Annotated in this window: 49 protein-coding genes (1 of these 49 cut by a window edge); 32 read left to right on the forward strand and 17 right to left on the reverse strand. The window is 74.7% G+C overall.

Annotated elements, in window-relative coordinates; translation table 11 throughout:
* Positions 1 to 184: 184 nt before the first annotated feature.
* The 5 genes from ACFC1T_RS29875 to ACFC1T_RS29895 are packed head-to-tail and all read left to right on the forward strand — an operon-like array spanning position 185 to position 4,368.
* Positions 185 to 745 carry an RNA polymerase sigma factor gene (locus tag ACFC1T_RS29875; protein ID WP_375893453.1) on the forward strand — a complete coding sequence of 187 codons (561 nt, stop codon included), beginning with the start codon at positions 185 to 187 and terminating at the stop codon, positions 743 to 745.
* Positions 742 to 1,569 carry a zf-HC2 domain-containing protein gene (locus ACFC1T_RS29880; RefSeq protein ID WP_375893455.1) on the forward strand — a complete coding sequence of 276 codons (828 nt, stop codon included), beginning with the start codon at positions 742 to 744 and terminating at the stop codon, positions 1,567 to 1,569. Before ACFC1T_RS29875 ends, ACFC1T_RS29880 begins: the two co-directional genes overlap by 4 nt.
* A 32-nt stretch (positions 1,570 to 1,601) precedes the next feature.
* Entirely contained in the window at positions 1,602 to 2,411 is an 810-nt protein-coding gene (locus ACFC1T_RS29885; RefSeq protein WP_375893457.1) for an ATP-binding cassette domain-containing protein, read from the forward strand.
* On the forward strand, positions 2,408 to 3,799 hold the full coding sequence (locus ACFC1T_RS29890; RefSeq protein WP_375893459.1) for a hypothetical protein: 1,392 nt from the start codon (positions 2,408 to 2,410) through the stop codon (positions 3,797 to 3,799). The genes ACFC1T_RS29885 and ACFC1T_RS29890 overlap by 4 nt, the downstream gene beginning before the upstream one ends.
* A complete protein-coding gene (locus ACFC1T_RS29895) occupies positions 3,796 to 4,368 on the forward strand; it encodes a hypothetical protein (protein ID WP_375893461.1) in 573 nt (190 codons plus the stop codon). Before ACFC1T_RS29890 ends, ACFC1T_RS29895 begins: the two co-directional genes overlap by 4 nt.
* 61 nt (positions 4,369 to 4,429) lie before the next feature.
* On the opposite strand, the gene ACFC1T_RS29900 is transcribed toward ACFC1T_RS29895, so the two are convergent.
* Both ACFC1T_RS29900 and ACFC1T_RS29905 read right to left on the reverse strand, forming a co-directional pair.
* On the reverse strand, positions 4,430 to 5,767 hold the full coding sequence (locus ACFC1T_RS29900; RefSeq protein ID WP_375893463.1) for a DUF4157 domain-containing protein: 1,338 nt from the start codon (positions 5,765 to 5,767) through the stop codon (positions 4,430 to 4,432).
* A gap of 421 nt (positions 5,768 to 6,188) precedes the next feature.
* Entirely contained in the window at positions 6,189 to 7,631 is a 1,443-nt protein-coding gene (locus tag ACFC1T_RS29905) for a hydrolytic protein (RefSeq protein WP_375893464.1), read from the reverse strand.
* A gap of 221 nt (positions 7,632 to 7,852) precedes the next feature.
* On the opposite strand from ACFC1T_RS29905, the gene ACFC1T_RS29910 reads away from it, so the two are divergent.
* From ACFC1T_RS29910 to ACFC1T_RS29945, 8 genes are all read left to right on the forward strand, one after another.
* On the forward strand, positions 7,853 to 8,596 hold the full coding sequence (locus ACFC1T_RS29910) for a LuxR C-terminal-related transcriptional regulator (RefSeq protein ID WP_375893466.1): 744 nt from the start codon (positions 7,853 to 7,855) through the stop codon (positions 8,594 to 8,596).
* Positions 8,597 to 8,793: 197 nt separating this feature from the next.
* On the forward strand, positions 8,794 to 12,045 hold the full coding sequence (locus ACFC1T_RS29915; protein WP_375893468.1) for a hypothetical protein: 3,252 nt from the start codon (positions 8,794 to 8,796) through the stop codon (positions 12,043 to 12,045).
* 192 nt (positions 12,046 to 12,237) lie between these two features.
* Positions 12,238 to 12,981: a DUF4255 domain-containing protein gene (locus ACFC1T_RS29920; RefSeq protein ID WP_375893470.1), complete on the forward strand. Its 744-nt coding sequence runs from the start codon at positions 12,238 to 12,240 to the stop codon at positions 12,979 to 12,981.
* Between the two features lie 104 nt (positions 12,982 to 13,085).
* Positions 13,086 to 15,191: an ATP-binding protein gene (locus ACFC1T_RS29925; RefSeq protein ID WP_375893572.1), complete on the forward strand. Its 2,106-nt coding sequence runs from the start codon at positions 13,086 to 13,088 to the stop codon at positions 15,189 to 15,191.
* Between the two features lie 207 nt (positions 15,192 to 15,398).
* Positions 15,399 to 16,949, forward strand: coding sequence for a phage tail sheath family protein (locus ACFC1T_RS29930; protein ID WP_375893472.1), 1,551 nt, complete (start codon positions 15,399 to 15,401; stop codon positions 16,947 to 16,949).
* Between the two features lie 69 nt (positions 16,950 to 17,018).
* A complete protein-coding gene (locus ACFC1T_RS29935) occupies positions 17,019 to 17,459 on the forward strand; it encodes a phage tail protein (protein WP_350509413.1) in 441 nt (146 codons plus the stop codon).
* The gene (locus ACFC1T_RS29940; protein ID WP_375893475.1) at positions 17,456 to 17,944 is read left to right on the forward strand and encodes a hypothetical protein; all 489 of its coding nucleotides are present in this window, start codon (positions 17,456 to 17,458) and stop codon (positions 17,942 to 17,944) included. Before ACFC1T_RS29935 ends, ACFC1T_RS29940 begins: the two co-directional genes overlap by 4 nt.
* Positions 17,941 to 18,099, forward strand: a complete 159-nt coding sequence (locus ACFC1T_RS29945) for a DUF6760 family protein (protein ID WP_360244231.1) — start codon at positions 17,941 to 17,943, stop codon at positions 18,097 to 18,099. Before ACFC1T_RS29940 ends, ACFC1T_RS29945 begins: the two co-directional genes overlap by 4 nt.
* A gap of 751 nt (positions 18,100 to 18,850) precedes the next feature.
* Here ACFC1T_RS29945 and ACFC1T_RS29950 read toward each other — a convergent pair.
* On the reverse strand, positions 18,851 to 19,264 hold the full coding sequence (locus tag ACFC1T_RS29950; RefSeq protein ID WP_375893477.1) for a hypothetical protein: 414 nt from the start codon (positions 19,262 to 19,264) through the stop codon (positions 18,851 to 18,853).
* Between the two features lie 1,702 nt (positions 19,265 to 20,966).
* Here ACFC1T_RS29950 and ACFC1T_RS29955 point away from each other — a divergent pair.
* The 9 genes from ACFC1T_RS29955 (at position 20,967) to ACFC1T_RS29995 (ending at position 29,222) form a co-directional block, all read left to right on the forward strand.
* Positions 20,967 to 21,398 carry a hypothetical protein gene (locus tag ACFC1T_RS29955; RefSeq protein WP_375893479.1) on the forward strand — a complete coding sequence of 144 codons (432 nt, stop codon included), beginning with the start codon at positions 20,967 to 20,969 and terminating at the stop codon, positions 21,396 to 21,398.
* Positions 21,399 to 21,479: 81 nt separating this feature from the next.
* A complete protein-coding gene (locus tag ACFC1T_RS29960) occupies positions 21,480 to 21,905 on the forward strand; it encodes a phage tail protein (RefSeq protein WP_375893480.1) in 426 nt (141 codons plus the stop codon).
* 50 nt (positions 21,906 to 21,955) lie between these two features.
* Entirely contained in the window at positions 21,956 to 22,678 is a 723-nt protein-coding gene (locus ACFC1T_RS29965) for a LysM peptidoglycan-binding domain-containing protein (protein WP_360244219.1), read from the forward strand.
* A complete protein-coding gene (locus ACFC1T_RS29970) occupies positions 22,675 to 24,453 on the forward strand; it encodes a VgrG-related protein (protein WP_375893482.1) in 1,779 nt (592 codons plus the stop codon). The genes ACFC1T_RS29965 and ACFC1T_RS29970 overlap by 4 nt, the downstream gene beginning before the upstream one ends.
* Before the next feature lie 101 nt (positions 24,454 to 24,554).
* Complete coding sequence (locus ACFC1T_RS29975) at positions 24,555 to 24,866, forward strand: PAAR domain-containing protein (protein WP_375893484.1); 312 nt, start codon at positions 24,555 to 24,557, stop codon at positions 24,864 to 24,866.
* Complete coding sequence (locus ACFC1T_RS29980; RefSeq protein WP_375893486.1) at positions 24,863 to 25,315, forward strand: GPW/gp25 family protein; 453 nt, start codon at positions 24,863 to 24,865, stop codon at positions 25,313 to 25,315. The genes ACFC1T_RS29975 and ACFC1T_RS29980 overlap by 4 nt, the downstream gene beginning before the upstream one ends.
* Positions 25,315 to 27,276 carry a putative baseplate assembly protein gene (locus ACFC1T_RS29985; RefSeq protein WP_375893488.1) on the forward strand — a complete coding sequence of 654 codons (1,962 nt, stop codon included), beginning with the start codon at positions 25,315 to 25,317 and terminating at the stop codon, positions 27,274 to 27,276. Before ACFC1T_RS29980 ends, ACFC1T_RS29985 begins: the two co-directional genes overlap by 1 nt.
* Complete coding sequence (locus ACFC1T_RS29990; protein ID WP_375893489.1) at positions 27,273 to 27,845, forward strand: phage tail protein I; 573 nt, start codon at positions 27,273 to 27,275, stop codon at positions 27,843 to 27,845. The genes ACFC1T_RS29985 and ACFC1T_RS29990 overlap by 4 nt, the downstream gene beginning before the upstream one ends.
* Positions 27,846 to 27,848: 3 nt before the next feature.
* A complete protein-coding gene (locus tag ACFC1T_RS29995) occupies positions 27,849 to 29,222 on the forward strand; it encodes a zinc-ribbon domain-containing protein (protein ID WP_375893491.1) in 1,374 nt (457 codons plus the stop codon).
* Positions 29,223 to 29,247: 25 nt separating this feature from the next.
* On the opposite strand, the gene ACFC1T_RS30000 is transcribed toward ACFC1T_RS29995, so the two are convergent.
* The 3 genes from ACFC1T_RS30000 to ACFC1T_RS30010 all read right to left on the reverse strand — a co-directional run bounded on the left by ACFC1T_RS30000 (position 29,248) and on the right by ACFC1T_RS30010 (position 33,016).
* Positions 29,248 to 30,972, reverse strand: coding sequence for an urease subunit alpha (locus ACFC1T_RS30000; RefSeq protein ID WP_375893492.1), 1,725 nt, complete (start codon positions 30,970 to 30,972; stop codon positions 29,248 to 29,250).
* Positions 30,969 to 31,718, reverse strand: a complete 750-nt coding sequence (gene ureA, locus ACFC1T_RS30005) for an urease subunit gamma (RefSeq protein WP_375893494.1) — start codon at positions 31,716 to 31,718, stop codon at positions 30,969 to 30,971. The genes ACFC1T_RS30000 and ureA overlap by 4 nt, the downstream gene beginning before the upstream one ends.
* 95 nt (positions 31,719 to 31,813) lie before the next feature.
* The gene (locus ACFC1T_RS30010) at positions 31,814 to 33,016 is read right to left on the reverse strand and encodes an agmatine/peptidylarginine deiminase (protein WP_375893496.1); all 1,203 of its coding nucleotides are present in this window, start codon (positions 33,014 to 33,016) and stop codon (positions 31,814 to 31,816) included.
* Between the two features lie 243 nt (positions 33,017 to 33,259).
* Here ACFC1T_RS30010 and tatA point away from each other — a divergent pair, with 243 nt between their 5' ends.
* Complete coding sequence (gene tatA, locus ACFC1T_RS30015; protein ID WP_375893498.1) at positions 33,260 to 33,541, forward strand: Sec-independent protein translocase subunit TatA; 282 nt, start codon at positions 33,260 to 33,262, stop codon at positions 33,539 to 33,541.
* 85 nt (positions 33,542 to 33,626) lie between these two features.
* On the opposite strand, the gene ACFC1T_RS30020 is transcribed toward tatA, so the two are convergent.
* Positions 33,627 to 35,369, reverse strand: coding sequence for a protein kinase (locus ACFC1T_RS30020; RefSeq protein ID WP_375893500.1), 1,743 nt, complete (start codon positions 35,367 to 35,369; stop codon positions 33,627 to 33,629).
* 286 nt (positions 35,370 to 35,655) lie between these two features.
* Here ACFC1T_RS30020 and ACFC1T_RS30025 point away from each other — a divergent pair, with 286 nt between their 5' ends.
* Entirely contained in the window at positions 35,656 to 36,582 is a 927-nt protein-coding gene (locus ACFC1T_RS30025) for a DUF4436 family protein (protein ID WP_375893501.1), read from the forward strand.
* A 78-nt stretch (positions 36,583 to 36,660) separates the two neighbouring features.
* On the opposite strand, the gene ACFC1T_RS30030 is transcribed toward ACFC1T_RS30025, so the two are convergent.
* A complete protein-coding gene (locus tag ACFC1T_RS30030; RefSeq protein ID WP_375893503.1) occupies positions 36,661 to 37,299 on the reverse strand; it encodes a TetR/AcrR family transcriptional regulator in 639 nt (212 codons plus the stop codon).
* Between the two features lie 164 nt (positions 37,300 to 37,463).
* Between ACFC1T_RS30030 and ACFC1T_RS30035 the strand changes: the two genes are divergently transcribed.
* Complete coding sequence (locus ACFC1T_RS30035; protein ID WP_375893505.1) at positions 37,464 to 38,672, forward strand: agmatine/peptidylarginine deiminase; 1,209 nt, start codon at positions 37,464 to 37,466, stop codon at positions 38,670 to 38,672.
* Between the two features lie 198 nt (positions 38,673 to 38,870).
* Here ACFC1T_RS30035 and ACFC1T_RS30040 read toward each other — a convergent pair whose 3' ends face one another.
* The 8 genes from ACFC1T_RS30040 to ACFC1T_RS30075 all read right to left on the reverse strand — a co-directional run bounded on the left by ACFC1T_RS30040 (position 38,871) and on the right by ACFC1T_RS30075 (position 48,898).
* Positions 38,871 to 39,317, reverse strand: coding sequence for a hypothetical protein (locus ACFC1T_RS30040; protein WP_375893507.1), 447 nt, complete (start codon positions 39,315 to 39,317; stop codon positions 38,871 to 38,873).
* A gap of 158 nt (positions 39,318 to 39,475) precedes the next feature.
* Positions 39,476 to 40,669 (reverse strand): agmatine deiminase family protein, encoded by a 1,194-nt coding sequence (locus ACFC1T_RS30045; RefSeq protein ID WP_375893509.1) that lies wholly within the window; start codon positions 40,667 to 40,669, stop codon positions 39,476 to 39,478.
* A 65-nt stretch (positions 40,670 to 40,734) separates the two neighbouring features.
* A complete protein-coding gene (locus ACFC1T_RS30050; protein ID WP_375893511.1) occupies positions 40,735 to 41,772 on the reverse strand; it encodes an agmatine/peptidylarginine deiminase in 1,038 nt (345 codons plus the stop codon).
* A gap of 356 nt (positions 41,773 to 42,128) precedes the next feature.
* A complete protein-coding gene (locus ACFC1T_RS30055; RefSeq protein WP_375893512.1) occupies positions 42,129 to 42,707 on the reverse strand; it encodes a TetR/AcrR family transcriptional regulator in 579 nt (192 codons plus the stop codon).
* A 128-nt stretch (positions 42,708 to 42,835) separates the two neighbouring features.
* Positions 42,836 to 44,053, reverse strand: coding sequence for an agmatine deiminase family protein (locus tag ACFC1T_RS30060; protein WP_375893514.1), 1,218 nt, complete (start codon positions 44,051 to 44,053; stop codon positions 42,836 to 42,838).
* Between the two features lie 289 nt (positions 44,054 to 44,342).
* Complete coding sequence (locus tag ACFC1T_RS30065; RefSeq protein WP_375893516.1) at positions 44,343 to 45,725, reverse strand: aspartate aminotransferase family protein; 1,383 nt, start codon at positions 45,723 to 45,725, stop codon at positions 44,343 to 44,345.
* A gap of 347 nt (positions 45,726 to 46,072) precedes the next feature.
* Entirely contained in the window at positions 46,073 to 47,191 is a 1,119-nt protein-coding gene (locus ACFC1T_RS30070) for a glycerate kinase (protein WP_375893518.1), read from the reverse strand.
* Between the two features lie 75 nt (positions 47,192 to 47,266).
* Complete coding sequence (locus ACFC1T_RS30075; protein WP_375893520.1) at positions 47,267 to 48,898, reverse strand: L-lactate permease; 1,632 nt, start codon at positions 48,896 to 48,898, stop codon at positions 47,267 to 47,269.
* Between the two features lie 141 nt (positions 48,899 to 49,039).
* Here ACFC1T_RS30075 and ACFC1T_RS30080 point away from each other — a divergent pair, with 141 nt between their 5' ends.
* A complete protein-coding gene (locus ACFC1T_RS30080) occupies positions 49,040 to 49,693 on the forward strand; it encodes a GntR family transcriptional regulator (protein ID WP_375893522.1) in 654 nt (217 codons plus the stop codon).
* A 46-nt stretch (positions 49,694 to 49,739) separates the two neighbouring features.
* Here the strand turns inward: ACFC1T_RS30080 and ACFC1T_RS30085 are convergent, their stop codons facing one another.
* Positions 49,740 to 50,312 carry a TetR/AcrR family transcriptional regulator gene (locus ACFC1T_RS30085; protein ID WP_375893524.1) on the reverse strand — a complete coding sequence of 191 codons (573 nt, stop codon included), beginning with the start codon at positions 50,310 to 50,312 and terminating at the stop codon, positions 49,740 to 49,742.
* Between the two features lie 263 nt (positions 50,313 to 50,575).
* On the opposite strand from ACFC1T_RS30085, the gene ACFC1T_RS30090 reads away from it, so the two are divergent.
* The 6 genes from ACFC1T_RS30090 to ACFC1T_RS30115 all read left to right on the forward strand — a co-directional run.
* Entirely contained in the window at positions 50,576 to 51,778 is a 1,203-nt protein-coding gene (locus ACFC1T_RS30090; RefSeq protein WP_375893526.1) for an agmatine deiminase family protein, read from the forward strand.
* 150 nt (positions 51,779 to 51,928) lie between these two features.
* Positions 51,929 to 52,933, forward strand: coding sequence for an agmatine/peptidylarginine deiminase (locus ACFC1T_RS30095; RefSeq protein WP_375893527.1), 1,005 nt, complete (start codon positions 51,929 to 51,931; stop codon positions 52,931 to 52,933).
* 148 nt (positions 52,934 to 53,081) lie between these two features.
* On the forward strand, positions 53,082 to 54,731 hold the full coding sequence (locus ACFC1T_RS30100) for an ABC transporter substrate-binding protein (protein WP_375893529.1): 1,650 nt from the start codon (positions 53,082 to 53,084) through the stop codon (positions 54,729 to 54,731).
* On the forward strand, positions 54,728 to 55,687 hold the full coding sequence (locus tag ACFC1T_RS30105; protein WP_375893531.1) for an ABC transporter permease: 960 nt from the start codon (positions 54,728 to 54,730) through the stop codon (positions 55,685 to 55,687). The genes ACFC1T_RS30100 and ACFC1T_RS30105 overlap by 4 nt, the downstream gene beginning before the upstream one ends.
* On the forward strand, positions 55,684 to 56,556 hold the full coding sequence (locus ACFC1T_RS30110) for an ABC transporter permease (RefSeq protein ID WP_375893533.1): 873 nt from the start codon (positions 55,684 to 55,686) through the stop codon (positions 56,554 to 56,556). The genes ACFC1T_RS30105 and ACFC1T_RS30110 overlap by 4 nt, the downstream gene beginning before the upstream one ends.
* 28 nt (positions 56,557 to 56,584) lie before the next feature.
* Positions 56,585 to 57,319: the 5' portion of an ABC transporter ATP-binding protein gene (locus ACFC1T_RS30115; protein ID WP_375893535.1), read on the forward strand. Its footprint extends 285 nt past the window's final position; the window shows 735 of its 1,020 coding nt (coding positions 1–735); its start codon is at positions 56,585 to 56,587; its stop codon lies beyond the right edge, outside the window.

Below are 57,319 nucleotides of genomic sequence, written 5' to 3' on the forward strand. Positions count from 1 at the left end.
GCAGGGGGGACCCTGTGGGAGAGTAGGACGCCGCCGAACAATCATTCAGAGAAGGCCCACCCGGGTGACCGGGTGGGCCTTTTCGCATTTCCGGGTCCGCATTTCCGGGGAGGGGGCGACCCGCACTGTGACGCAGGTCACTCCGGATCAAGAACCTGAGCGCCGGACCGGGCGTCTGGCTGGTGTGAGATCACGTAGGAGAGCACTGGACGAGCTGGACGAGGAACGCCTCCTCCGGCTCGTGGCCAAGGGCGACCGCGGGGCGTTCGACGAGCTGTACCGCCGGACGTCGCCGTGGCTGGCGGTGCGGTTGCGCCGTCGCTGCGCGGACGAGCAGATCGTCGCCGAGGTCATGCAGGAGACCTATCTGGCGGTGTGGCGCGCGGCCGGCGCGTTCGCCGGGAGCGCCGTGGGCGGTTCGGCCGTCGGGTGGCTGTGGACGATCGCGGCGCGCCGGCTGGTCGACGCGTTCCGGCGCCGGGCCCACCACGCCGAGCCGCCGGTGGCCGCCGCCGAACGGGCGGTGGTGCCCGGGGCGGAGGAGGAGGCGCTCGCCGGCACGGTCGGCGGCGACGTGGGCGACGCGCTGCGGCGCCTGGCCCCGGAACTGCGCGAGGTGCTGCAGGCCACGGTGCTGGACGGGCTGTCCGTCCGGGAGACGGCCGTGCTGCTCAGACTGCCCGAAGGCACGGTCAAGACCCGTGCCCGGCGGGCTCGGATCGCGATGCGGGAGGCACTGGCATGACGGAGGAACACGCGTCCCGGCGGCTCGTCGCCGACTACGCGCGGGGGGACGCGGCGATGGCCGCGGACACGGTGTGGGCACTGGAGGCCCACTTGGAGACCTGTGCGCCGTGCCGGGCGCTGCTGGCGGCCTCGGTCGTCACCGAGGCGCCCGACGTCGCCGCGCTGCTGGACACCGTGCGGACCGGTCTGGCGCCGCAGTTGGACGCCGAGGTCCGGGCGCCCGCCCGGTGGCGCCGTCCGCGGTGGTTGTCGGCCTGGCTGACGCCCGCGACGGGGCCGTGGCTGGCCATGACCGTGACCGTCACCCTGCTGGCGCTGCTGCTGGACGCGCTCGCGCCGTCGGGATCGCTCGGCGGTGCCTCGCCGCTGTCGCTGCTGGCGCCCGTACTGCCGCTGTTCGGCGTCGCCGCGGCGTGGTCGCGTGCCCTGGACCCGGTGTACGAGCTGACCGCCTCGACCGCCCGCGCGGGTCTGCCCCTGCTGCTCAGGCGCACCACGGCGGTGCTCGCCGTGGTCGTGCCCGGGCTCCTGCTGACGGGGTGGCTGGCGGGCACCATGACGGCCGCCCAGTGGCTGCTGCCCTCGCTCGCCTTCACGTCCACGGCGCTGGCCCTGGGCAGCGTCGTCGGGGTGGCCCGCGCCGCGGTCGCTCTGGCGGCCCTCTGGAGCGTCGCCGTGCTCCTTCCCGCCGCCGTGACCGGACGTACCCCCGCGGCCCTGTGGCTCGCCCTGGAGCCGGGCCGGCTGCCGGTGTGGGGCCTGCTCCTCGTGCTGGGGGTCGCCGCCGTGATCGCCCGCCGGAACACCTACTCGACGTTGTGACAACACCATCGACCCTCGAAAGGGGCCACCGCATGGCGCCCATGACGAGCGCGGCCGACATCGCGCCGAAGACCTACGCCTGGGAGATCCGGGCCAGTGACCTGAGAGTGCGGGTCGGCCGGAAGAAGATGGCCGTCGACGGCCTCGACCTCTCCCTGGGGCTCGGCGCCCACGGCCTGCTGGGGCCCAACGGCGCGGGCAAGACCAGCCTGATCAGGGCGCTCGCGACGGTGCTGCGACCGGCCGGCGGCGAGCTGGAGCTGCTCGGCACCTCCGTCGCCGGGCTGGGCGACCACCGGGCGCTGCGGCGCCGGATCGGCTACCTGCCGCAGGACTTCGGCTACTACAAGCGCTTCACCGTGCGGGAGTTCGTGGAGTACATGGCCTGGTTGAAGGAGGTGCCGAAACAGGACATCCCCGCGGCCGTCCAGCGGGCCGTGGAGCGGGTGGGCCTGGCGGACCGGGCCGACCACCGGATGAAGACCCTGTCCGGCGGCATGGTGCGGCGGGCCGGCATCGCCCAGGCGATCGTCAACGACCCCGCGGTGCTGCTGCTGGACGAGCCGACGGCCGGCCTGGACCCGGCGCAGCGGCTGCGCTTTCGCGAGCTGCTCCAGGAACTGGGCCGGGACACCTGCGTGGTCGTCTCCACCCACCTGGTCGAGGACGTCGCGGCGGCCTGCACCGACGTGGTGCTGTTCGCCGACGGGCGCCTCGTCTTCCAGGGCACCCCGGACGACCTGGCCGCCGCGGGCGGCAGCGAGTACCCGGGGGACAGCCCGCTGGAGCGCGGCTACTCGGCGCTGCTCAGTGACTCCGGCCGGCAGGGAGGCAACTGGTGAACACCCGGGTTCTGCGGACCGAGCTGAGGCGCTCCGTCGCCCCGTGGGCCGGTCTGGTCGTCCTGGGCGGCAGCCTGGCCGTCCTCTACGCCGTCAACGGGCTGTGGTGGCAGGGCACCGCGGCGTGGACCGGGCAGTGGACGTCGATGGCGCTGACGACCCGCTCCATGCTGGCCTACCTGTGGCCGCTGTCGGTGGGCTTCGGCGCGGTGTACGGACTGCGCGACTCCCGCTCGCGGACGGCCGAACTGCTGGCGAGCACGCCGCGTCCGGCCTGGCGCCGTGCGGCGCTGCCCGCCGGGGCGCTGGCGCTCGCGCTGGCGGCGGGCTTCGGCCTGCTGGTGCTGTGGGGCGGGAGCCAGGTGGCCCTCGGCGAGACCGACTACCTGCCGGCGGGCTGGCTGCCGATCTCGCTGGTGGCGGTGCTGGCCCTGGTCGCGGGCGCCGTGTTCGGGATGGGCCTCGCGCGGACCCTGCCCTCGGTGCTCACCCCGCCGATCCTGGTGGTGGGCTCCCTGCTGGCGGTCATGTACCTGCGGCAGACCACCGACGGGGCGCTGCCGTCCGGCCAGGCGTCGAACCGCCTCTCCCAGCTGTCGCCGGTGACCGACATGCCGCGCGAGATGCTGCTGACCCTCTCCGGGGCGGTGGACCTGGGGCAGGCGCTGTGGTTCCTCGGCCTGCTGGGCACCGGGTTCGCGCTGCTGGCGGCCTCGACCACCCGGGCCCGGCTGTTCGCGGCGGCCCCCGTCCTGGCCGGTGCGGTGCTGGCCCTGCTGGTCCTGCCGGGCGACCCGCGCGACACCTACGTCGTCGACCGGGCCGCCGCGGCCCTGGTCTGCGACGGCCCGGTGTGCGTGACGCGGGCGAACGGCACGCAGCTGCCCGTACTCGCGCCGGCCGGCAAGGAGGCGCTGCGGGTGCTGCACGACGCCCTGGGCGACCGGGCGCCGGCCACGATCCACGAGGAGACCACGCTGCGTGCGAACGGCGACGACCGCCAACTGTCCGCCGACACGGTGCTGGTCGACTTCGACGACCCGCTGATCGCCCGGGCGACGGGGGCGGAGCTGACCCGGCTGCTGGTCGCCCAGGGCCTGGCGCCGAACTGCCGGCCGCGCACCCCGTGGGAGGGCGGGGGGCAGCTCTCCGTCCCGGCGCAGAGCGTCGTCGCGAGCTGGGCGCTCGGGGACCGTCAGGTCCAGCCGTTGGAGAAGCCCGAGGAGGACCCGTACGCCCGGGCCGCGTGGACGAGCGCGACGGCCGCCTGGGAGAAGCTGAACGCGCTGCCGCGGGCCGAGCAGCGCGCGCGGATCGCCGAGGTCCGGGCCGACGCGCTGTCCTGCGGGGACGGGCTGACGCCGCTGACCGGGAAGGCGTCCCGATGAGGTGGCTGACCCTGTACGCGCGCTCCCGGCAGGTGCCCGCCTCGGCGGCCGTCGCCCTGCTGGTGCTGCTGGCGGCCTGGGCCTGCTGCCACGACGGCCCGGGGCCGATGGACCTGGCGACGGTCGTCCTGGTCCTCACCGTGAGCGTGGTGGCCGCCTCCGTCGGGCTCGGCGGGCAGGACACCGCGCTGGACCGGACGGCCGCGATCCGGTGGGTGCCCCGCCGGGCGGCGCACGTCCTGCTGACGGGTGCGGTCGCCGCCGCCGCGCTGCTGGCGCTGCGGCTGGTGGGGGCGGACCCCGCCCCGACCGGGTACGTGGTCCGGGACGCCGCCGGGCTGGCCGGCCTGGCCGCGCTCGGGGCGGCGCTCTGGGGAGCGCACCTGGCCTGGATCCTGCCGACCGGCTGGCTGGCGGTCACCGTCCTCGGCCCGGCCGCCGCCGGCACCGCGGGGGAGGTGGTGCACTGGATGACCTTCTCCCCGGCCACCACGGTGTCCACCTGGACGGCGTGGGCCCTGGGGGCGGTCGGCACGGCGGTGTACGCCGTGATGGGCCCGAGGCGCTGACCGTCCGGACCGTCGAGCACGTTGGGCCGGGCCCCCGGGATTCCCCGGGGGCTCGGCCGTTTCACGTCCCCGTGGTGTACGGGGTCAGGTCGACGTTCCAGGTGTGGTCGCCGCCCTCGTGGACGGTGATCGCGACCGGCTCGTCCGGGTGCTCGGGGTCGAACTGCGAGCTCACGCTGTGGGTGACCACGGGGCTGGTCCAGGCGGGCAGGTTCCGGTTCCAGGTGCCCGCGTTCGGGGCGACCTTCCACCGGAACGAGACGCTGTACTGCTGGAGCCAGTACCCGGCGGTCATCCGGGCCGAGGTGGAGAAGCCCGGGTTGTCGTTGAACTCGATCTGGTTCTGGGCGTCGACGATGACGGCGTTGGTGTAGTTCGGGCGGTAGGGGCCGTCCTGGACCCAGTCGCGCGCCGAGTCGTGCTCGCCGTAGCCGCCGTCCTTCGCCCGGACGACCTGGACGTTGGAGTCGGTGACCTCCTGCCAGAAGTGGTAGTTGGTGGAGACCCGCTGCGGGGCGCCCGGCGGGTTCTTCAACCGGGCGACCTGCGAGAAGCCGATGCTCTGGTCGTCGTCCATCTTCTGGGTGGCCGGGCCCTCGTAGCCGGACTCGAACTCCAGCACCGGCCGGGCGAGGTCGAGGTTCGCCGCGCGGGCCTTGCCCCGGGTGGTGCGCGCGGGCGGACTGCTGCCGCGCACCTCGGCGACGTCCGCGTTCCGCTTGGGCATCCGCTGCACCGCGCCCCCGGCCCGGGCGGGGGAGGGGGCGGGCGGCTCCTCCGCGCGTTGCAGCGGGCCGGCGAGGGCGCGGACGGCGTTGGCCTCCGCCTCGCGCTCGTAGCGGTCGGACGGGTCGGAGACCCGCAGGCCGTCGCCGCGGTCGGTGCCGGCCACCGGGCCCTGGCGCTGCTGGATGACGTGGGTGAGCTCGTGCGCCAGGGTGTGCCGGTCGCCGCCGCCCGGCCCGAGCACCACGTGGTTGCCGGAGGTGTAGGCGCGGGCGCCGACCTCGGCCGCGGAGGCGGCGGCCGTGCTGCCGGTGTGCAGCCGGACGTCGGAGAAGTCGGCGCCGAGGCGGGCCTCCATCTCGCTGCGGGTGGGAGCGTCCAGGGGCTTCCCGGCGCTGCGCAGCACCTGGGGGACCAGGGAGCGCTGGAGCGGCAGTTCCTCCGGCTCGGCGCCGTGGCCCGCGCTGCCGTGGCCCGCGCAGTCGTGGCCGCCGTGGGCGCCGGAGCCGGCCCGGGCCTCCCGGACCAGGCGGCTCACCGCGGCGTTGCCGAGGGTCCGTTGCAGGGCGAGGGCACTGCCGGGCCGCGGGCCCGGGCGGGGTGCGCGGGCGGCCGGGGAGTCCCCCCGGTCGCCCCGCTGGTCGGCCCGCCGGTCCGGTTCATGTGCGCGCACGGTGGTCGGATTCCTTCCGCCTTGTGCCGATTCGGTGCGTATACGGCCCCGAAGGCGTCTCCGGTGTGGGAACGGCGCAAACCTACTGCTGTACTGATGACGCGTCAGTAGGGCGCCGGGGGCAGACTTCGCCGTCCGTGGGGGAACGGTCGGTTGCCCCGGGGGGTCCCGGCCGGGTTCCCCGGGAGGGCACGTGGCCCGTGGTGCCGGGGTTCGAACGGGTTGTCGCCCGGCGCGCGGACCGGGCACGACGCCCGTCCCGCGTTGACATGGTCACGGGCCGTGGGAGGAGATACGGAAGGGGAAGATCACGGAGGAGAACGGGGTGATTCCGGCGGAAGGGGCCCATTGACACCGTTGGGGCATCGGGTGCACCTTTCCGGTCCGGTCGCCGGGAGGGGAGGGCACCGTGTGCACCGGGTCAGTTCCCCTGCCTGATGTCGCTCAACGTTCCGCTGATGTTGAGGAGTTCGTGGCACGTGGGTGCCTGCTTGCCCGAGGCCGGAGTGCCCGGGGACTCGCAGGTCACGCTCGCCGTCACAGCCTGGTCCTCGGGGACCTGGATGGGAGTCACCCAGTGGTAGTCCTGGTTGCGGAAGGTCTCCAAGGCGATGGTGTTGAGCACCTTCTGGCCGGCCGTGATGGTCACGACGCCCTGGTCGCCCTGGAAGTTGGCGATCACGAGGTCGGTCATGTCGAAGACCTTGCCGTGCGGCACCTGGTAGCTGCCGGTGGCCGCGGCGCCGGCCCCGGTCGGCACGTCGATGGTCGCGGAGCTCTGCCGACCGGTGCCCGGCTCCGCCAGGCCCGGGCCGGGGGCGGGGCGGCCGCCGCTGCCGGTGGGCTGCCCGGAGCCAGGCTTGCCCGGCGCGGTGGGGTTGCCGCCGGCGGGGGCGCCCGGTCCGCCCCCGGGACTGCCGGCGGGCACGGCCGGGGTGGCGCTCTGCTGGGCGACGGCCTGCTCGGCGGCCTGCTTGGCGGAGCTGCGCACCGCCGGGCGGACCAGGGCGAACCAGGCCAGCAGCAGGGCGATCAGCGCCGCCAGCAGGGCCAGCAGCCACTTGGGGAAGATCGGGAGCTGGATGAACTCGCCCTCCAGCACCGGCCGTTGGGTGGCGGTGAGGGCGTCTGCGGGAGCGGGAGCGGCAGGGTTGGGAGTGGCGGGAGCAGGAGTGGCGGCGGTGCCCTCGGCGGCGCCGCCGGTGCCCTTGCCGTCCTTGCCGTCCTTGCCCCTGCCGTCGGAGGCCTTGCCCGCAGGGGCCGGCTCGGGACCCACCGCGACCTCGAACGGCCAGGAGGCCTGCTTCCCGAACCAGATCAGCTTGCGGGCCCGGGCCTGCAACCGCAGCTCCCCGGACTCGCCGGGCTCCAGGCGCAGCCGCTCCGGGGTCGCCCGGAAGCGCAGCTCCTCCCCGGCCTGGCCGGGGGTGAGCACCACGGTGCCCGGGGCGTTGCCGAGGTTGCGCACCGAGGTGCGGTAGCGGCCGCGCAGCCAGCCCCGGCGGCGCCGGGGCGCGAGCGCGGCCTGCAGCTCCTGGAAGGGCGTCACGGTGACCGTGGCCTCCGGCACCGTCACCAGCTCGGGGCGCTCGGTCGGCAGGACCCGGATGCCGAGCGGGAAGTCCCCGGCCCGGGCGGCGGGCGAGCGCGGTGGGGCGAGGCGCACCGTCACCGTCTCGGACGTCCCGGGGAAGAGCGAGACCCGGGCCGGCTCGACCGTCGTCCACGCGGCGCAGTCGCCGACCACCTCCAGCGTGTACGCCTCGACGATGTCGAGGTCGTTGCGCACCGTCAGCGTCGTGGTGGCCACGCCACCGGGCGCCACCGTCAGCGCGGGCAGGCCGAGTTCGGCGGAAGTGGTCATGGCGTGACGGTAGGGCCGGAGGACCGTCCGCGGAGAGGGCCGTACGGGCAAGCCGTGGGCACACCCCTTGCCCGTACGGACGGACCGGCCCTGCCCGGCGCCGCCGCCACCGACCGCGCGGGCTCAGAGCCCGCACCGGGCCCGCACCGGGCCCCGACCGGCCCCGCGCCACAGCGCCGGGCCGCAACAGCCGCAGGACCGCAGGAGAATGGAGTGTTCCGATGACATCGATCGAGGCGACCCGAGTGGAAGCCGTCACCGGCCGCAAGGGGTCGGCCGCACCGCCGTCCGTGACCACCCGCCCGGCCGGGGCACGGATCCCGGTGCAGGGGCGCCCCCGGCCCGCCCAGATACCCGTGGCGGTGTACGCCGAGGACCTGATCCTGCAGACCGGGGTGGTCCAACAGCTGCGCCAGCGGCCCGAGGTGGAACTGCTCAGTGAGGCCGACGCGGGACGGGCGGAGGTCTCCCTGCTGGTCGTGGACGCCCTGACCGAGGCGGTCGCCGACCACCTGCGCCGGCTGCGCCTCGCCACCTCGGGCCGGATCGGCCTGGTGGTCGGCCAGTTCGAGGCCGGCGGGCTGCAGACCATCGTCGAGCACGGCGTCGCCGCCGTGCTGCGCCGCTCGGAGGCGGACCAGGACCGGCTGGTGCACCTGATCACCGCCCTGGCCAACGGCGAGGGGGTGATGCCCGGGGACCTCCTCGGCGAACTGCTCGACCGGATCGGGACGCTCCAGCGCACCATGCTCGACGGACGCGGCCTCACCCTGTCCACCCTGACGGCCCGGGAGGCGGAGATGCTGCGGCTGGTCGCCGAGGGCTTCGACACCAGCGAGATCGCGGCCAAGACCTCGTACTCGGAACGCACCGTCAAGAACGTGCTGCACGAGATCATCACCCGGCTCGGGCTGCGCAACCGGGCGCACGCGGTGGGGTACGCGATGCGGCGCGGCCTGATCTGAGAGAGAGGGGGGGGCTGATCCCGAGGAGCAGGAGCGTCCCGGCGCGGACGGACGTCCCCAGCGCCCGCGACCGCGGCGTCCTGCCCTTTGCGGACACCGGCCGTTACCCCCGGCTCGGGTGCCCGGGCCCTGTTCCCGGGCACCCGGGCCGGTGAGACTGCGGGGGAGACCGCCCCTGCCACCCTGTGAGGTCGAGCGTGATCGGCGCCACCGCCACCCCCCGCCCCGTCCGGCGGCCGGCCCGGGCCGCCGTCGCGGTGCTGCTCGCGCTGGCGACCGCCGTGCTGACCCTGGGCTCCGCCCCCGTCACGCCGACCGGCCGGACGGCCCCGGCCGTCACCGCCGAGGACCCGGCCGCCGGGCGGATCGTCTACGCCGGCACCAACCACCGCGGCCTCGGCCGGGTGACCGGCGGCGCCGCCAGCACCCCGCTGTTCGGGCCAGGCCCGGTCCACTTCGACCAGGAACCCTCGGCCCGCGGCGGCGAACTGGTCTTCACCAGCCTGCGGGACAGCCCGCTGCCCCAGGTCTACCTGCGCGACGCGAACGGCGCGGTGCGCCGGCTCACCAACGGCATGGACACCGCCCACCCCGCACTCGCCCCGGACGGCAAGGGCGTCGTCTTCGAGGCGGTGGAGACCACCGCCTCCGGCGGCACCCAGCACGTGCTGTGGGCGGTCAACCGGGACGGCACCGGGCTGCGCCGGATCACCGACGGCGCCGCCGACGAGACCCACCCGACCGTCTCGCCCGACGGCCAGTGGATCGCGTACTCCTGCACCGGGGACCCGGCACACCGCCAGATCTACCTGCGGCCGTTCGCCGGCGGCGCGCCCGCCAAGATCACCAACGTGACCGTCGGCGACGCCGTCGACCCGACCTGGAACCCGGTGAACGACGACGCCCACCGCAACCAGATCGTCTACACCTGGGACAAGGGCGACCAGGGCCGCACCCTGATGCTCACCTCGCCCACCGGCGGCGACAAGGCGTTCTTCCCCGGCACCGGCTCCACCTGGCGCACCGGCTCCGCCTCCTGGCTGGCCGACGGCACCGGCGTCCTCTTCCTCAGTGCCGACCAGCTCACCTCCCCGCCCCCGGCCCCGCAGCCCGACCCGAACCAGCCGCCCGTGGTGAACCTCTACCGGGCGCCGACCTGCGACTGCACCGACCCCCAACTCCTCTACCGCACCAACCGGTTGATCTCGACCCCGACCTGGCTCGGCACCCAGGCCGAGGGCGGCCCGGTGGTCGAGCAGACCAGCGCCGCCACCGCCAACACCGCCGACGTCCAGGACGTCCACCAGGACGGCACCGACCCGCGCGACCTCGGCATCAGCGTGCTCACCGAGGACCCGGCCGCCGACACCAACACCAACCCCGACCCGGGCGCCGACCCGCTCTTCCACCCCCGCCCCGGCTACGACCCCTGGTACGAGCGGCAGAGCTACACGCCCGACGGCCGACAGCTCGTCGTCACCCGCTACGAGGACTCCCCGGCCGGGCGGATCCAGCGGATCTGGCAGGCCGACGCCGACGGCTCGAACCCGCACCCGCTGAACCTCGCCGGCCGCGGGCCCACCGACCGGGACACCGACCCCTCGCTCTCCCCGGACGGCAGGCTCATCGTGTTCAGCCGCAGCACCCCGGCGGCCGGGCAGACCCCGGCCCGCCCCGGTCGGCTGCTGATCGCCCAGGTGGCCACCGGCGCGATCGTCGGCACCGTCCAGCCGCCCGCCGACCAGCCGGGCGCCTCCGACGGCGAGCCGTTCTGGTCCCCCGACAGCAAGCTGATCGCCTTCTCCCGGACCGCCGTCGTCAACGGCAACCCCGGCAACCTGCACGTCTGGACCGTCGCCGCCGACGACCTCACCCGCCAGCGCGACCTCAGCCGGGCGGCCTGCCCCGGCAGCTGCAACGTGATCGACGACAGCCCGGTGTTCTCGCCCGACGGCCGGCGCCTCGCCTTCAACCGCAAGGCCGGCGACGGCGGCAACAACCGGCAGGACGGCCTCCTGGTCACCTCGCCCACCGGCACCGACTGCACGGTGCTGCTGCCCGCCGGGCTGCGCGACGACAAGGGCGCCTGCACCCGGCCGCTGCCCGACACCTCCGCCAACGGCCCGTACCAGCCGCGGGACGCCGCCTGGACGCCGAACGGCGCCCAGCTGGTGCTCACCTCCCGCCGGGCCCTGCCGCCCAACTCCCCGGAGGGGCTGGGCACCTACGACCTCGCCAGCGGCAAGCTCACCCCGCTCGACCGGCGGCTGCCCGGACGGCAGAAGGAACCGGCCGTCCAGCAGTCCGTCCACCTGGCGCTGAGCGCGCCGCCGCGCACCCCGGCCGTGCCGGTCGAGGGCAGCACCGACGTCACCGTCACCGTGACCAACCGCGGGCCGGCGGCCTCACCGGGCACCGTCCTCACCGCCTCCGTGCCGACCGGCGCCCGGCTCGGCAGGCTCACCACGCCCGTCGGGACGTGCGACGCGGCCGCGCTGCGCTGCGAACTCGGCACCCTGGCACCGGGCACCGAGGTGCGGGTGACCGCCACCCTGATCGGCACCCGCACCGGTGACCAGCCGTTCGGCTGGAGCGTCACCGGGTCGGTCGTCGACCCCGACCCGGAGAACGACTCCGCCGAAACGGTCCTGCCGGTGCTGAGCGCGCCCACGCCGACGCCCACCCCGAGCCCCACCGCCTCGCCCAGCCCGACACCCACGCCGACCGCCACCCCGACCCCCGCGCCGACCACCCCGAGCAGCACGCCCGCCCCCGCGCCCCCGCCGCCGGCCCCCGCACCGCCGCAGGCCGGCCCCACCGTCGCGGTCGACGCCCAGCCGACCCCCGGCTACGTCGGCGGCCACGTGACCGTCAGCTACACCGTGCGCAACACCGGCCAGGCCCTCGCCACCGGCCTGCGGCTCACCCTCGGCCTGCCCGCCGGCGTGCCCACCGAGGCGCTGCCGCCCGGCTGCCGGGCCGGCAGCTGCGCGCTGGCCGACCTGCGCCCGGGGCGCAGCCAGGTGGTCCGGGTGGTGCTCTCGCCCGTCGCGGTGCTGGACACCACCGTCACCGCCGAACTGACCACCACCGGCACCGACGCCACACCCGGCCCGCACCGGGCCAGCACCCCGCTGAGGGTCGTCCAGCCGCGGATCGTCGCCGTGCCGCCGATCGGCAAGCCCGGCTTCGTGACCTCCGTGCGCGGCGTGGACTTCCCGCCCGGCGCCCCCGTCCGCTTCACCTGGAACCCCGGCATCACCGCGGCCGCCGCGCCCACGTACCCCAAGGCGGACGGGACCTTCGCGGGCCAGCTGCTCATCCTGCCCAAGGACGAGACCGGCCCGCGCACCATCACGGCCGACGGCCCCGGCTTCTCCCCGGTCACCACGCCCTTCCTGGTGGTCGAGGGCAGCATCGGCCCGCCGGGGGAGGTGGACCGGCGGTGAGCCCGGAGGACGCCGTGGCCGTACAGGACGTCGGCCCGGCCGACTTCCCGTGCGGGTGTGAGGCCGGAGGCGGTGGTGTGGTGTGCACGGAGAGGGTGGAGCGCTGGTGAGGCGTGAGATGGCGGGCACGGGAAGTCGACGCGGTCGACTTTCCGTGCCGGGGCAGGGGCCGGCGGGGGAGGTGGAGCGGCGGTGATCCACGAAGTCGACGAGGCGCTGCGGCTGCTGCTCGCCGAGGCCGGACTGCCCGAGCGCGGCGTCGAGGTCGTCCTCGACGCGCCCACCCGCGACCTGGCGGCCCGGCGCACCGCGCCCACCGTCAGCGTCTTCCTGTACGACGTCCGCGAGGACACCGGGCGCCGACAGGCCGGCGCCGTCGCCGAACACGACGCCGACGGCCTGGTGCTCGGCCACCGCGCCGCTCCGCGCTGGTTCGAACTGGCCTACCTGGTCACCGTCTGGACCAACCGACCGCAGGACGAACACCGGCTGCTGGCCGAGGTGCTGCAGTGCCTGACCGCCGTCGACGCGCTGCCCGCCCGGCTGCTCACCGGCACGCTCGCCCGGCTCGGACTCACCGTCGGCCTGGACATCGCCGGACGCGACACCGGCCTGCCGTCGGTCTCCGACGTCTGGTCCGCGCTCGGCGGGGAACTGCGGCCCTCGATCGACCTGCGGGTGCTCGCCCCGCTCGCCGGGGCGCTCACCCCCGCCGGACCGCCCGTCACCGAAGGGCTGGTGGTGCACGCCGTGGACACCTCGCACGCGGCGGAGTCGCCCGCCGTCGACCCCGGCCGTCGGCTGCGCTACCGCGACACCGTCGGCGACCCCGGGGCGGAGGGCTTCGCCGCCCCGCGCGACCGCGCCCTGCCGCCCGGCCGCCGCAGCAGGGGTGGGAGCAACAAGGGCGGGAGCAGCGGGGGTGGGATCAGGTGAGCCCGGACCTCGCCCTGGCGGTGCCCGGGGCCCCGCCCGGCCCCGACCACTGCCACGACAACGACAACGGTCACGGCAACGACAACGGCCCCGACAACGGCCACCTGTGGGAACGCCTGCACCGGGTCGAGCAGCGGGTCCGCACCGCGGTGCGCGAGCGCCGGGCCGACGACCCGGACCCGGACGACCCGTACCGCGGCCAGTACCTCGGCCCGGAGGCGGTCGAACGGATCCTGGCCTCCGCCGCCGTGGCCACCGGCCACGGCACGCCGGCCGGCCAGGACGCGCCCGCCCCGCCGCCCGGCTCCCGGCTGGCCCGGCTCGGCGCCGCCTTCGGGCTGCTCCCGGTCGACCTCGACCTGCTGCTGGTCGCCCTCGCCCCCGACCTCGACCCCCGCTTCGAGCAGCTCTACGGCTACCTCAACGACGACCTGACCCGCCGCCGGGCGACCGTCGGGCTGGCCCTCGACCTGTGCGGGCTGCCCGGGGCCGGGGCCGGCCGCTTCCGGTTCGCGGCGCGGTCCCCGCTGATCGCCGGGGGCCTGCTGGAACTCGCCGAACCGGACCGCCCGCTGCTCTCCCGCACCCTGCGGGTGCCCGACCGGGTGACGGCCCACCTGCTCGGCGAGGACGAACCGGACGACGCCCTCGCCGGGCTGGCCCGCCGCGCCGATCCGGCTGACCGGGCCCGACCGATGGCCCCGGCCGGGGCGCTCACCCCCGCCGAGGCGCAGGCCGTCGACCGGCTGCGCGCGGCCGCGACGGCGGCGGGCGGCGGAGCCGTCCACCTGCTGGACCGGGGCGGCCACGCCGGCCCGCTCGCGGTGGCCGCGCTCGCCGCCGACGGCCGTCCGCCGCTGGTCGTCGACGCCGCCGCGCTGGCCGCCCGCCCGCCGGGGGCCACCGTACGGGTGCTCGCCCGCGAGGCCCGGCTGGCCGGGGGCGGGGTGGTGCTCGGCCCGCTGGACCGGCTGGAGCCCGAACGCCCCGAGCGGGCCGCGCTGCTTCGCGAGCTGTGCGCGGAACTCGCCGCCGTCCCGCTGATCGTGCACGGCCCGCTGGTGTGGGACCCGGCCTGGTCGCGGGAGAGCCCCGTGGTGGTCACCGCCCCGCCGCCGGACGCCGACGGCCGCGCCGCGCAGTGGGCCCGCGCGCTCGCCGCCGCCGGGACACCGCTGGACGAGGAGCTGACGGACGGCCTGGCCGAGGCGGTGGCCGCCTACCGGGTGGACCGGGAGAAGCTGGCGCGGGCCGCCTCGGTGGCCGCCCGGACGGCCGCCGCCGAGCGGCGCCCGGTGCGCGCCGAGGACCTGCGGGCCGCCGTCCGGGCGCAGAACGCCGCCGGGCTGGCCCGGTTGGCCCGCCGGATCGAGCCCGCCGTCGGCTGGCCCGACCTGGTGCTGCCCGACCCCACCGCCGACCGGCTGCGCGAACTGGTGCTGCGCGCCCGGCACCGCGAGCAGGTGCTCGGCCGGTGGCGGATGCGCCCCGGCGGCGGCCGCGGCAACGGCGTGCTCGCCCTGTTCGCCGGGGAGTCCGGCACCGGGAAGACCATGTCGGCCGAGGTGGTCGCCGCCGAACTCGGCATGGAGCTGTACGTGGTGGACCTCTCCACCGTGGTGGACAAGTACATCGGCGAGACCGAGAAGAACCTGGAACGGATCTTCACCGAGGCCGCCCAGGTCAACGGCGTCCTGCTGTTCGACGAGGCGGACGCGCTGTTCGGCAAGCGCGCGCAGGTCAAGGACGCCCACGACCGGCACGCCAACGTGGAGACCGCGTACCTGCTCCAGCGGATGGAGTCCTTCGACGGGATCGCGCTGCTCACCACCAACCTGCGCGCCAACCTCGACGAGGCGTTCACCCGGCGGCTGGACGTCATCGCCGAGTTCCCGCTGCCCGACCGGGCGCAGCGCCGGCTGCTCTGGGACCGCTGCCTCGGACCGGCCCTGCCCCGCGGCGACGACCTCGACCTGGACTACTGCGCCGAGCACTTCGAGCTCACCGGCGGCTCGATCCGGGCCTGCGCCGTCTCCGCGGCCTACCTGGCCGCCGGGGCGGGCACCCCGCTGGGCATGGCCCAGCTGGTCGCCGCGGTGGTCGGGGAGTACCGCAAGCTCGGCCGGCTGGTGCTGGAGAGCGAGTTCGGGCCGTGGCTGGAGCGGCTGCGCCCCGCCCCGGAGCGTCCGGGGGCCGGCGGGCGTACCTGACCGGAGCAGTCCGGGCCCGGCGGGCGTACGTGACCGGCGGGCGTACGTGACCGGAGCGTCCGGGGGCCGCGGGGCGCAGCCGGCCGTGCCCGCCGGGGCAGTCATCCTGCCCCCGATCTTGACCCCGGGGACCTGTCCCCGGGCGCGGCCCCGGACGCAGACTCGGGGGCGAGTGAGACCAAGGACCGGTCATCTGGAGGAGCGCGTATGCCGTCGTACCTGACCCCGGGCGTGTACGTGGAGGAGGTGCAGTCCGGTGCCCGGCCGATCGAGGGCGTCGGCACGGCCGTCGCCGCCTTCGTCGGCTTCGCCGGCAGCGGCCCCTTCCACGAGCCCACGCTGGTGACCAACTGGGACCAGTACGTCCAGCGGTTCGGTGCGTTCACCGAGGGCACCTACCTGGCGCACGCGGTGTACGGGTTCTTCGCCAACGGCGGCGGCTCCGCCTACGTCGTGCGGATCGGCGACCCGGCGCGGCAGGCCCCCGGCGGCGCCCCCGCCCCGGCCGTCGCGGCGGCCCCGCCGGTGGAGATCGGCGGCTTCCTGCTGTCGGCCCTGCCCGGCGCGGGCGGCGAGGTGTCCGTCGAGGTCGCCGACGCCGAGGGCGAGAACGTCCCCGACGACCGGTTCCGGCTGATCGTCCGCCGGGGCGCCGAGGTGGCCGAGAGCTACGACGTCTCCACCCGGAAGAACACCAAGGGCTACGTCGTCACCCAGCTGCGCGAGTCCAAGCTGGTCGCCGTCGCCGAGCAGCCCGGCACCGCGCCGAGCCGCCCCGAGCGCCGCAGCCACGCGCTCGCCGCCGCCCCGGCCCCCGCGACCGGCCCGGTGGCGGCCGCCGGCACCCGGCTGGACCCGGCCGAGTACGTCGGCGACGCGGCCGCCCGCACCGGCTTCTCCGGCCTGGAGGCGATCGACGAGATCACCATGGTCGCGGTGCCCGACCTGATGAGCGCCTACCAGCGCGGCGACCTCGACGACGAGGGCCTGCGCACCGTCCAGCTCGCGGTGATCTCGCACTGCGAGCAGATGGGCGACCGGATCGCCGTGCTGGACCCGCCGCCCGGCCTCAACGCCCAGCGGATGCGCACCTGGCGCCAGGACGAGGCCGGTTTCGACTCCCGCTACGCCGCGCTCTACTACCCGTGGATCAAGGTCTTCGACCCGGCCACCGGCCGCAACGTGCTGGTGCCGCCGAGCGGCCACGCGGCCGGGGTGTGGGCGCGCAGCGACGCCGAACGCGGGGTCCACAAGGCGCCCGCCAACGAGGTCATCCGCGGCGCCGTCGACCTCGAACTGCGGCTCAGCAAGGGCGAACAGGACCTGCTGAACCCGATCGGCGTCAACTGCGTCCGGGCGTTCCCCGGCCGCGGCATCCGGATCTGGGGCGCCCGCACCCTCTCCTCCGACCCGGCCTGGCGCTACCTCAACGTGCGCCGGCTCTTCAACTACCTGGAGGAGTCCATCCTCCTGGGGACCCAGTGGGTGGTCTTCGAACCCAACGACGACCGGCTGTGGTCCAGCATCCGGCGGAACATCACCGCCTTCCTCACCGAGGAGTGGCGGCGCGGGGCGCTGTTCGGCCAGACCGCGGCCGAGGCCTTCTACGTCAAGTGCGACCGTGACAACAACCCGCCCGAGTCCATCGACCTCGGACAGGTGATCTGCGAGATCGGCGTCTCCCCGGTGAAGCCGGCCGAGTTCGTGGTGTTCCGGCTGGCCCAGTTCTCCGACAGCACCAGCCTCCTCGACGAGTGAGTCGCGGCCCCACCGCAGACCCACCCGCCGGCCCCACTGTCGACACACATCGGAAGGTGACCACACGCCATGGCTGAAGGCGATCCGCTCTCCACACACATATTCGGCGTCCAACTCGGCGGCTACAACGTCGAGTCCGTCAAGGAGATCAGCAACCTGACGGTCGAACAGGACGTCGTCGAGTACAAGCAGGTGACCCAAGAGGGCAAGCTGATCGTCCGCAAGCAGCCCGGCGCCCGACTGCCCGGCGAGGTGACCATCACCCGCGGCCTGGACAAGAGCGGCGCGTTCACGGACTGGATCAAGGAGACCCTCAACAACGGGGCGATCAACACCGCCCGGCAGAACCTCACCATCGAGGTCAAGGACACCACCGGGGCCACCCTGCGCCGCATCCAGCTCACCAACGCCTGGGCGAGCCGCTGGGAGGGCCCCACGCTCAGCGCGGGCGAGTCCAGCGCCGCGACCGAGACGGTGACCATCGTGTTCGAGGAGATCCGGGTCGAGTGAGGCGCAAGATCGGCCTTGAGGAACTGCTGGAAGGCGCCCCGGCCCCGCAGAACCCCGCGCCGCAGCAGGCGGCCCCGGGGCAGGCGGGGCCGGCCGGGCCGCCCCGGCGGCAGTCCCCGCACACCGAGTTCGAGTTCGAGCTGCCGCTCGGCTACGTCGACGACGACGGCACCGTGCACCGCCACGGCGCCATGCGCCTGGCGACCGCGCGCGACGAACTGATGCCGCAGATCGACCTGCGGGTCAAGGAGAACCCGGCCTACCTCAGCGTGGTGCTGCTCAGCCACGTGATCACCAGGCTGGGCGACCTCGCCGAGGTGCACACGGGCATCGTCGAGCGGATGTACGCCACCGACGTGGCCTTCCTCCAGGACCTCTACCAGCGGATCAACAGCGAAGGCCACACGCGCGCCGCCGTGACCTGCCCGCACTGCGACGGCGCCTTCGAGGTCGACCTCGCCGGTGGGCGCCTGGGGGAATCGTGACGTACGCGCCTGCTCGGCTGTACGAGGAGATCGCGTACATCGCCTACCACCTCCACTGGTCGCGGGAGGACCTCCTCGACCTGACCCACCACGAGCGCGGGCAGTGGGTGCGCGAGGTCGCGCGGCTCAACTCCCGCATCAGTGAGGGTGGGTGACGGGGGTGGGGCTGCGGGACTGGATCGGGCGGCGGCGCGGCGGGTCCGGCACCGGGGTTGATCCGGGGGCGGGCTCCGACACGGCCTCGGGCTCGGCTGCCGGTGCAGTCGGTGCAGTCGGGGTCGCGCGGCCGCGACCGGCGGCCGGGGACGGGGGCTGGCGCGCCGTGGCGCCGCTGGTCCCCACCCTGGCCGGGGCGTCGCCGCGCGGCGTCAGCGACGGCCTGGCGTTCCGCTCCCGGCTCTCCGCCTGGCAGGACCCTTCGCTGAGCGGACCGCTCGGCCACTCCGTGCTGCCCTCCGCCCCGGCGGGCATCCTGCGGGCGGTCGCGGTGCCGGGCCGTCCGTCCGTGACCGCCGGCGCCGGGGACGAGCTCGTCCTGCGGCCGACGGCGGGTGCGGTGGCGGCCGGGCCGGCGGAGTCGCAGGACTCGCCGGGGTCGGCCGAGCCGTCCGCGCGGGCGGATCGGCGGCGGGCCGGGCCCGTCCAACGGTCCGTCCGGCTGCGGCAGTTGCCCGTACGTTCGGCCGGGGCCGGGGCCCGCGCAGTGCGGACGGGTGGCGCCGATCGGCGGGCCGGGGCCGCGGTGCCGGGTCCGTCGGGCGGTGCCGGTCCGGTGGCGGGTGCGGCAACCGTGCCCGGCGAGGCCGGAGCCGTGGAGACGCCCGCCGGTACGACGGGCCGTACGGCCCGGGAGCCGGAGACGCCCGCCGGGGTGCCGCGTCGGAACGGCGTGGCAGGCCCGGCCGTTCAGCGTGCGGTGCGACCGCAGGCCGTCAGCGCACCGCTGACCGTGGCGCGGCGCCCCGTGGCGCTGCCCGTACGGCCGGTGACGGCCGTCCCGGGGCGGCGGAGCGGGGCCACGCCGGACGTCGTCGGCGGCGTGTCGAGCCCCGCTGTTGAAGAGTCCCAGCCGGTAGTTGCGGCGGAGGAGTCGGCCGGTGCCGAGCGGGAGCCCGAGCGCACCGGGTCGGCGGCCCGGACGGCGCCGTCGGGCCCGGGCGGCGCCGCCCCCGTGGCCGTGCAGCGGGCCGCGGCGACGCGTGGTGACGCACCGGCCCGTCCGGTGCTCGGCGCGCCCTTGACGGCGCTGCCCGCGAGCGCGGCGCCCCTGGCTGCGTCCGGTCCCCGGACGACCGAGCCCGCACCGGGTGCCCCGGCCATGCCGGTGGTTCGCGCCGAGCCCGGAGTCACGGGTGGCGGGGAGGCCGGGAGCGGTGAGCGGGCGGCGCGTGGGAGCGGGCCCGGGCCCGGGCCCGGGCCCGTCGGCGGGGCAACCGTCCAGCGTGCGCCGTCCTCACCGACCGCCGAACGAGCGTCCCGGGTGCCTTCGCGCCCAACCGCGATCCCGCCCCGAGCCCCGGCTTCGACCCCGCCTCGGGCGCAAGCGCCGACCCCGACCCCGGCCCAGGCTCCGACCCCGACTCCGACCCAGGCCCCGGCGCGGCCGCGCTCGGGCCTGGGCGCGCCCCTCGACGCGATACCGCCGACGGCGGCAGCCGCAGGCGCTGCCGGTTCGTCGGCCGGTGGGCGGCGGCGGGTCCGGCGGGGCTCGGTCGCCCTGCCGGGAGGCGGTGGGCCGAGCGCGCCCGCCGCCGGTGGGGGTGCGCCCGTGCAGCGCGCGGTCAGTGCACCAGCCTCAACGCCGGTGTCCTTGAGCACGATTGACGCAGCGTCAACTGGTTCCGTGACTGCTGGATCCGGCCCCGTCGCGGAGCCGCGTGCGGCCGGACGTGTCGGCGGCGGCCCGGTGGTTCCGGCCCGTCCGGCCGGGGGCGGCCTGGGTGTGCAGCGGGCCGTCCAATCCACCGTCCGGAGGCGTGGGTTGATCGGGGAGCGTCCGATGGCGGTCGCCCTGGCGGCGGCGTCGGTGCCCCTCGCGGGCGGCGGCGGTGCCCGGTCGGGGGCCGCTGCGGTACCCGCCGCCCCGCCGGTGGTTCCGGTGGCCTGGCCCAACGCCCTTGCGCGCCGCACGGATTCGGGGCCGCAGCCGGAGCAGGATGCGACGGCCGCGGCACGGTCGCTGTCGGCTGCGTCGCCGCGGGAGAGCCGGGGGGCTGTCGTTCCCCGGCGCGGGACGGGCCCCGGGGGCGGTCGGACTGCCGACGCCGGGCAGCCGGTGGCACAGCCGCGAGAGGGTGTCGTGGCCGCCGGGCGTCCGTCCGGCGGGGGCGTCGGGCACGCGGTGGCGACGGCCGTGCAGCGGCTGCGCTCCCGGCGTTCACCCGAACACCGGGGTGGCCGGGCGGCGGTCGATCGCCCTTCCGCGCAGAGGAGTTCAGCGCCCGGCGACGCCGCACCGACTGCGGCGTCCGCCGACGGCCCCTCACCCGTCCGGTCCGAACGGCCGCGCGGCGCGGTGCCCGTGGCGCAGCAGCCGCAGGGAGGTGGTGGCCACAGTCCTGCGACTGTCCAACGCCTTGCTGCCGCCGAGTCATTGTCCGGCCGTTCGCAGCCCGGTGCCCGGTCCGGTGCCCGATCCGGAGCCCGGTCCGACGGGTGGTCCGGCGGCCGGTCGGCCGCGTCGGCGCCGGTGCCCGTGGTCCGCCTCGCACCGCCGGGTGTCCAGGCGCTCCCACGGGCCGCCTCGCCGCTGTCCTCCGGCGCGCCCTCGCCGGTCGTCCAGCGCGCCCAGTGGCCTGCGGCGGCAGCCGGGTCGTCGTCGCCAGGGGCGGCCGCGCCGGTGGGCGCCGCACAGCCCGTCCGACCTGCGCAGCCCGTCCGACCCGCACCGCCCGCAGCGCCCGCGCTGCCGGTGGTCCCTTCGCTCCAGCGGCTGCCGGGCGCGCCCGGCCCGTTGCCGCCGACCCAGACCCAGACCCAGACCCAGCCGCTCGCGGTGCGGTCGCCGGTCGTGTCCCGGTCCGTGGCACCCGGTGCAGCGCCCCGGGCCGCGCAGTCCGTCGGATCCGGGGGCGCCTCGTTCGTCCAGTCCCCGCCGCCCGCCGCCCACCGCTCCATGCCCGGTACGGCACAGGTGTTGCAGCGGGTGGCCGAGCAGGCGGGGCTGGTGGGGGTGCCGTTGACCGCCGTCCCGGCGCGCCGGCCGACCAGCGTGCAGGCGGCCCCGTCCAGCACCGGTCAGCCCGGCGGGCAACGGCCGCCCGGCGGCGCGGGGACAGGCAGTACGGGGAAGGGCGCCACGGCGGCCGAGGACCCCGACAAGCCCGACCACACCGCACCCGGTGACCTGGACGAACTGGCCCGGCGCCTGGTCGAACCGGTCGGCCGCCTGCTGCGCACCGAGCTGCGCAGGGGCCGGGAGCGGGCCGGGAAGCCGTACGACCTGCGCCGTTGAGCGCGCGGGCCGGGGCCGGACGGCCGCCGGGGACCGGATCGACGTAGACCGTGAGCAGCAGCACAGCAGGAGGCGGGGCCGATGACCGACAACATCTTCGCGAGCAGTGTGTTCTTCAGCCTGACGATCGGCGGGAACGACCTGGGCGAGTTCACCACCTGTTCGGGGCTCGGCGCGCAGGTCGAGATCGAGCAGTACGCGGAGGGCGGCAACAACGGGTTCGCCTGGCAACTGCCGGGCCGCATCACCTGGACGAACATCACGCTGAGCCGCGCGGTCACCGCGGACACCGCCAAGATCGCCCGGTGGCTGAACGAGATCGTGCGGAAGGTCGAGCCGAAGGACGGCGAGATCGTGGCGCTGCGGCCGGACCTGAGCCGGATCGTCGGCTGGCAGGTGCTCGGGATCGTCCCGGTGCGGTGGGACGGGCCGTCCTTCGACCCGTCGAGCTCGCAACCGGCCATGGAGTCCCTGGAGATCGCCCACGCGGGCCTGCGCCCGTCCTGAGCGCCACCCCTCACCCCCCTTCCCCTCTCCAAGACCCAAGGAGCAGCCAGATGTCCTCGGCGGTCCCCGCGAGCGTCACCCGGGCGCAACTGACCATCATGGAGCCGCCGGCCACCGTCGGCGCCCAGCCCGGCGGTGCGATCGCGCGGCTCCCGCTCCAGTTCAACCCGGCGACCCTGGTGCTGCGCAAGTCCACCGAGTGGCGGCGCACGCCGTCCCGGATGGCGGGCCAGTCGGCGCTGCCGGAGTTCGTCGGCAGCGGCCCGCGCTCGCTCTCCCTGGACGTGTTCCTGGACTCGACCGCGACCCACGACAACTCGGTGGAGCGGGCGGTGGAGCAGCTGATGACGGCCTGCGTGCCGACCCCGACGAGCCTGGCGCGCAAGACCCCGGCCAGCCCGTGGATCCGGCTGGACTGGGGCACCTTGAAGACGACCTCGTTCAACGGGGTGCTGACCGGCCTGTCCGTCACGTACACGCTCTTCGACGTGGACGGCAACCCGCTGCGCGCGGTCTGTTCGCTCTCCATCGACGAGGCGAGCGTGGACCCGGCCGGGCAGAACCCGACCTCCGGCTCCCCGGAGGCCCGCAGCACCCACCGGGTGATCGCGGGCGACAGCCTGCCGCTGCTGGCCTGGCGGGCGTACGGGGACGCGACGGCCTGGCGGACCATCGCGGAGGCGAACGGCATCGACGACCCGCTGGTGCTGGTCCCGGGCGCGGAGCTGATCGTGCCGGGCATCGACGAGCTGACCCGGGGCGGTGCGGCATGACCACGCCCGAGGCCCGGGGCGGCCGGCCGTTCGCCGCGGATCCCGTCGTCGAGGCGCCGGGGCCGCTGCCGCCGGTGTGGGCGGCGCAGCTGGTGTCCTGCGACATCGAGGAGAGTGTCGGCCTGCCGGACACGGCGGTGCTGAGCTTCCGGGACGCCGACCACACCTTCCTCTCCGCGACCGGGATCACCATCGGCACCGAGCTGCGGGTCTCCGTGGTGACCGTCCAGGGCAACACCCGGGCGCGGCTGTTCACCGGGGAGGTGACGGCGCTGGAGCTGGAGGTGGACACCACGGGCTCGTACACGGTGGTGCGGGCGGCGGCGGTGACCCACCGGCTGATGCGCGGGCGCCGGGTGAAGGCCTTCCGGAACATGACCACCGCCGACATCGTGCGCGAGGTGGCCGCCGACGCCGGCCTGGCCTGCGGGCAGGTCGACTCCTTCCCGGTGGTGCACCAGCAGCTGTCCCAGGCGAACGTGCCGGACTGGGAGTTCCTGCAGTTCCTGGCGCAGGAGAGCGGCGCCCAGGTGCGGGTGGACGACGACGGCAAGCTGGAGTTCGTCCGGCCGCAGCCCGCCTCCTCGGCGCCGGCGCCGAGCACGCCCGCGCCGCAGAACCCGCTGGTGCTGGAGTACGGGCGCAACCTGCTGGAGCTGCGCGGGGTGCTGACCGGCGCGGCCGGGGCGGACACGGTCGAGGCGCGCGGCTGGAACGTCACCACCAAGAGCGCCCTGGTCGCCACCGAGCCGTCGGTCGCCTCGACGACCGTGCTGCCGGGGCTGAGCCCCTCGGTGGTGGCCTCGGCCTTCCCCGGCCGGGCCCGGCTGACCGTCGCCGACACCCCGTACCGCACCCAGGCGGAGACCGCCGCCGTCGCCCGTTCGCTGGCCGCCTCGGTGGCCGGGGGCTTCGGCGAACTGGAGGTGGTGGCCGAGGGGAACCCGCGGCTGCGGGCGGGCACCGCCGTCGCCCTGGGGAACGTCGGCGCGGCCTTCTCCGGCCGCTACACCGCCACCGGGGTGCGGCACCTGCTGGAGCCGTTCCGCGGCTACCGCACCACGGTGGTGGTCAGCACCTCGCCGGACCGTTCGCTGGCCGGGCTGGCGACCGGCGGCAACGCGCCGCCGCGCGGCCCGCGGATGCCGGGCCTGGCCGTCGCCGTGGTCACCGACGTCCGGGAGCCGGGCGCCGACCAGCGCGGCTGGGTCCGGTTGAAGTTCCCCTGGCTGGACGACAGTTACGTCTCCGACTGGGTGCGCACCGTGCAGTGGGGCGGCCACGGGGGCGGCGGCGTGGTCAGCCCGGAGGTCAACGACGAGGTGCTGGTGGGCTTCGAACAGGGCGACCTGGACAGCCCGTACGTGCTGGGCGGGCTCTACAACGGCGTGGACCGGCCCTCGCCGCACGACGTGCCGCTGGTCGACGCGACCGCCGGAAAGGTCAACCGCCGTTCCGTGGTGTCCCGTTCGGGCCACCGGCTGGAACTGCTGGACGTTCCGGGCGGCAGCTCCGGGGTCCGGCTGGCCAGCGGCGACGGGAAGCTGGAGGTCCGGCTGGACCAGCAGCGCGGGGAGATCCTGCTGACCGTGCACGGCGGGGTCGGCGGGGCGGGCAGCACGGTGCGCCTGACCTCCTCCGGCATCACCCTGGACGCGGGCACCGGCGAGGTGAACGTGCGCGGCGGTTCGGTGAACGTGCGCGGCACGACGGCGGTCACCGTGGACGGCGGGGCCGAGGCCGTCCTCAAGGGGGCCTTCGTGCGCATCAACTGACGGATCATCAAGAGGCGCAGCAAGAAGCGCAGCAGGAACCGCAGCAGGAACCGCAGCACGAAGAGCGCCCGGCAGGGCGCCCTCGGAAATGGAGACCGCACATGCCCCCCGCAGCCCGGACCGGGGACCCGACCGACCACGGCGGCGTCCTCACCACCCCGCCGCCGGGTGCCCTCAAGGTGGCGACGGTGCTGATCGGCGGCCGCCCCGCCGCGGTGGCGGGCACCGTGCACGCCTGCGTCCCGCACGTGGAGATGGGCCCCGCCAACCTGGTCGAGCCCGACCCCGGCGGGGTGACCAGGGGAGTGGTGCTGATCGGCGGCCTGCCCGCGGCCCGGATGCGGGACAAGACGACCTGCGGCGCCCAGATCGTCGCCGGGGCGTTCAACGTGCTGATCGGCGGGGACATATGAGCAACGACTTCATCGGCCGCGGCTGGGCCTTCCCGCTGCGGGTGAACGCCACCGGCGGGATCGGCATGGTGGAGCGGGACCGGGAGCTCGCCGAGGCGATCCGGCTGATCCTCGGCACCGCCCCCGGCGAGCGGCCGATGCGCCCCGAGTTCGGCTGCGGCATCCACGAGTACGTCTTCGCCCCGGGCGACAGCACCACCGCCGGGCGGATCGCCCGCGAGGTGCGGATCGCGCTGGAACGCTGGGAGCCGCGGATCACCGTCGACGACGTGGTGATCGCCTTCGACCGGGTCGACGAGGGCACGCTCTACATCGACGTCCACTACACCGTGCGGGCCACCAACGACCGCCGCAACCTGGTCTTCCCCTTCTACACGATCCCGGAGTCCCCGGAAGCGGACACCCCGGACCCGGAACGGGCCGCCGCCGCGAACGGAGGTGCCCGCTGATGGCACTGCCCTCCCCGAACCTGGACGACCGCCGGTTCCAGCAACTCGTCGACGAGGCCAAGCGGTACGTGCAGCAGCGCGCCCCGGAGTGGACCGACCACAACGTCTCCGACCCGGGCGTCACCCTGATCGAGACCTTCGCCTACCTGGTCGACCAGCTGCTCTACCGGCTGAACCGGGTGCCCGAGAAGAACTACACCGCCTTCCTGGACCTGCTGGGCATCCGGCTCTTCCCGCCCGCCGCGGCCCGCGCCGAGGTCGACTTCTGGCTCTCCGCCCCGCAGCCCGAGACGGTCCTGCTGCGCGCCGGCACCGAGGTGTCCACACTGCGCACCGAGACCGACGAGGCGGTGGTCTTCGCCACCGCCGAGGACCTCCCGGTCGTCCCCAGCGCGCTGGAGCGGCTGGTCACCGTCTCCGCCACCGGCGAGCAGGCCGACGTCACCGGCCGGCTGGCGGACGGCGCGGACGTGCGGTGCTTCCAGACCCGACCGGCGGCCGGGGACGCCATGCTGTTCGCCCTGCCCGCCGTGGTCCCGCGCTGCATCCTGGCGGTGCGACTGGACAGCCGGGTGGAGGGCGTCGGCGTCGACCCGCGCCAGCCCCCGTTGGTCTGGGAGGTGTGGGACGGCGCCCGCTGGATCGCCTGCGAGACCGGCAGCGACACCACCGGCGGCCTCAACCGGCCCGGCGAGGTGCTGGTGTTCGTACCCGCCGGGCACACCGCCTCGGTGGTGGCCGGGCGGCGGGCCGGCTGGCTGCGCTGCCGGGTGACCGAGCCCCGGCCCGGCCAGCCGTTCTACTCCGAGTCCCCGACCGTGCGCCGGGCCGAGGTGTTCACCATCGGCGGCACCGCCACCGCCGTGCACGCCCGGACCGTCACCGACGCGCCGCTGGGCACCTCGGAGGGCGTCGCGGGCCAGCGCTTCCGGCTCGCCCGGCCGCCGGTGCTGCTGGACGGCGGAGCACCGGCGGTCGAGGTCTCGGCCGGCGACGGCTGGCAGCGCTGGAGCGTCGTCGAGCACTTCGGCGACTCCGCGCCGACCGACCGGCACGTGGTGCTGGACGCCACCAACGGCGAGTTCCTGTTCCCGCCCGCCGTCCGGGAGCCCGACGGCAGCCTGCGCGCCTTCGGCGCGGTGCCGCCCAAGGGCGCCCGGCTGCGCGTCCCGCAGTACCGCACCGGCGGCGGGATCGCGGGCAACGTCGCCCGCAACACCGTCACGGTGCTGCGCAGCTCCGTCCCGTACGTCGCCCGGGTGGACAACCGGGAGGCCGCCCGGGGCGGGGTCGACGGCGAGACGGTCGAGAACGCCAAGGCGCGCGCCCCGCACCAGCTGCGGCTGCAGGAACGCGCCGTCACCGCCGGGGACTTCGAGCTGATCGCCCGGCAGGCCGCGCCCTCCGCCGCCCGGGTCAGCTGCGTGCCCGCCACCGGCGGGGAGGCCGGGGCCGTGCGGGTGCTGGTGGTGCCGGAGGCCGTCGCCGACGAGGGCGAGCGGCTGCGCTTCGAGCAGCTCATCCCGGACGAACAGGTGCTGGCCGAGGTGGCGGCCGCGCTGGACGAGCGGCGGCTGATCGGCACCCGGGTCCTCGTCCAGCCGCCCGCCTACCAGGGCGTCACCGTGGTCGCCCGGCTCACCACCCGCGCCGCCGACCCCGACCGGGTCCGCGAGGCGGTGCTGGACGCGCTCTACCGCCACCTCAACCCGCTGCGCGGCGGCGCCGCCGGCACCGGCTGGCCGTTCGGCCGGGCGGTGCAGTACGGCGAGGTGTTCGCGGTGCTCCAGCGGGTGGCCGCCGTCGCGGGCGTCGAGGAGCTACGGCTCTTCCCGGCCGACCCGATCACCGGACGCCGGGGCGCGCCCGCCGAGCGGGTCGACGTCCCGCCGGACGCCCTGGTCTTCTCGCACCAGCACCAGGTCGTGGTCACCGCCGTCACCGAGGACGGCACCCCATGACCAGAGCCGCCGTCCCCGGGCTGCCCAGCCCGCACCCGATCGGCGAACTGCTGCCCGCGCTCTTCGCCGACGACGACTTCGCCCAGCGCTTCACGGCCGGCCTGGACACCGTCCTCGCCCCGGTCTTTGCCACCCTGGACAACCTGCCCGCCTATTTCCGGCCCGAGCTCGCGCCCACCGACTTCCTCGACTGGCTGGCCTCCTGGGTCGCGGTCGAGGTCGACCCGGCCTGGCCGGAGGAGGTGCGCCGGGCGGTGATCGGGCGCGCCGTGGAACTGCACCGCTGGCGCGGCACCCGGCGCGGGCTCACCGAGCGGCTACGGCTGGTGCTGGGCGCCGGGGCCGAGATCACGGACGGCGGCGGCGCGGCCTGGTCCACCGACGCCGACCCCGACCGCGCCCTGCCGCCCGCCCCGGGCGGCGGCGGGGTGCTGGTCCGGGTCTGGCCGCTGGGCGGCGCGGGGCTGGACGAGGACCAGGTGCTGGCCGTCGTCCGGGCCGGCTGCCCGGTCCACCTGACCTGCCGGGTCGAGATCCTGCCCGGTCCACCCGGGCGAGCGGAGGGCTGACGGATGCCGGTGTGTCCCGAATGCGGCACGGCCAACGCGGAGGGCGACGACTTCTGCGGCAACTGCGGCGCCTACCTGGGGTGGTCGCGGCGCGCGCCCGCCGCGGGGGCCGCGCCCGCCCCGGTGGCCGGGCCCGCGCCCGTGCCCGTGCCGGCGGAGCGCGAGCCCGGGCCTGCTGCGCCCGAGCCCAGGCCCCAGCCCGAAGCGGAGTCTGCGCCCGAGCCCGAGCCCGGGCCTGCTGCGCCCGAGCCGGCCGCCCCCGACACCTCGCGGACCTGGCGGAACGTCTCCCGGCGGGTCACCAGCCGGAGTCGGCGCACCCAACCGCCCGTCGCCCCGGAACCTGTCGCGGTCCCGGAGGTCGCGGCCCCGGAACCCGCCGCGGCCGTCGAGGAACGGCCCGTCGAGAAGCCGCCCGTCGAGAAGCGGCCCGTCGAGGAGCCGCCGTCCCCGCCGTCCGTCGAGACCTCGCGCTCGACCTCCACCCGGGCGCGGCCCGTACCGGCTCCCGCCCCGCCATCCGAGCCCGCCCCGGCCCCGGCCCCTGAGCCGGACCCGAGGCCGCGACCGCCCGCCGCACCGCAGACCGAGCCGACCGACCCCGTCGCCGTGCAGCCCGCCAAGCCCGTCGCGCCGCGTCCCGTCGTCCGGGCCTCCGCCGTCGAGGAGGCCCAGGACGGCCCGCCCTGCCCGCGCTGCGGCACCCCCAACCTGCCCGAGCGCCGGTTCTGCCGGCGCTGCGCGGCCCCGCTGACCGTCACCGCGGCCGCCCCGGAGCTGCCCTGGTGGCGCACCCGGTGGCCGTTCCGGCGCCGGGTGCGGATCGGCGGTTCGGGCAACGCGCTGCGCCGCACGATCGCGCTGATCGTGCTGCTCGCACTGGTGGTCGCGGGGGTCCTGCTGTACCCGCTCGGCAAGAACGCCTACCAGGACGTGCTGGACAAGCTGGGCAGCACCGCGCCGGTCTCGCCCTCGCTGACCACGGCGTCGGCCGCGGTCGAGGGGCACCCCGCGAGCGCGGCCGACGACGGCCTCTCCAACACCTACTGGGGCGCGCCCGCGATCGGCGACTCCGTCGACTTCACCTTCCGCACCCCGTTCCGGCTGGTGGACCTGATCGTCCACACCGGCGCCTCCGCGGACCCGGAGCAGTTCCGGCAGCAGGCCCGCCCGCTGGTGCTCGCCCTGGAGGTGACCGCCTCGGACGGCGAGGTGCACCGCAAGCAGGTCACGCTCAACGACCAGCCGGGCCCGCAGACGGTGGCGACCGGCATCAGCGACGTCGTCCAGGTGAAGCTGACCGTCCGCGAGGCGGCGGGCACCGGCCCGGGCCGCACCGTCGCGCTGGCCGAGGTGGAGTTCTTCAAGCGGACGTGAAGGGGTGTCCGCCGCCGCGGCGGGGTCAGAGGAAGTAGAGGCGGTTCAGCGAGACCTCCTCGGCGGGGTCGGAGTGCAGCGGGGTCCCGTCGAGGGTGACCAGGCCCCGCTGCCCGTCGACCATGATCTGCCCGAGCCGGCTGTTGCGGACCAGGTCGGCCGGCCCGATGCCGCGGGTGTGCCGGACGGCGACCCGCCGGCGCCGGGTGGTCATCCGGTCGTACGGCCGGTCGCCGGTGCCCGCCTCGGCGGCGGCGCGGCTGGTGAAGGCCACCGAGAGGTCCGCCGGGGTGGCGCCGTGGGCGCCGAACAGCGGCCCCAGGACGAGGGGTTGGCAGCTCTCGGTGGCGGCGTTGGGGTCGCCGGTGACGCCGTACGCGGGGAAGCCGGCCTTGAGCACCAGGTACGGCTTGGCACCGAAGGAGGCCGGGTTCCACAGCACCAGGTCGGCGAGCTTGCCGACCTCGACCGAGCCGACCTCGTGCGAGAGCCCGTGCGCGATGGCCGGGTTGACGGTGAGCTTGGCGATGTAGCGCAGCACCCGCTCGTTGTCGTCGGACGGGCCGTCGCCCTCCATCGGTCCGCGTTCGGCCTTCATCTTGCCGGCCATCGCGAAGGTGCGGCGCACCGTCTCCCCGGCGCGGCCCATGCCCTGGGCGTCGGAGGAGGTGATGCCGATCGCCCCGAGGTCGTGCAGCACGTCCTCGGCGCCCATCGTCCCGCCGCGGATGCGGTCGCGGGCCATGGCGGCGTCGCCGGGCAGGTCGGTCTTGAGGCCGTGGACGGAGACGATCATGCCGTAGTGCTCGGCGATCGCGTCCCGCCCGTACGGGAGGGTGGGGTTGGTGGAGGAGCCGATGACGTTCGGCACGCCGGCCATCTTGAGCACGTTGGGGACGTGTCCGCCGCCGCAGCCCTCGATGTGGAAGGCGTGGATGGTCCGGCCCTCCAGCACCCGCAGGGTGTCCTCGACCGACAGGCACTCGTTCAACCCGTCGGTGTGCAGCGCCACTTGGACGTCGTGGACCTCCGCCACGGACAGCGCGGTGTCCAGCGCGCGGGTGTGCGCGCCCATGTCCTCGTGCACCTTGAAGCCGCAGGCGCCGCCCTCGGCCAGCGCCTCCACCAGCGGCGCCGGGTGGGAGGACGAACCGCGGCCCAGGAAGCCGATGTTGACGGGCCAGGCGTCGAAGGCGTTGAAGGCGTGGCGCAGCGCCCAGGGCGAGTTGACGCCGACGCCCCAGGCCGGGCCGAACTCCTGGCCGATGATGGTGGTGACGCCGGAGGCCAGCGAGGCCTCCATGATCCGCGGGGACATCAGGTGGACGTGGGTGTCGATGGCCCCGGCGGTCAGGATCAGGCCCTCGCCGGAGACGATCGCCGTCCCGGTGCCGACGACCACGTCGACGCCGTCCAGGGTGTCCGGGTTACCGGCCCGCCCGATCGAGGCGATCCGCCCCTCCCGGATGCCGATCGAGGTCTTCCGGATGCCCTGGATCGCGTCGATCACCAGCACGTTGCTGATGACCAGGTCGCAGGTGTCGCGGACGGCGGCGGCCTTGAGGTGGAGGCCGTCGCGGGCGGTCTTGCCGAAACCGGTGAGGAACTCGTCGCCCGGCCGCTGGGAGTCGGACTCGACCCGGACGACCAGCCCGCTGTCGCCGAGCCGGACCCGGTCGCCGGCCCGCGGGCCGTGCACGGCGGCGTACTCGGCCGCCTCGATCGACGCGCTGCCGCTGCTGCTGCTCACCGCTGGCTCTCCTCCGCCTCGTCGTCACTGCTCGCACTGCTCGGGCCGTCCGCACTGCTCGGGCCGTTGGCGCCGAGGTAGCCCTGCTCGGCCGCCCGGCGCAGCGCCTCCCGCCGGACCCGGGGCGAGTCCAGCGGACCGTCCACCAGTCCGGCGAAGCCGATCGCGACCCGCTCGCCGCCGATCGGCACCAGCCCGACCTCGACGTCCGAGCCCGGGTCGAAGCGCACCGAGGAGCCGGCCGGGACGGCCAGGTGCATGCCGTACGCGGCGGCGCGGTCGAAGGCCAGCCGCGGGTTGGCCTCGAAGAAGTGGAAGTGCGAGGTGACCGAGACCGGGACGTCCGCGGTGTTGCGGACGGTCAGTGTGCGGACCGGCGCGGGCACCGGCTCGGCGCCGCGGCCGGGGAGCACCGCGCCGGGGGCGGCCTCGCCCAGGCCGCCCCCGCCGAACGGGTCGGCGATCACGGCGAGCCGGGTGCCGTCCTGGAACACCGCCTCGACCTGGATCTCGGTGACCAGGTCGGGGACGCCGGGCAGGACGTCCTCCGGGGAGAGCACCGAGCGCCCGCGGGCGACGGCCTCCGCCAGCCGCAGGCCGTCGCGGGCGGCCTCGCAGACGGTGTCCGAGATCAGCGCGGTGGCCTCGGGGACGTTCAGCCGCAGGCCGCGGGCGCGGCGGGCACGGGCGAGTTCGGCGGCGGTGAAGATCAGCAGCCGGTCGCGTTCGGTGGGGGTCAGCTGCACAAGGGGTCCCTTCTCCCTCGGTGCGGGGCGGCGGTGCCGGGCGGCGGGGCGGCCGGCCGTGTGGCCGGCCGGCCGTCGGTACCGGTGGTGGGGGGTCAGCCGGCGGGCTGGTCGTGGGTCGAGCAGTGGATGCCGCCGCCGCCGGAGGCGATGGTGTCGATCTGCACGGGGACGATCTCGCGGTCCGGGAACTGGTCCTTGAAGACTTCCTGGGCGTGCCCGTCGGCCTTGGCGTCGCCGAACAGCGGCAGGTAGACGCCCTTGTTGCCGATGTAGAAGTTCATGTACGAGGAGACGAAGGCGTCGCCCCGACCGGTGATCTTGTCCGGGTCGGGCTGGCTGATCTCGATCACCTTGAGCTTCTTGCCGGTGGCGTCGGTGGCGTCCGCCAGCACGGCCCGGGCCTGGTCGGCCGAGCGGGACCAGACGTCCGCGGGCATGCCGGGGAAGGCCCGGTCGAGGAAGACCACGCCGGGGGCGGCGAAGCGGGCCAGGCAGTCGACGTGGGCGTCGGTGATGTCCTTGCCCTTGACGCCGGCCAGCCAGATCACCTTGGTGATGCCGAGGGCCTGCTTGAGCTCGGCCTCGATCTGGTCGCGGTCGCGGCCCGGGTTGCGGTTGGCGTTGACGATCGAGCTCTCGGTGACCATCAGGGTGCCCTGGCCGTCGGTCTCGAAGGAGCCGCCCTCGGCGACCAGTTGGGTCGCGACCCGCTCGATCCCGTACTTGTCCAGGACGGCGCGGGCGATCCGGGCGTCGTTGTCGTGCTGCTGCTTGCCGCCCCAGCCGCTGAAGTTGAAGTCGACGCCCTTGACCTTGCCGCCCTCCTCGACGAACACCGGCACGGTGTCGCGGGCCCACAGGTCGTCCACCGGGACGGACAGCAGCTCGACGTCCTTGCCGCAGGCGTTGCGGGCGGAGTCCTCCTGGCCGGGGCGCACCAGCATGACCACCGGCTCGCGGCTGCCGATGGCGCGGGCCACCGAGGCGATGTCCTTGCGGACGCCGCCGAGCTGCTCGCCCCAGACGTTCTCGGAGGCGGGCCAGGCCATGAAGGTCCGCTCGTGCTTCTCCCACTCGCCGCCGAGCCGGCGTCCGCCGGCGGGGGAGGGGGCCGCCGTCGCGGACGGTGCGGCGGTGGCGCTCGCGGACGGCTGCCCGGCGGGGGCGGAGGACGGGGCCGCGGGCTCGGCCGCGTCGTCGCCGCCGGAGGCACAGGCGGTCGCGCCGGCCGCGATCAGGCCGGCGCCGGCGAGGGAACGCAGCACCGTGCGGCGCGCGAGGGAGGACTGGGACACGGTGGACTCCGGTGGGGCCGAGGGTGGATCCGGTCCGGCGCGGCGGGCGGGGCCTCCGGGGAGTGCTGCGCGCTGCGCCGATCGGCGGCGGGCACGGCGGCCCGGGCATCGCCTGAACTGCACTCTCGCATTGACTGAAAAATCAGTCAAGCTCTACGGTGAAAGCACCCAAACCATCCCGAGACGACCCGGGCCGCCGCACGCGGCCCCGGTCCCGACGACGAAAGGCCGGGTGAGGCGACGATGCTGCGCAATGGACTGGAGCCCTGGCACCTGCTGGTGGTGCTGGTGGTCGTGGTGCTGCTCTTCGGTTCCAAGAAGCTGCCCGACATGGCGCGCGGACTGGGGAAGTCGATGCGCATCCTCAAGGCGGAGACGGCGGCCATGCGGGAGGAGGACCAGCCCGCCGCCGCGTCGGGGGCTCCGGCGGCCGGGCCCGCCGCGCCGGTGGCTCCCGCCCCGGCGCCTGCCACACCTGGGCCTGCCACCCCCGCTGCCGCCGACCCGGCCCGGCGCCCGGTCTGACCCCGGGCCGCCGATCAGCGCCGAGAGCCCGTCGCTCCCACCCGTGCCGCGGGCGGCGACGGGCTCTCGGCCGTTCCCGGGGGTGTCAGCCGTTGCGGCGGTAGTGGTCCAGCGAGACCTTGACCGCCCCGTCCGCGCCCGCCGTCGACAGCACCCGGACGATCGCCAGCTCCTTGCCGTCCGCGGACCGGACGCAGAAGGCGCCGCGCGGCCCGACGGCGCTGAACGGCACCCGGGCGGTCGGACGGCTGCCGAGCCCCTGGAGGCACTCGGCCGGGCCGAGGCCGGAGTCCCGGCCGATGTAGGAGTCGGCGGTCTCCGGGATCAGGAACTCGCTGTCGGTGCGCCCCACGTACCAGTTCACGGTCTCGACCGGCACCACCGTGCCCGCGGCCAGGTCGAACTCGTAGTTCGGATCCGCCGAGGTGAGCTCCACCGCCCGGTAGTCGGCAGTGAAGTCGGCGGCGGGGGCGGGCGGCGTCGAGCGGCTCGGCGCGGTGGTGGCGGAGGGCGTGCGGGCGGGGCCCGACGGGCCGGTGGGCGCCGTCGACGCGCCGGGCGTGCCGGGCGCGGGGGAGCCGGCCACCGGGGTGTCGGCCGTCGCCGCCTCCACCGGGTCCGAGTCGTCGAGCACGAACACCGTCGCCGCGGCGCCGACGGCCAGGGCGACCACGGCGACCAGCGCGGTGCGCCCGCGCAACCGCCTCGGCCGCCCGGTCGACGCGGGCCCGGACGGGGTGGCGCTCACGCCCGGCAGTTCGGGGCCGCCCGGCGCCGCCGCGGCGGTGGCGAGCACGGTCGGCGTCGGAGTCGGCATCGGAGTCGGCATCGCCGCAGGCGCCAGCATCGTCGGGGCCGCGTTCAGGCCGGTCCCGCCGGTCCCGGCGGCCTCGGCGGGCGTCTGCGGCAGCTCGGTGTGCCGGGTGATCTGGCTGGTCAGCGGCTGCGGCAGCCAGTCCTCGCCGAACCGCAGCTGCCCGCCCACCGCGGGGTGGCCGGCCGCGGCGGCGATCACCTCGGCGGTGGTCGGCCGGTCCTCGGGCCGCTTGGCCAGGCAGCGCCGGAGCAGCTCGCGCAGGCCTTCCGGCACCCGGGCGAGGTCGGGTTCCTCGTGGACGGTCCGGTAGAGCGTGGCCGGGTGCGGGCCGTCGCCGAACGGCGGGGCGCCGGCCGCGACGTGGACGGCGAGGGCGCCGAGCGCCCAGACGTCGGTGGCCGCGGTCGCGGACTGCCCCATGGCCTGCTCGGGGGCCATGTAGGCGGGGGAGCCGATCTGCAGTCCGGTGCCGGTCAGGGCGACGGCGTCGGCCGCCCGGGCGATGCCGAAGTCGATCACCCGGGGGCCGTCGGCGGCGATCAGCACGTTGCCCGGCTTGAGGTCGCGGTGGACCACCCCGCTGGCGTGGATGGCCTGGAGCGCCTCGGCGATCCCGGCCATCAGCAGCAGGACGGTGCGCTCGGGGAGCGGGCCGAACCGCTGCACCACCTGCTGGAGCGAGGGGCCGGGCACGTAGGTGGTGGCCAGCCACGGGGTGGCGGCGTCCGGCCCGGCGTCGACCAGTTGGGCGGTGAACAGGCCGTGGATGAGCCGGGCGCTGGCCACCTCCTGGGCGAACCGGGCCCGGAAGTCCGGGTCCTCGGCCAGCTCGGGGCGCACCACCTTGAGCGCCACCGGGCGGCCGCCCGGGGTGTACGCGAGGTAGACCCGGCCCATGCCGCCGGCGCCGAGCCGCGCGTACAGCCGGTGGCCGCCGACCTCGCGCGGGTCGTCCGCGGTCAGCGCCTGGAAGACCGGCTGGAGGGCGAAGGGGGATCGGTCAGCGGACATGGGGCGGCCTCTCTCGGCGGACAAGGAGGGGTGGGGCACGGATGGCATCGCCGCGAAGTTTAGAGGTTCCCTCAGGGGATGGCGCAGCGGGCCCGGCGTGGGGCCGGTGAAGGGCTGGTAGAGCGGTCGGGGCAACGGGAGCGATTCGGGCATTTGACTGAATTTTCAGTTCAATGGAGGATGCGGGGCAACCCAGCGGAAAGCCCCGGACGAGACACCGGTGCGCGGCAGCCCGGACGGCAGCGATCCTGCCCCGCCTCCGACGCGCGCTCCAGGAAGGACCACCGTGCAGGCCACCATCGACGAGACCGGCGCACCCCCCGCCACGCCGCCCCGAGCCCCCCGCCGCCGCAGCTGGCGCTTCGCCGTCCTCCTGGCGATGGTCGTCGCCCTCTGCGGCAGCGGCATCGGCCTCTACCTGAACGAACGCAACACCCGCGAGCAGACCCGTGAGCTGGCCGTCCCCTCGGCCGCCGACTGGATCGAACTCGACGTCACCGCGCAGGACGTCGACCCGACGGCCCAGCAGCTGACGCTCTACGTCACGCCCGTCCCGCACGGCCGCTTCGCCGCCGGCCCGGGCTCCCAGACCTTCGCCCGCCCGGTCGAGATCAGCGTCACCGGCACCCCCAAGGTGACCGTCAAGGCCGCCGAGGGGGAGACCGCGCCCTCCCAGCTCGTCCAGGTGGGGATCTACGACGGCACCAAGACCGACTACCCCTTCGACCGCTACCGCATGGAGGTGGGCTTCGCCGCCACCAGCGGAGGCTCGGCCGTGCCGGTCGGCGTGGTCCTCACCGACACCGACCCGTTCTTCGTGCTGCGCCCGCAGGCCACCACCGCGAGCAACGGCGCGGTGGCCCTGGACACCAGGATCACCCGCTCCCGCAGCACCTTCATCCTCTCCTGGTTCATGATCGCGGCGATGTGGGCCATCGCCCTGGCCGTCCTCGGCGCCGCCGAGGTGCTCTACCGCAAGCGCGAGGGCCTGGTCTGGCCCTCCCTGGGCTGGATGGCGGCCAGCCTGTTCGCCCTGATCGGCATGCGCAACGCGGCCCCCGGAGCGCCGCCGATCGGATCGCTGATGGACTACGTGGCGTTCTTCTGGGCGGAGGGGATCATCGCCGCGAGCCTGGCCTGCACCGCCTGGTGCGGCATCCGCACCGAGCACCGGCTGCGCCGGGAGAAGGAGGCCGAGGCCGAGGGCGCCTGACCGCACCCACCCGCCCGGCCCCCACGGGCCCGGGCGGGTCAGCAGGTCAGCGGGTCAGCGGGTCAGCGGTTCGGCCGGTCACCCGCTCGCGGACAGCGCGGCCATCAGCCTGCGCAGCACCCGCCCCGCGTCCACCGTCCCGTCCAGCGAGCCGATCGCGGCCAGCCCGTCCACGGCGGCGGCGAAGGCCTCGCCCAGCGGGCGGGGGTCGGAGCCGTCGCCGCGCTCGTCCGCCAGCGTCCGGAACAGGCGCACGAAGCAGGACCGCCAGCGTGCGTACTCCGCCTCCAGACTGGCCCGGACCCGCTCGTCGTTGAGCGCCAGCCAGTGCAGCGCCGCGTGCAGCCGGGCCAGGTCGGGGCTCTCCGGCCGGGTGAGCAGGGCGAGTACCCGGTCCGCCCGCTCGGCGTAGCCGCCCGGGCCGTCCACCGCCTCCTCCAGCGGGGTGATCCACTCGGGCCGGATGTCGGCGACCACCGCGACGATCAGTTCGGTGCGGTCGGCGAAGTGGTAGTGGCACATCCCGTGCGAAACCCCGGACAGCGCGGCCACGTTGCGGGTGGTGAACCGCCCGGCGTCGCCGCCCGCGAGCAGCGTCCGGGCCGCCGCTATCAGCCGGGCCCGGGTCTGCTCGCCCTTGCTGGAGGCCCGTACCCGGCCGGTGCCGCCCGGCGCGGAGGACGCCTCCCGCGCTGTTCCTGTCGCCCGTGTCGCCATGGCCGCCACTGTAACGAGCGGGGCGGCCGCGGGAGGGGCGGGCCGGAAAACGATTCGGAGGGATCCCCACCCGATCCTTGCGCGAGATATTGACCGAGCGCTTGGCCAGTTCTACCTTCTGGGCAACTCCACGGCCGTCGGCCGGAACTGACACGGAGGTAGAAGTGGACGATCGCGATCACCACAGACCCGACCCGGCGCCCCTCGGGCGCCTCGGCCGGCGCGGGTTCCTGGCAGCCGCCGGGCTGACCGCCGCCGGCGCCGCGCTGACCGGGCTGAACGCGCCGCAGGCCGCCGCCCGCGGCACGGCACCCGACCGGACGGCACCCGGCGGGACGGCATCCGGAGGCAGGGCGCCCGCCACCACCGGCTACGCCGTCCCGGTCGACACCGTCCCGCACACCCGGACCTGGATGGCGTGGCCGGACAGCACCGGCATCTGGCGCAACAAGCTCAGCGGCGTCCAGGCCAACATCGCCCTGATCGCCAAGACCATCGCCAAGTACGAGCCGGTCACCGTGTGCGCCAACCCCGCCAGCGTCGCCAAGGCGCAGTCGATGTGCGGCTCGCGGGTCACCGTCATCGGCACCATCCCCGTCGACGACTGCTGGATGCGCGACACCGGCCCGGTCTTCCGCACCAACGGCGCGGGCGGCCTGGACACGGTGGGCCTCAACTTCAACGGCTGGGGCAACAAGCAGACGCACGCCAACGACGCCCTGGTGGCCCAGCGCGTCGCCGCCTACCTCGGGATCCCGTTCACGGCCGCCGGACTCGTCGCCGAGGGCGGTGCCGTCGAGACCGACGGCGCCGGCACCCTGATGGCGACCAACAGCAGCATCGTCAACTCCAACCGCAACCCCGGCCTGTCCCAGACCCAGATCGAGTCCGCGCTGTACGCCGCCTACGGCGCCTCGAAGATGATCTGGTTCCCCGGCATCCAGGGCCAGGACATCACCGACGACCACGTCGACGCGACCTCGCGGTTCCTCGGCGCCGGTGCGGCCGCCGTCCAGATGCCGCTGTCCGGGGACACCGACGTCTGGTCCAACGACGAGCGCCAGCAGTACCAGATCCTCTCGGGCGCGACGAGCGCGCAGGGGGTCAGGATCGCGGTCAGCAAGATCCAGGGACCCGACTACAACCTGATCCGCTCGACCGACCCCAACTTCGTCGGCTCCTACGCCAACTACTACCTCTGCAACAACGCGGTGATCTCCGCCCAGTTCGGCGACACCTCGGCCGACGCCGCGGCCAAGGCCGCGCTCGCGCGGCTCTTCCCCGGCCGGACCGTCGAGCAGCTCAACATCGACTACCTCGGCGCGGGCGGCGGCGGCATCCACTGCGTCACCCAGCAGCAGCCCGCCGTCTGAACCCACCACCCGGGTAAGGCCGACCCACCACCCCGGCTGAACCCGTCACCCCGTCCGAACCCACCACCCCGGTAGAGCCGTCGAGGCCCGGTCCGCCACCCCGGCCGGGACAGCGGTCGAGGCAACGACGGAGTGCCCCCGCCCGGTCGATCCGGGCGGGGGCACTCCAGCGCCCGGCGGAAGCGGCGGCCCCGGGCCTCACCAGCCCGGGCGGGCCGCGGTGGTGAGGGCGAGGGTCAGCAGCAGCCCGCCGCCCGGATTGGCCCCGGCGGACAGGGCGCCGCCGCCCGCCGCGCTCAACCGGGCGGCGGCACAGGCCAGTTCGGCCGTCGTGCGGTGCGTGCCGGGGGATCCGGAGGGGACCGCGGGCAGCCGGTGGCGCGCCTCGCCGGCCAGGTCCGGCCCGCGGTCGGCCACCTGGACCCGGATCCGGTCGGGCGTTCCGGGCCGGCCGGCGGTCAGCTCGGTGCGGACCAGTACCCGTGCCCCCGGCGGGCTGCGCCGCAGGGCGGACTCCACCATCGCGACCAGCACCGCGTCCAGGTGCTCCTGGACGGCGGGCACGGCCGGCAGCCGCTGCGCCGACCGCACGGTCAGCGCCTGCGGCGGTACGCCGGCCACGGCCCGGGCCACGGCGGTGGTCACCGTCGCCCAGCCGTACGGGAGTTCACCGGCGGCCTCGCCCGCGGCCGCCTCGCCCCCGACCGCCGGCCGGCCCGGCCGGCCCCGCAGGACGGCCGTGAGCCGGGCGAAGCGGCCTTCCCGCGCGCCGGGCGCGGCGCCGCGCGGCAGCCCGTACCCGGTCAGCCGACGGCCGGGATGTCGTGGGTGGCGCAGTGGATGCCGCCGCCGCCGGCCGCGATCGCGTCGATCTTCACGGGGACGATCTCCCGGCCCGGGAAGTACTGCTTGAGGACCTGCTGGGCGCGCTCGTCGGCCCGGGTGTCGCCGAACTTGGGCAGATAGACGCCCTTGGAGCCGACGTAGAAGTTCATGTACGAGGAGACGAAGGCGTCGCCGCGCCCGGTGATCTTGTCCGGGTCCGGCTGCTGGAGCTCGATCACCTGGAGCTTCTTGCCGGTCGCGTCGGTGGCGTTCCTGAGCACGCCGCGGGCCTGCTCGGCCGCGCGGGACCAGACGTCCGCCGGGCCGCCGGGGAAGGACTGGTCGAGCAGGACGACGCCGGGGGCGACGAAGCGGGCCAGGCAGTCGACGTGGGCGTCGGTGATGTCCTTGCCCTTGACGCCGGCCAGCCAGATCACCTTGGTCACGCCGAGCGCCTTCTTGAGCTCGGCCTCGACCTGGTCCCGGCTCATCCCCGGGTTGCGGTTCTCGTTGACGACGGAGCTCTCGGTGACCATGAGGGTGCCCTGGCCGTCGGTCTCGAAGGAGCCGCCCTCGGCGACCAGCGGGGTCTCGACGCGCTCGACGCCGAACTTGGTCAGCACCGTCCGGGCGATCTTGGAGTCGTTGGCGTGCTGCTGCTTGTTGCCCCAGCCGTTGAAGTTGAAGTCGACGCCCTTGACCTTGCCGCCCTCCTCGACGAACACCGGGAGGGTGTCGCGGGCCCACAGGTCGTCGACGGCCACCGGCACGACCTCGACGGCGGCGCCGCAGGCCTTCTGGGCGGCCTCCTTCTGCTCCGGGCGGGCCATCAGGACGACGGGTTCGCGGGCGGCGATGGCCTGGGCGAGGCCGGCGATGTCCTTGCGGACGTCCGGCAGCTGCTCGCCCCAGACGGTCTCGGAGGCGGGCCAGGACATCACGGTGCGCTGGTGCTTCTCCCACTCGGCGCCGAAGCGGCGGGCGCCGGGGGTGCCGGGCTGCTGGGACGGCGGCACGGCGCCGTCGAGGTCGCCGAGGTCGTTCGGGTCGCAGGCGGTCAGGCCGAGGGTGAGGACGCCGACTCCGGCGCCGATGCCGGCGATGGAACGGATCATGCCGCGGCGGGACAGGGCGTCGGGCGTACGGGCGTCGGGCGTGCGGGCGTTGGTCATACGGGCTCTCCGGGCAGGGTTCGAGGGTGGTCCGGGAAGGAGAACGGGGGCGGCTCGCGCTCCGGCTACGGCAGCGGCTCGTGCATGGTCGAGCAGTGGATGCCGCCGCCCCCGGTCATCAGCCGGTCGACGTCGAGCTGGACGACGTGGCGGCCGGGGAAGGCCGCGGCGAGCGCGTCCCGGGCGGCGGCGTCCTTGTAGGCGTCGCCGAACTGGGCGGTGATGACCCCGCCGTTGACGAGGACGAAGTTGAGGTAGGAGTCGACGAACTTGGAGCTGCGGGAGCGGACGGTGTCCGGGCCGTGCACGGGGATGACCTGGAGCCGGCGGCCGCGGGCGTCGGTCGCGGCGGAGAGGATGGCGAACTGCTCGCGGGCGTCGCGCGCCCAGGAGTCGTTGCGGTCGGCCGGCGGCAGCTGGACCATCACCACGCCAGGGCGGATGAACCGGGAGGTGACGTCGACGTGGTCGTCGGTGATGTCCTCGCCCTTGATGCCGGGCAGCCAGATCATCTTGTCCGCGCCGTAGGCCTCCAGGACGGCGTCCTCGATCTCGTCCCGGCTCATGCCGCGGTTGCGGTTCTTGTTGACCAGGCTGCTCTCGGTGGCCATCACGGTGCCGTCGCCGTCGGTCTCGACCGCACCGCCCTCGCCGACGAAGTCCGCGTAGGAGTGGCGCAGGCCGCGGTGGGCGGCGATCCGCTCGGCGGCCCGGGCGTCGTCGTAGTGGACCTGCTTGTTGCCCCAGCCGTTGAAGTTGAGGACCACGGCCTCCAGCCCGCCGTGGCCGTCCCGGCGGAACACCGGGGCGATGTCGCGCATCCACAGGTCGTCGGTGGGGATCGCGGTGATCACCTCGACGGAGGGGCCGCACCAGGAGCGGGCCTTGTCCGCGGTGTAGTCGTCCGGGGCGCACATGACCACCGGCTCGAACTGGGCGATGGTGCGGGCGATCAGGGCGATGTCCTCCTGGACGCCGCCCAGGCGCAGCCCCCACACGCCCCGGCGGGAGGGCCAGGACATCCAGGTCCGCGCGTGCGGGACGTCGTCGGCAGGCACCCAGGGGCCCGACTCGCCGGAGTGGTCGTCGTGGTAGTAGCTCACGGTGGTCTCCTGATCGTGCGGGGGTGCGCAGGTGCCGTCCGGGGGCCCGTGGGCCGGGTCCGCCCCGGGGAGCGTGGGCCCGCCGCCGTCTCCACTCTCCGTGTCGTGGCGCGTCGACGCACAGCGGGACGGACCGGACGGAAGGGGCGGGCAGCGCCTGCTGTCATCAGCAGCGTTGCACTGACTGAAAAGTCAGTCAAGTTCGGGCAAAAGCCGTGACTCCTGCCGCAGAGGTGGTCACGGAGCGCACCGGTGGCGGGCCGTTTCGGAGCCCGGCCCGGGTGGCTCCGACGGCTCTGACGCTCGGGGCGGATCGGACGGTTCCCGGGACCGGGCGGTTCCCGGGACCGGGCGGTTCAGGCGTCGAGCCGGGCGATCTCGGTGTCGATCGCCTCGGTCATCAGGGCGCGGGCGTGGGCGACCGGCAGGCTGCCGCTGAGCCAGCGGGTGCTGAGGCCCTCCAGCAGCGCGGTGAGCCGCTCGGCGGCGCCGGCCAGCGCCAGTGCGGAGGCCGTCGGCCGGATCACGCCGAGCAGCCCGGCGGTCTCCTGGACCCAGAGGCGGGTGGCGCGCGCGAGGTCCTCGCGCAGGGTCTCGTCGAAGACGGCGCTGGCCCGCAGCTCGCCCCAGGCGGTGCTGTTCTCCCGGACCTCGGTGCTGTCCTGGAGCTCCAGCAGCAGGGTCTGCTCCAGCTCCTCCCGCGCGGTCGGCGGCGGGGCGTCCGCGGGGCGGTCGGTGGTGTAGCCCTCGGCCCGGTCGCTGATGAACTCCAGGGTGCTCCGCAGGATGCCGGTGCGGTCCTTGAAGTGGTAGTAGATGAGCGCGGTGGACACGCCCGCCTCGGCGGCGAGCTCCTCCACCCGCAGCCCGCGCACGCCGCGCCGGGCGATGACGCGTGCGGCTGCTTGCAGGATCGACGTTCTACGACTGGCCATGGGTCGCCACCCTACCCGGGCGTAGGGTCGGGCGGGGCCGCGCGCGCGCGACCGGGGCGGCCGCCCGGCTGCCCGATCGGTCAGCCGGGCGGCCGAACCCGGGTGGGTGCCGGTGCCCGGGGCGCGGTTCAGGCCGCCGACGGCACGACGGGCTGGGACTGGGTCGCGCAGTGGATGCCGCCGCCGCCCGCCGCGATGGCGTTGATCCGCACCGGGACGACGGTGCGGCCGGGGTACTCCGCCGCCAGGACCGCGCGGGCCGCGTCGTCGGCCGCGGCGTCCCCGAACTGGGGCATCAGCACGGCGCCGTTGGCGGTGTAGTGGTTGGTGTAGCTGGCCAGGAAGGACGAGCCGGTCCCGTCGATCTTCTGGTGGTCGGGGCCGGGCAGCTCGACGATCGTCAGCGGACGGCCCTTGGCGTCGGTGGCGCTCTGCAGCACCTGCTTGGCCTGCTGGTAGACGTTGACCCACAGCGGGGCGGAGCCCGGCCCGGGCTTGTCGAGGATGACCCGGCCGGGCGCGCTGAACCGGGCCACGCAGTCGATGTGGCTGTCCGTGATGTCCTGGCCCGCCAGGCCGGCCACCCAGATCACCTTCTCCACACCGAGCGAGGACTTGAGCCGCTGCTCGACGTCGCCCTGGCTCAGCCCCGGGTTGCGGTTGGGGTTGACCAGTGAGCTGACGGTGGCGAGCAGGGTGCCCTGTCCGTCGGTCTCCAGTGAGCCGCCCTCGCCGGTGAAGGGCGCCTGGACGCGGTCGATCCGGTAGTGGGCGAGCAGCGCGGCGGCTGCCTTGGCGTCGTTGGCGAAGGCCTGCTCGTACTTGGTGCCGGTCTTGCCCCAGCCGTTGAAGTTGGTGTCCAGGCCGGCGACGGCGCCCGGGCCGACCAGGAAGGTCGGGCCGAAGTCCCGGATCCACAGGTCGTCGTTGGAGACCGGGAGGAAGGTGATGCCGTGGGAGAAGGGGATCGAGGCGGTGTTGCAGAGCGGGGTGGCAGCGGCCACCGACTCCGGGTTGATCACCATCACGACCGGCTCGAAGCGGGAGACCTCCTTGGCGAGGTTCGCGATGTCCGCCTGGACGGCGGGGAGTTGGGCGCCCCAGGCGGAGGTCGGTTCGGGCCAGGCCAGGAAGGTCCGGGCGTGCGGGTCGGTCTCGGCGGGCATCCGCAGCGTCGGCGCGGCGCCGGGGGCGGCGGCAGCGCCGGAGGCGTCGGGGACGGCGGCGGTGTCGGAGGTTTCGGCGGCCCAGGCGGTGCCGGCCAGGAGCGGGCCGAAGGCCGCCAGGGGTGCGGCCGCGGCGCCGTAGCGCAGGAGTCGGCGGCGGGAGATCGCGGGGTGGTCCATCTGGGCCTCTCGCAAGGTCGGAGCGCCCCGGGCAGTCGGAAGCGGCCGAGCGGGAGGTGCCGTCGGCGCGGGCCCGGGACGGGCGGGTGCGGGATGCCCTCAGCCTCTCCCGGACTGAAAAGTCAGTCAAGATGTACCCCCTGGTGGTAGGTGTCCGAAATCGTGGAGATCTCGTACCCACCACCAGGGGGCGGGCGGAGCCCGGTCCGTTCCCTCGCGGACGGGCCCCTACCGACCGCCCCTGGCCCGTGCCGTCCGGGAGCCGTCGGTGTTCATGGGTGTCGATCGGTCAGATGCGGTTGTGGGCCTCGGTGAGGCAGTGGCGCATGATCTGTTCGATCTCGTCGAAGGTGTTCTGGTCGGCGGTCAGGGGCGGGGCGAACTGGACGACCGGGTCGCCGCGGTCGTCGGCGCGGCAGTAGAGGCCGTTGTCGAAGAGGGCCTTGGAGAGGTAGCCGTAGAGGACGCGTTCGCACTGCTCGTCGGTGAAGGTGGTCTTGTTCGCCTTGTCGGTGACGAGTTCGACGCCGTAGAAGTAGCCGTTGCCGCGGACGTCGCCGACGATGGGCAGGTCGCGGAGCTTGTCGAGGGTCTTGAGGAAGTTGTTCTCGTTGGCGAGGACGTGCTGGTTGAGGCCTTCGCGTTCGAAGATGTCGAGGTTGGCGAGGGCGACGGCGGCGGAGACGGGGTGGCCGCCGAAGGTGTAGCCGTGGGGGAAGACGGCGTCGCCGGTGTAGAAGGGTTCGGCGATGCGGTCGGAGATGATGGTGGCGCCGATGGGGGCGTAGCCGGAGGACATGCCCTTGGCGCAGGTGATCATGTCGGGGATGTAGCCGAACTTGTCGGCGCCGAACATGGTGCCGAGGCGGCCGAAGGCGCAGATGACCTCGTCGGAGACGAGGAGGACGTCGTGGCGGTCGCAGATGTCGCGCAGGCGTTGGAAGTAGCCGGGGGGCGGGGTGAAGCAGCCGCCGGCGTTCTGGACGGGTTCGACGAAGACGGCGGCGACGGTGTCGGCGCCTTCCTGGAGGATGGCGGTTTCGATCTGGTCGGCGGCCCAGCGGCCGAAGGCCTCGGGGTCGACGGTGCCGTCCGGGCCTTCGAGGAAGGCGGGGGCGCGGTAGATGTTGGTGTTGGGGGCCTTGTGGGTGCCGGGGACCAGGGGTTCGAAGGGGGTCTTGTAGCCGGGCAGGCCGGTGATGGACAGGGCGCCCTGGGGGGTGCCGTGGTAGGCGATGGCGCGGGAGATGACCTTGTGCTTGGCGGGCTTGCCGGTGAGCTTGAAGTACTGCTTGGCGAGTTTCCAGGCGGTCTCGACGGCCTCGCCGCCGCCGGTGGAGAAGAAGACCTTGTTGAGGTCGCCGGGGGCGTGGTGGGCCAGGCGTTCGGCGAGTTCGATGGCCTTGGGGTGGGCGTAGCTCCAGACCGGGAAGAAGGCGAGTTCCTTGGCCTGCTTGGCGGCGACCTCGGCCAACTCGGCGCGGCCGTGGCCGGCTTGGACGGTGAACAGGCCGGCCAGGCCGTCCAGGTAGCGCTTGCCGTTGCTGTCGTAGATGTAGGTGCCCTCACCGCGGACGATGGTCGGTACGGGCGCGTTCGCGTACGACGACATCCGCGTGAAGTGCATCCACAGATGGTCGTACGCGGTCTTCGAAGAAGGGTCCGCTGTCATTCGGTGTCCTCAGCTGTAGGGCCGTTCCCGTGACGTCGGGAAACGGGGGGCGCACGGCCGGGCGCGGAAGTTCCTCGCGCGGATTCGCCGTGGCAGGAGGTGCGGCAGGGGCCGCGACGGGCGAGCGGCACGCCGCCGTGCGCCGCTCGACTCGACGTGGATCTTGCCCGAGGTGGCGTCAGTCGTCAAGTGATTCCGTTGAGTTGGCGCCGGAAGCCCTTCGGATTTCGTTGCCGTCGGCCGGATCCTATGGGCATCTCGGCAGTGCGGTCGGCGCCCGGACGCCGAAGCGCCCCCGACCGGCCGGTGGCGGGTCGGGGGCGCTCCGGTGCGGGGCCGGGGCCGGATCAGCGGCGCGCGGCGGCCCCGACGGCGGCGAGCCGGCCCACGGCGTAGGCCGTCCTGGTGAGGTCGTCGGCGGCGTGGCGCAGCGCGGTGTCGAGGTCGCGCGGGCCCGGGCCGATCGGCAGCACGGCGGTGGCGCCGTGGTCGTACAGCAGCTCGGCGCCGGGGCTGAGCGTGCCGCCGAGCACGACGCAGGGCACCGCCGCCGCCGTGCAGGCGTCCACGACGCCGCGGACGGTCTTGCCCGCGCTGGTCCCGGCGTCCACCTTGCCCTCCGCGGTGAGGCAGAGGTCCGCGCCGGCGAGCCGCTCCTCGAAGCGGGTCAACTGCCGGATCAGGCCCGCCCCGGGCACCAGGTCGGCGCCCAGGGCCAGCAGGGCCGCGCCGAGGCCGCCGGCCGCGCCCGCGCCGTCGGCGGGTCCGGCCCCGGCGAGCAGCGGCGACAGCGCCCGCAGGCCCTCGTCCAGCAGCCCGACGGTGTCCGGCCGCGCGCCCTTCTGGGGGCCGAAGACCCGGGCGGCGCCGTCCGGACCGAACAGTGGGCTGGTGACGTCGGCCGCGACCAACAGCTCGACGCCGGCCAGTCGTTGACGGGCGGGGGCGAGGTCGATGCGGTGCACCCGGGCGAGGTCCGCCCCGCTGCCGCGCAGTCGGTCGCCGTCCGCGTCCAGGACCTCGGCGCCGAGGGAGGCGAGCAGTCCGGTGCCGCCGTCCATGGTGGCGGTGCCGCCGAGGAAGACCACGATCCGGCGGGCGCCCCGGGCGACGGCCGCCAGGACCGGCGCGGCCAGGCCCGCGCTGGAGGCGCGCAGCACGTCCGGCTCGGTGCCGGCCAGGGCGTCCCAGCCGATCGCCTCGGCCGCCTCGATCAGGGCCGTCCCGTCGTCGAGGTGCCCGACCGGCACCGGGAGCGGGCGCCCGAGCGCGTCCACGCTGTCCACGGTGGTGACCGTGCCGCCGAGGGCCGCCTGGACGGTGAGCCGCGAGCCCTCGCCGCCGTCGGCGAGCGGGTGTTCCACGGGTGTGCCGCCGGCCGCGCGGATCCCGGCGGCGAGGGCGGCGGCGGCCTGGGTCGCGTCCAGCGAGCCGCGCAGCTTGTCGGGGGCGCAGACAACGCGCATGGTGGGTCCTTCCGTTGGGGGTGGCGACGGGGCGGGACGGGGCCGGCCGTCCCGCCGCGGTGGGGCGGCGACCGGTCAGACGGTCATCCAGCCCAGCACCGGCGTCGACTGGAGGTAGACGAGCAGGGCGAAGGCGGCGAGCAGGCCGAGGCTCCAGCCGAGCACCCGGCGGAAGATGGTGCTCTCGCTGCCGGGCAGGCCGATCGCGGCCGCGGCGACGGCCAGGTTCTGCGGGGAGAGCATCTTCCCGAGCACGCCGCCGCTGGAGTTGGCGGCGGCGAGCAGCGTCGGGTTCAGCCCGGTCTGGTGCGCGGCGGTCACCTGGAGGACGCCGAACAGCGAGTTGGCCGAGGTGTCGGAGCCGGTGACGGCGACGCCGAGCCAGCCCACGATTGGGGAGAACAGGGCGAAGGCGGTGCCGGTCTGGGCGAGTGCGGTGCCCAGGCTGACGGTCTGGCCGGAGAGGTTCATGACCCAGGCGAGGGCGAGCACGGCGGTGACGGTGACGACCGTCCAGCGCAGCCGGTGCAGGGTCGCCCCGTACGCCCTGGCCGCGGTGCGCGGGCCGATCCGGTAGAGCGCCATGGTGAGCAGGCCGGCCAGGAACAGCACCGTGCCGCCGCCCTTGAGGTGCTCCAGCTTGAAGGTCACGGCCGAGGCGGGCTGTCCGGTGGGGGTCTCGACGTGCAGGCCGGGCCAGGTGAAGTGGAGCGTCCCCTCGGCGGTCAGCCAGTCCTTGACCGGGCCGACCTGGGTGAGGGCGAACAGCGCGCAGATGATCAGGTACGGGGCGAAGGCCATCAGGGCGCCGCCCTGCGGAGCGGGCTCGCCGGCGGGCTCGGTCGTGGGCTCGCCGGACCCCGCGGGCGCGGCGGCCGGCGCCTGCCGGACGGTCCTCGGCTGCCAGACCCGCAGGAAGCCGACCACCGCGACCAGGGTGGCGATGCCCGCGACGATGTCGGTGATCTCCACGCTGCCGAAGTTGGCGCAGAGGAACTGGGCGAGCCCGAAGACGAGTCCGGCCACCGCGGCGACCGGCCAGGTCTCCCGGACGCCGCGCCGTCCGTCGAGCAGCAGGACCAGGATGAGCGGGATGAACGCGGCGATCAGCGGGGTCTGGCGCCCGGCCATCGCGCCCAGGTCGTGCAGCGGCAGGCCGGTGACGCCCGCCAGGGTGGTCAGCGGGACGCCGAGGCTGCCGAAGGCGACCGGAGCGGTGTTGGCCACCAGCGCGACGGTCGCCGCCTTGACCGGGGCGATGCCGACCGCGATCAGCATCACCACGGTGATGGCCACCGGGGTGCCGAACCCGGCGAGCGCCTCGATCAGCGCACCGAAGCAGAAGGCGATCAGGATGGCCTGGACGCGCTGGTCGGCCGAGACGCTGCCGAAGGAGCGCCGCAGGACGGCGAACCAGCCGGTGACCTCGGTCATCTTGTAGATCCACAGGGCGTTCACCAGGATCCAGAGGATCGGGAACAGCCCGTAGAAGCCGCCCTCGGCCGCGCCGGAGAGGGCCTGGCCGGCCGGCATGCCCCAGACGAACACCGCCAGGACGATCGCGAGCACCAGCGAGGCCACCGCGGCGAGGTGCGCCTTCACCCGGAAGACGCCGAGCAGCACGAACAGGGTGAGCAGCGGCAGCGCCGCGCAGAGTGCGGACCACAGCAGTGAGCCGGCCAGTGGATCGAGGACCTGGCGGTACATGGAACCTCCTGGAACGCGACGACCTTGTCGCGTGGAGCGTGGGGTGGGGGAGTGGGGTTCCCAAAGTTGTAAGACAAGTGTGCACGGCAGTCAAGAGTTCACGTATGGTAACTTAGCGGAGCCGATCGACACCCTGGAGGAATGATGGCCACCCGCCCACAGGCGACGTCCCTCATCGACGCGCTGGTCGTGGAACTCCGCGAGCAACTGCTCGACGGGCGGCTCCCGGGTGGCACGGTGCTGGTGGAGACGGACATCGCGGGCCGGTACGAGGTGGCGCGGCCGACGGCCAAGGCCGCCATCGAGCGGCTCACCGGGGAGGGGCTGCTGCGGCGCGACGCGCACCGGAGCGCCCGGGTCCCGGTGTTCGACGCGGACGACGTCGCCGACCTCTACTACGTCCGGACCTGCGTCGAGCGCCAGGTCATGCGGGAGTTGGCGCAGCGCAGGCTCGTCCCGCCGGCCGCCGTGGAGGCGCAGGCGCAGATCCGCCGACTGGCGGAGGCGGAGGACTCGGCGGTCGCCTCGGTGGAGCCGGACGTCCGCTTCCACCGCTCGCTGGTGGACGCCCTCGACAGCCCGCGGCTGAGCCGCAGCCACGCCTCGATCATGGCCGAGATGCGGCTGTGCATGGCCCAGGTCCAGACGTACAAGCTGCTCAGCATCGCCGAGATCGCCGACGAGCACGACGCGATCCTCGCGGCGATCGCCGACGGTGACACCGAACAGGCGGACCGCGCGCTCGCCGTCCACCTGGACCGGGCGAGCGCGCGGCTGCGCGAGCGGATGGGCTAGTCCCCGACCTTGAAAAGCCGCGGTCGGCCCGGCCGCCCGCGGGGGTTCAGCGCCGGGCCAGCTCCGTGTCGACGGCGCCGCGGAGCAGTCGGCGGGCGTGGTCGAGGCTCAGCGAGCCGCTGAGCCAGCGCACGCTGAGGCCCTCGGTCAAGGCGGTGAGCCGTTCGGCGGCGGCCGCGTGGGCAGGGGCGGTGCCGGTGGGGTTGGCGCGGGCGAGCAGTTCGGCCACGTCGTGCACCCAGGTGTGGGTGGAGCGGGCGAGTTCCTCGCGCAGGTCGGGTTCGAAGACGGCGGTGGCCCGCAGCTCGCCCCAGGCGGTGCTGTTCTCGCGGACCTCGGCGGTGTCCTGGAGTTCGCGCAGCAGGACCCGTTCCAGGTCGGTTCGCGGGTCCTCGGCCCGGGCGGCGGGCTCCTGGTCGGCGGTGTAGTGGTCGGCGCGGTCGCTGATGAACTCCAGCGTCCGGCGCAGGGTGCCGGCCCGGTCGGTGAAGTGGTAGTAGATCAGCGCGGTGGACACCCCGGCCTCGGCCGCGAGCTCGCCCATGCGCAGTCCGCGGATGCCGCGTCGGGCGATGACGCGGGTGGCGGCTTCGAGTATCGCTGTCCGACGGTCCGACATGAGCGGTCACTCTACCGGGATTCGGGCCGGCTCGTTACACAATCCTGACGAAAATTTCAGGACTCCCTTCCGAGGGCTCCCCGAGACCGGCTCCCTGGTCAGCGCGCCGCACTGCCCTGGTGTAGACCGGTGGTCCGGGGTTGGCCGGGGTGTTCCGAAGGTGACCGAAAGGTAACTGTCCCCCAGGGGCTTGACTGAATTTTCAGTGCGGTGAAGGATGCGGGGCAACCCCCACACCTCCCACCTCATGCAGGGAGCGTTTCTTGAACACCCCCACCCCCTCAAGAAGAAGCCTGCTCCGCTTCGGCGCGGCCGCCGTGCCGCTGGCCGCCCTCACCGCGGCCTTCCCGGCCGCCGCCCGGGCCGACGACGCCCAGGCGGCCACGGCCACGGCGACGGAATCGGCCACGGGATCGGCCACCGCCACCCCGCGGCTGCGGATGCCGGCCGAGAGCGACCGGCACGACCGCACCTTCATGGCCTGGCCCGCCCTCTCCTCGATCTGGGGCAACAAGCTCTCCGCGGTCCGCGACGACATCGCCCGGGTCGCCTACGAGATCTCCCGCTACGAGCCGGTCGTCCTGGTCGCGCGCCCCGCCCAGGCCGCGAGCGCCCGGTACTGGTGCGGCCCCGGCAGCACCTACGGCATCACCGTCGTCGAGATCCCCAACGACGACCTGTGGATCCGCGACTTCGGCCCGACCTTCACGGTCGCGCCCGGCACCGTCGCCGGGGTCGACACCCACTTCAACGGCTGGGGCAAGACCGGTACCCCCTACTACCAGCCCTTCGCCGAGGACGCCGCGGTCGCGGCGAGCCTGCTCGCCGAGTACGGCGTCAGCCGCGTCAGCGCCTCCTTCACCGGCGAGGGCGGCGCCCTGGAGACGGACGGCCAGGGCACCCTGCTGGCCACCGTCAGCTCGCTGGTCAACCCGAACCGCAACCCGGGCATGACCCAGGACCAGGTCGAACAGGCCTTGAAGACCAGTCTCGGCCTGGACAAGGTGATCTGGCTGGCCGGTCTGGCCGGCCAGGACATCACCGACGACCACATCGACTGCCTGGCCCGCTTCACCTCCGCGGGCCGGGTCGTCCTCGACAAGCCCGGCCCCGGCACCGACCAGGTCTGGATCGACGTCTACCAGCAGGCCAAGCAGGTCCTGCAGAGCGCGACCGACGCCCAGGGCCGCGCCCTGACCGTGGTGGAACTGCCCGGCCCGGACCGCACCCTGATCCGCGGCCGCGGCAAGGACTTCCTGTCCAGCTACACCAACTTCTACGTCGCCAACGGGTCGGTGTTCGTGCCCCAGTTCGGCGACGGCTACGCCGACGGCCTGGCCTACACCATCCTCCAGGCCGAGTTCCCCGGCCGCGACGTCGTCCAGATCAACATCGACAACATCGCCTCCGGCGGTGGCGGCATCCACTGCGCCACCCAGTCCCAGCCCGCCGTACCGGCGGTCTAGGCCCTCCAACCCCTCGGCGGCCCGCCCGGTACCCCACGGCGGCGGGCCGCCGAGGCCTCGGCCCCGCGGCCTGCCCGGCGGATCCCGCCGGGCCCCGACGCCGAGCCCGCACCACAGCACCGCACCAGTTCCGAACGGAAGAGGAAACCCGTGACGTTCCGAATGCCCGCCGAGTGGACCGAGCACGAGGGCTGCCTGATGGCCTGGCCCGTACGGCCGGACCTCTGGGGCGACACCCTGGACGAGGTGAAGCGCGAGTACGCGACGGTCGCCCGCGCCATCGCCGAGTTCGAGCCGGTCACCATGGTGGCGCCGCCCGGCCACGGCGACGAGGCGCGCGAGCTCTGCGGCGAGGGCACCACCGTCGTCGAACTCCCGCTGGACGACTCCTGGTTCCGCGACAGCGCGCCGATCTTCGTGCTGGACGGCGAGGGCCGGCGGGCCGGCGTCGACTTCCGCTTCAACGCCTGGGGCCGCAAGCACCACCCCTGGGACACCGACGACCGGATCAGCGCCCTGCTGCTGGACCACCTGGGCGTCCCCGCCGTCCGCTCCGAGATGATCCTCGAAGGCGGCGCCATCACCGTCGACGGCGAGGGCACCCTGATCACCACCGAGCAGTGCCTGCTCCACCCCAACCGCAACCCGGACCTGAGCCGGGAGGAGATCGAGGACGAGCTCAAGGCCCGCCTCGGCGTCACCAAGGTGATCTGGCTGCCCTACGGCGGCGCGCTGGACACCGAGACCGACGGCCACGTCGACGGCGTCTGCGCCTTCGTCGCCCCCGGCAAGGTCGTCGTGCAGCTGCCCGCCGACCCCGAGCACCCGGACTACGTGCGGATGCGCGCCAACCGCACCGTGCTGGAGCACTCCACCGACGCCCAGGGCCGGCCCTTCGAGATCGTCGACGTCCCGCAGGCCGCCTTCGTCGAGGTCGACGGCAACCGGGTCGAGGTCGGCTACCTCAACTTCTACCTGGCCAACGGCGGCGTCGTCGTCCCGGTCGCCGACCACCCCGAGGACGCGGGCGCGCTCGCCGTCCTCGCCGCGGCCTACCCCGACCGCAAGGTGGTCGGCGTGCGCGCCCGGGTGATCGCCTACGGCGGCGGCGGCGTCCACTGCATCACCCAGCAGATCCCGGCCGCCCGGGCCTGACCCCCGGCCGCCCGGGCCGGCCCCCATCCGGCCCCCGTCCGGCCCACGGACGCGACCGCCCCACCGGCGCGTCCCCCGCGGACCGGTACGGCCCGCACCCCGTACCGCTCCGCACCTCCCGTTCCGCACCGATCGGAAGACCACCCTCATGACGCTCGCACCCGCGAGACGCGCCACCAAGCGCGGCCGGCTCGCCCTCGCCACCGCCCTGCTCTCGGCCGCGACCATGGTCGCCGCCTGCTCCGGCCCCCCGCGCGGCGGGGACTCCGGCCAGGCCGGCTTCCAGCTCTCCGCCTCCACCCCGCCCGCCAAGGGCGAGATCGACTCCTTCACCTGGGCCACCTACGCCGAGCCGCCGACCCTCGACTACATCCAGGCCTTCGACTACCCGCAGAACACGATCCTCTCCAACGTGTGCGAGAGCCTGATGCGCTGGACCCCCCAGCTCACCCTGGCTCCCGGCCTGGCCGAGAAGGCCACCAACCCGGACCCGACCACCTGGGTCTACGACCTGCGCTCGGGGGTGCACTTCCACGACGGCACGGTGATGACCGCCGACGACGTCGTGTACAGCCTCGGCCGGCAGACCGACCCCAACAACGCGGCGGCCTGGGCCCAGACCTTCCAGAACGTCGACTCCATCACCAAGACCGGCCCGCTCCAGGTCACCGTCAAGCTCAAGCAGGCCGACTCCCAGTTCCCGCAGTACATGGCCACCGCCGCCGGCGTCGTCGCCGCCAAGGCCGGCATCGAGGCCGCGGGCAAGGACTACGGCACCACCGGCAGCCTCGACTGCACCGGCCCCTTCAAGCTCGGCACCTGGGCCAAGGGCCAGTCGCTCGAACTCCAGCGCTTCGACGACTACTGGGGCACCAAGGCCAAGTCGAAGAAGGTCGTGTTCAGCTTCCTCACCGACTCCTCGGCCCGCACCAACGCGATGCTGACCGGCGACGTCGACGGCGGCTACCTCATCCCCACCGAGAGCTACGACCGCCTCAAGAAGAGCGGCCCGGGCACCCTCTACTTCGGCGAGGGCCTGAGCACCGTCAACGTCAACGTCACCAACATGCAGGGCGCGCTCGGCGACGTCCGGGTGCGCCAGGCGCTGTCGCTGGCCCTGGACCGCTCCGGCTTCGTCAAGACCGGCCTGGCCGGCTCCGGCACCGTCACCGGCTCCCTCACCACCAGGGCCGCCTGGGCCTCCGCCCCCGACGACGTCCGCAAGAGCGCCTTCGACGGCCTCACCCCCACCACCCAGGACATCGACAAGGCCAAGGCCCTGGTCAAGGAGGCCGGCGCGAGCGGCAAGACGCTCGTCATGGCCACCAGCACCATCGGCCAGGACGTCTCCCTGCTCGCCACCGCCGTCCAGGCCGCCGGGACGAAGATCGGCCTCGACATCCAGCTCAAGACGATCGCCCCGAACGCCTTCACCGCGCTGTTCACCGACGCCAAGGCGCGCGAGGGCATCGACATGTTCCCGGAGACGTACTACGACTCCATCACCGACCCGCTCGACCTGCTCGTCAACTTCCGCACCGGCGCCTACCAGAACTTCGCCGGCTACAGCGACAAGGCCTACGACGACCTGATCGACCAGGCCACCGCCGAGTACGACCCGGCCAAGCGCGGCGCGATCGAGGCCAAGCTCCAGCAGGCCGCCTCCCAGCAGCTGCTGTGGATCCCGGTCGCCGAGTGGCCCACCGCCGTCTTCCTCAACAAGCGGATCACCGGCGCCCCGACCACCATCTCGTACATGTACTACCCGTGGGCCGCCGATGTGGGGGCCGCACGGTGAGCTTCCTCCGATTCGCCGCCCGGCGGCTGGTCGAGATGGCGGTGACCCTGCTCGGTGCCTCGTTCGTGGTCTTCGGGGCCATGTACCTGGCGCCGGGCAGCCCCGCGAGCTTCCTCCTGTCGGGACGGTCGGCCTCGCCGGCCGCCCTCCAGGCGATCAACGAGCAGTACCACCTCGACGACCCCTTCCTGGTGCGGTACTTCCGCTGGCTCGGCCAGGTGCTCCAGGGCGACTTCGGCCGCTCCATCACCTACCGCACCGACGTGTCCAAGCTGCTCGCCGACCGGCTCCCCGCCACCCTGCTGCTGGTCGGCATGGCCCTGGTGATCGTGGTCGTCATCGGCCTGGCCCTCGGCCGGCTCGGGGCGGTGCGCGGCGGCACCACCGACTCCACCATCCTGGTCACCACCACGATCGCCCTCGGCACGCCGTCCTTCGTCGCCGCCGTGCTGCTCCAGGGCCTCTTCGCGGTCAAGCTCGGCTGGTTCCCGGTCGGCGGCGTCGGCGACGGCCTCGGCGACATGCTCTGGCACCTCACCCTGCCGGCGCTCGCCCTCGCGCTCTACCTCATCGGCATGCTCGCCCGGGTCACCCGCGCCGCCATGCTGGAGGCCCTGGAGGGCGAGCACGTCACCGTGGCCCGCAGCCGCGGCGTCCCCGAGCGCGAGGTGATCCGCCGCCACGTGTTCCGCAACTCGCTGGGCACCGTGCTGACCACCGGCGGCCTGATCGTCTCCACCCTGCTGGTCTGCACCATCCTGGTGGAGTCCGCGTTCAGCATCGGCGGTATCGGCCAGCTCCTCGAACTGTCCACCACCACCAAGGACTTCCCGACCGTCCAGGCCATCTCGCTGATCATCGTCGCCCTGTTCATGACGGTGAACCTGGTCGTCGACCTGCTCCACCCACTGGTCGACCCCCGGGTCACCCTCGGCTCCAGGAGGTCCGACGCATGAGTGCCGGTCTCATCGAACGGTCGGGCCTCACGCGCCGGCCCGGCCTCGGCCGGATCAAGGCCGCCCGCGCCCCGCTCTACCTGGCCTGCCTCGGCTTCGCCGTACTGGTGGTGCTCGCCGCCCTGCTCGCCCCCCTGCTGTCGCCGTACGACCCGAACGCCGTCGACCTGGGCAACGCCCTGGCCGGGCCCTCGCCCGACCACCTGCTCGGCGTCGACACGGCCGGGCGCGACACCCTCTCCCGGCTGCTGATCGGCGCCCGCACCTCGCTGCTCGGCCCGCTCGGCGTGGTCGTCTTCTCCACCGTCGCCGGCATCGCCGTCGGCCTCGCGGCCGGCTGGCGCGGCGGCTGGCTCGACTCCGTCCTCTCCCGCAGCACCGAACTGGTCTTCGCCTTCCCCGGCATGCTGCTCGCCATCCTGATCGTCTCGGTCTACGGCGAGGGCCTGCTCGCCCCCGTCGTCGCCCTGGCGATCGCCTACCTGCCCTACGTCTCCCGGCTCACCCGCTCCCTGGTACTGGCCGAACGGACCCGGCCGTACGTCTCCGCCTACCAGGTCCAGGGCCACTCCGCCCTGCAGATCTGCCTGCGGCACGTCCTGCCCAACATCGCGCCGGTCGTCCTCGCCCAGTCCGCCGTCAACTTCGGCTACGCCCTGATGGACCTCGCCGGCCTGTCCTTCCTCGGCCTCGGCGTCCCCGCCCTCACCCCCGACTGGGGCCGGATGGTCTTCGACGGCCAGACCGCGATCCAGCACGGCTACCCGCTCTCCGCGATCCTGCCCTGCGCCCTGATCGTGCTCACCGTCGTCGCCTTCAACGTGGTCGGCGAGCGCTGGGCCGACCGGGTCGCCCGGAGGTCCGCATGAACGACCACCGCACCACTGGAAGGACCGCGTGAACGCCCTCGACATCCAGGGCCTCCGGCTCCAACTGCCCGGCACCGCCCGGCCCGTCCTCGACGGGGTCGACCTCACCGTCGCCCCCGGCGAGACCGTCGCCCTGGTCGGCGAGTCCGGCTCCGGCAAGACCCTCACCTCCCGCACCGCCCTCGGCCTGCTGCCGTCCGGCGCCGCACCGGAGGGCACCGTCCTGGTCGACGGCGAGGACGTCCTGACCATGGCGCCCGCCCGGCTGCGCGCCCTGCGCACCGGCCAGGCCGCGATGATCTTCCAGGACCCCCGGGCCGCCATCAACCCGCTGCGCCGGATCGGCGACTTCCTCACCGAGAGCGTGCGCCTCACCGGCGCCATGAGCGCCGCCGACGCCGACCGGCGGGCCGTCGAACTCCTCGACGCCGTCGGCCTCGGCCCGGAACTGCTGAGCCGCTACCCCGGGCAGCTGTCCGGCGGCATGCTCCAGCGCGTGATGATCGCCGCCGCCCTGATGGGCGACCCGATCCTGCTGCTCGCCGACGAGCCCACCACGGCGCTCGACGTCACCAGCCAGGCCGAGGTGGTCGCCCTGCTCGGCCGGCTGCGCGAACGCTTCGGCACCGGGCTGCTGTTCGTCACCCACGACCTCGGCCTCGCCGCCGCGATCAGCGACCGGGTCTACGTCATGTACGCCGGACGGATCGCCGAGACCGGCCCCGCCGCCGAACTCTTCGCCCGGCCCCGCCACCCCTACACG

It is taken from the genome of Kitasatospora sp. NPDC056076 (genome assembly GCF_042266305.1).
Classification (GTDB): Bacteria; Actinomycetota; Actinomycetes; order Streptomycetales; family Streptomycetaceae; genus Kitasatospora.

Coding starts and splice junctions, on each gene's coding strand:
- ACFC1T_RS29880 (WP_375893455.1), top strand. CDS start 742: ATGACGGAGGAACACGCGTCCCGGCGGCTCGTCGCCGACTACGCGCGG.
- ACFC1T_RS29885 (WP_375893457.1), top strand. CDS start 1,602: ATGGCGCCCATGACGAGCGCGGCCGACATCGCGCCGAAGACCTACGCC.
- ACFC1T_RS29895 (WP_375893461.1), top strand. CDS start 3,796: ATGAGGTGGCTGACCCTGTACGCGCGCTCCCGGCAGGTGCCCGCCTCG.
- ACFC1T_RS29905 (WP_375893464.1), bottom strand. CDS start 7,631: ATGACCACTTCCGCCGAACTCGGCCTGCCCGCGCTGACGGTGGCGCCC.
- ACFC1T_RS29910 (WP_375893466.1), top strand. CDS start 7,853: ATGACATCGATCGAGGCGACCCGAGTGGAAGCCGTCACCGGCCGCAAG.
- ACFC1T_RS29930 (WP_375893472.1), top strand. CDS start 15,399: ATGCCGTCGTACCTGACCCCGGGCGTGTACGTGGAGGAGGTGCAGTCC.
- ACFC1T_RS29935 (WP_350509413.1), top strand. CDS start 17,019: ATGGCTGAAGGCGATCCGCTCTCCACACACATATTCGGCGTCCAACTC.
- ACFC1T_RS29950 (WP_375893477.1), bottom strand. CDS start 19,264: ATGGCCGGGGCACCCGGTGCGGGCTCGGTCGTCCGGGGACCGGACGCA.
- ACFC1T_RS29960 (WP_375893480.1), top strand. CDS start 21,480: ATGACCGACAACATCTTCGCGAGCAGTGTGTTCTTCAGCCTGACGATC.
- ACFC1T_RS29965 (WP_360244219.1), top strand. CDS start 21,956: ATGTCCTCGGCGGTCCCCGCGAGCGTCACCCGGGCGCAACTGACCATC.
- ACFC1T_RS29970 (WP_375893482.1), top strand. CDS start 22,675: ATGACCACGCCCGAGGCCCGGGGCGGCCGGCCGTTCGCCGCGGATCCC.
- ACFC1T_RS29975 (WP_375893484.1), top strand. CDS start 24,555: ATGCCCCCCGCAGCCCGGACCGGGGACCCGACCGACCACGGCGGCGTC.
- ACFC1T_RS29980 (WP_375893486.1), top strand. CDS start 24,863: ATGAGCAACGACTTCATCGGCCGCGGCTGGGCCTTCCCGCTGCGGGTG.
- ACFC1T_RS29985 (WP_375893488.1), top strand. CDS start 25,315: ATGGCACTGCCCTCCCCGAACCTGGACGACCGCCGGTTCCAGCAACTC.
- ACFC1T_RS29990 (WP_375893489.1), top strand. CDS start 27,273: ATGACCAGAGCCGCCGTCCCCGGGCTGCCCAGCCCGCACCCGATCGGC.
- ACFC1T_RS29995 (WP_375893491.1), top strand. CDS start 27,849: ATGCCGGTGTGTCCCGAATGCGGCACGGCCAACGCGGAGGGCGACGAC.
- tatA (WP_375893498.1), top strand. CDS start 33,260: ATGCTGCGCAATGGACTGGAGCCCTGGCACCTGCTGGTGGTGCTGGTG.
- ACFC1T_RS30020 (WP_375893500.1), bottom strand. CDS start 35,369: ATGTCCGCTGACCGATCCCCCTTCGCCCTCCAGCCGGTCTTCCAGGCG.
- ACFC1T_RS30030 (WP_375893503.1), bottom strand. CDS start 37,299: ATGGCGACACGGGCGACAGGAACAGCGCGGGAGGCGTCCTCCGCGCCG.
- ACFC1T_RS30045 (WP_375893509.1), bottom strand. CDS start 40,669: ATGACCAACGCCCGCACGCCCGACGCCCGTACGCCCGACGCCCTGTCC.
- ACFC1T_RS30055 (WP_375893512.1), bottom strand. CDS start 42,707: ATGGCCAGTCGTAGAACGTCGATCCTGCAAGCAGCCGCACGCGTCATC.
- ACFC1T_RS30060 (WP_375893514.1), bottom strand. CDS start 44,053: ATGGACCACCCCGCGATCTCCCGCCGCCGACTCCTGCGCTACGGCGCC.
- ACFC1T_RS30065 (WP_375893516.1), bottom strand. CDS start 45,725: ATGACAGCGGACCCTTCTTCGAAGACCGCGTACGACCATCTGTGGATG.
- ACFC1T_RS30070 (WP_375893518.1), bottom strand. CDS start 47,191: ATGCGCGTTGTCTGCGCCCCCGACAAGCTGCGCGGCTCGCTGGACGCG.
- ACFC1T_RS30075 (WP_375893520.1), bottom strand. CDS start 48,898: ATGTACCGCCAGGTCCTCGATCCACTGGCCGGCTCACTGCTGTGGTCC.
- ACFC1T_RS30080 (WP_375893522.1), top strand. CDS start 49,040: ATGATGGCCACCCGCCCACAGGCGACGTCCCTCATCGACGCGCTGGTC.
- ACFC1T_RS30085 (WP_375893524.1), bottom strand. CDS start 50,312: ATGTCGGACCGTCGGACAGCGATACTCGAAGCCGCCACCCGCGTCATC.
- ACFC1T_RS30100 (WP_375893529.1), top strand. CDS start 53,082: ATGACGCTCGCACCCGCGAGACGCGCCACCAAGCGCGGCCGGCTCGCC.
- ACFC1T_RS30110 (WP_375893533.1), top strand. CDS start 55,684: ATGAGTGCCGGTCTCATCGAACGGTCGGGCCTCACGCGCCGGCCCGGC.